Source organism: Massilia sp. Root335 (assembly GCF_001425685.1).
Lineage (GTDB): Bacteria > Pseudomonadota > Gammaproteobacteria > Burkholderiales > Burkholderiaceae_D > Telluria > Telluria luteola.
The window spans coordinates 220-44,189 of the sequence record NZ_LMCY01000022.1 but is presented as its reverse complement, the minus strand read 5'-3'; the positions used below and the strand labels follow the sequence as shown (position 1 = coordinate 44,189).

Sequence of the window (43,970 nt, the reverse complement as noted above, 5' to 3'; positions counted from 1 at the left end):
CCCCCGCCAGCCTTAGAAGGCCATCCGCAGGCCGAGGTTGATGCGGCGGCCGTCGTTTTCCAGCGTGAGGAACTGGCTGTCGTTGTTGGCGTACTCGTGCACCTTGGCGTTCGTCAGGTTGATGGCGTCCAGGTACAGCGACAGTTGCGCGGTCAGGTTGTAGCGCAGGCTCGCATCCGTCTGGCCGTAGGCCGCGCGGTTGCGCGGCAAGGTGCTGCCGCCGCCGCAATCGATCGAGAAGTGATTGCGCCAGTTATAGCTGGCCCGTGCCTGGAACTTGCTGTTTTCGAAGAACAGCGACGCGTTGTACGACTGGCGCGACAGGCCCGGATAGCCGCAGGTCACCGGACCCGAGTCGGTATCGCGGTTCGCTTCCGCATCCACGTAGGTGTAGTTCGCCGTCACGCCGAAGCCCTGCAGCAGCGGGTGGATGTTATCGAACGCAAACTGGCCGGCCAGTTCCGCGCCCTTGATCGTGCCCGTCTGGCCGTTGCGGATGCGGGTGTCGTGCACGATCTCGGTCGGATACTGCGCGACCTTCGTGTCCTCCAGCGTCGTCTCCAGGAAGTCCGACACCTTCTTCATGAACAGGGCGGCGCTGACGTAGTTCGTCTTCGACAGATACCATTCGTACGACACGTCGTAGTTATTCGAACGCATCGGCTTCAGGTAGGGGTTGCCGCCGCCGCTGGTCACATAACCCACGCGACCGCCGTACGAATTGCTGACACCCATCTGGCCCAGCGTCGGACGGGTCAGCGTCTTCGATGCGCCGAAGCGCAGCAGCATGTCGGACGTGAGGTCGAACTTGACGTTGGCGGACGGCAGCCAGGCGTTGTAGCTGCTGCCGACCGAATTCGTCTGCATCGGGCCCCAGTTCTGGATGTACGTCGTGTCGTTCGGGCTCTGAACGGCCGACAGCAGGACGCGGCTGGTGCCCGAGGACTCCGATTTCACGTGCATGTAACGCAGGCCCAGGTCGCCGGACCAGCCGTCGCCTTCCCACTTCGATTCGACGAAGGCGTTCGCCACCTTTTCCTGCACGGCCCACAGCGACGGCTTCGTGTAGTCGATCGCCATCGGGCCGTTCGGATAGATCGACTTGTCGGCGTAATGGGCCGGGTCGTTCGATTGCGGAATCAGGGACGGCTGGTTCAGGTAAGCCATGTAGGCGTACGGGTCGAAGCTCAGGAAGTTCGGCGGCACGCCACCGCCGTCGCCGAACGGATTGCCCAGCGGCGTCACCGTGAACAGCGACGACGGCAGCGACACGTGGTAGCCGGAGAAGGCGTTCCACGAATCGGCGCTCCACGAAATGTGCTCGACCTTGCGCTGCGAGTACGCGCCGCCCATGTCGAGCCCCTTGAACACGCCCATGTCCGGCGTCCAGGACGCGTTCAGGCGACCTTCGTGCAGGTTGTCGTGGTTGGTGTCGATGTTGTTGCCGACGGCGTGGGCGCGCACGGCCGACGGGTCTGCGATGCCATCGCCGAAGGTCACGGTCGGGGTCGAGCCGAACGTCAGCACGTCGCCGTTCTTCGGCACCATGCCGGCCACGATCCACAGGTCGGGATAGCCGATCGCGGTGCGCGACGTCGACAGGTCGGCGTCCAGTTTCCAGTCCGGCGACAGCGTCCACTTCGAATTCACGCCATAGGCCAGCGTGGTCGACAGGCGGTCGCCACCCTTGACGATCATGTCGTTCGAATTGGCGTCGGTCAGGATGCCCGCCGCGGCCAGGCCCGGATTGTTGGCGACGAAGGCCGAACCCGGACGATCGAAACCCGTCACCTGGCCGTTCGCGTCGTATTTCACGTTCAGCTGGGTCGGATTCATCCAGTCGCTGATGGCGATCACGTTGTTGCGCTGGTTCAGGCGCGAATACAGGGCGTCGGCCGTGATCTTCCAGGTGGACGACGGATTGTATTGCACCGTCGTGTTGGCGACGAGGCGCTTGCGGCTCTCGTCTTCGTTCTGGAAGCCGTAGCTTTGCGGCATGAGCAGCTTACGGGTCGTGACGTCCGCTGCCGTCAGCCCCTTGGAATTCAGGTCGCCGTTGATCGTCTTTACGTCCAGCAGGTTCCAGGCGTCGTTGAGGGCTTTATATTGCCGCGATGCGCGGTCCGTGTACGACAGCGAACCGGACACGCCGAAATTCTTCGCCGCGTTCGCGTACGAATACAGGGCGCTGACGTTCGGCGTGTTCTTCTTCGAATTCGAGTCGTACGAATCCGACACGTTGACCACCGTCGACTGGCCGGCCTTTCCGGACAGCGGGCGCGCCGTCTGGATGTCGACGGTCGAACCGATGCCGCCCTCCGGCAGGAAGGCCTGCGACGTCTTGTACACCAGGGCTTTCGAGATCAGGTCGGACGACAGCACGTCGAACGAGAATTCGCGGCCGCCCGTGTCGCTCGTCATGGTGCGGCCGTTGATCAGCACATTATTGAATTCCGGGCCCAGGCCGCGCACCGAGATATAGCGGCCCTCGCCGTTGTTGCGCTGGATCTGCACGCCCGTCACGCGCTGCAGCGACTCGGCGATGTTCGTGTCCGGGAACTTGCCGGCATCCTCGGCCGACACGGCGTCGACGACGCCTTCCTGCAGCCGCTTGGTCATCAGCGACGAGCTGAGTGACGCGCGGATGCCGCTGACCACGACCTGCTGCACCGAGCTGTCCGCGGGCTGCGCCGCCGGCTCGGTCGTGGTCTGCGCGCCGGCGTAGGCGGTCACGCACAGTTCGGCGATCAGCGCCGCCAGTACGGTTTTATAGATTCTGCTGTTGTCCATGTCTGTTATCTCCCTTGCTCCGTTTATATGACTGCTTGGTTTTCGATCGACCCATGCGCCCGATGCGACAGGCGTTAGAGGTAACGTTGTCGCATTACGGCGCAAAAGCGGGGGCTTTACGCCGATGCCGTCCGGCTTACGGACGGGCGGCGCGCATCGGTCTTCGCGGAATTACGTGTCGCCCTTGTATTTGTTTAAGGGGCGCACGAAATAATTGTACGTAGCAGTGCAATCGTTACCACTATTGATTCTTTACCGTCTGGCATGCCATAAACATATAGGACGATGCATATCGCATGCCGTTGCGGGTTCAGTAATTGACGGCGTAGTCTTTCGGGAACGGCCGTCCGGCGAAGGCTTTTTTCTGCGTCCAGTCCTGCAATGGGCTCGTCCAGTACGAATCGTCCGCCGGCAGGCCCAGCGCCAGCAGGCTTTCCGACGCGATGTACATGCTGCCGTTGTTGGAGTAGATGTCGGCCAGTTCCGGATGGTGGCCGACGAAGCCGATGGTCAGGTAGCCGTCCTTCGTGAAATTGGTCGGGTCCGTCCACACGGCTTCGTGCACGGCCTGCAGCGCCGCGCGCACCTGGCCTTCGGGCAGGCTGGCCGGCAGTTGCTTGCGCCAGGCCAGCAGGCCCAGTGGCTGGAACACGGCCGTGCGGTAGGTGAGCGAGCGCCCGATGGGCGGATAGGTGCCGGTGGGCGAGATGAAGCGCTCCAGGTGTTCGGAATAACGCTGCATGCGTTTCACGGCCTGGGCGCGCAGGTCGGCCGGCTTGCCGTTCCAGAACGGCGCATTGTGCCGCTCCAGCACTTCGAGGATCTCGACCAGCATCGGGTACATCACGTACGAGTTGTAGTAGTCGAAGTGGAAGGTCTCGCCGTCCTTGATCCAGCCGTCGCCCACATACCATTCGTTGACCTTGCGGATGGCGACGTTCGTGCGCATCGGATCGGCCTGTTCGCCCACCGACAGCAGGAAGGCCTCGTTCATCGCCGCGAACAGCATCCAGTTGATGTACGGGGGTTCGATGCTGCGCAGGCCCTTGATCTCGGCGACGATGCGCTGCTTCGTCTTCGCGTCGAGCGGTTCCCACAAGGCCTTGGGCGCGCGGATCAGGGCGTTCGTGAAGTAGGACGAGTCGACGAGCGCCTGTCCGCCGGCGTGCCAGCCCAGATAGTCCGGGCTGGCCGGGTCGACGGCGTGCGCATAGCTTTGCAGCGCGAGCTGGCGCAGGCGCGCCCGCAGGCGCCCTTCCGCCGAGGCGTCATCCGGCAGCGCCAGCCACGGCGCGATGCCGGCGATCAGGCGGCCGAAGCATTCCAGGTAGGCCACGTTCGGACTGCGGCCATCCCAGGTGGGGCTCAGTTCGAGCGGGAAGCGTTTTTTCAGTTCGCCGCGCGCCATCGCGGCGAGGACCGGCTCGGCCATTCTTTGCAGCAGGCCGAGCATCCACTCGCGCTCCGCGCCCGGGCGCGCGTGGGCCGCCGGTGTTGCTGCCGCCGTCGCCGCGGCGGCGTCGGCGCCCAGGCCCAGCGCGCCGGCGGCTGCCGCGACGCTGCCCATGAAGTGTCGTCGTTTCATGCGTGTTCCTTATTCTTCATTGTTCGACCACCAGCCCGTCGCCGACATAGGCGCGGAAATGGCGGATGCGTCCCGTGACGCCATCCGGTCCCTGGCGCGGCACGTAGCGCAGGCCGGCCACGTCCATCGAACGACCCAGGTCGATCACGAGGCGGTGCGGGTACGCATCGCCCTTCAACGCCGTGTGCCAGTAGTCGCTGTTCTGCCCATTGATCGCGTTCAGCGCCCCGCCGTCTTCCTTCGTGGCTTCCTCGCTGTCGACCCAGGCGATGGTCCAGTTGGACTGGTCGAGCGTCTTGCCGTCCTTGTCCAGCAGGGCCAGTTCCGCCACGGCGGCATACGGCTTGCCGTCGAACGCGTCGAGCGCCTCCAGGCAGAACTGGCGGCCGGCCTTCGGCGCGGCGAAGCGCACGTTCTGCGTCTGCGAGCCGGGCGCGAATTCGCCGTCGTACACCGGTTTGACGCCGTCCAGGTGCAGGCGCGCGGTGCTCGGCGGACGCGGGAAATCCCGTTCGCGGTGCAGCTGGTCGAGGATCGGCATGGCCAGGCCGGCGATCGTAGGCAGTCCCTGTCCGCGCGGCCCCGTCAGGTCGAGCACGACGACCTCGTTGGGGCCCTTGCGCAGCCACGGTCCCGGCAAATACATCGTCTGCGTGGGGCCGATGCTCCAGAAGCGTCCCAGGCAGCGGCCGTTGACCCAGACGACGCCCTGCCCCCACGCCGACATGTCGAGGAACGTGTCGTCCGTGCGCGCGGTATCGAAGCCGCCGCGGAAGAACGCGGCGCCCTTGCCGCGTCCCTTCTTGAACGCCAGCGGCGGCAGCACGCCGTCCGCGTCGAAGTCGATGGCGCGGATTTCCCAGTTCTCCAGCGGCTGCGCGGCGCCGCCTTTCGGCGTGAACGTCACGGGGCCGTGCAGGCCCTTGCGGTCGTGGATCTCGACGCCGAAGTTCACGCGCGCGATCGTGTAGAGCAGGATCTCGAGCGTGGCCGGCTTGCTGCGCGCCGGGACGTCGACCTTGTAGCGGCGGTAGCGCGTGTCCAGCGTGCCGATCGGCTTGCCGTCCAGGTGGACCCACGCCAGGTCGCGGGCCCTGGCCACTTCGACCACGCCCGCCGGCCCCGCGGGCAACGTGACGCGATACGACACGAGGCCGCGGCTGATGTCGTACTGCTCGATCGGACGCGGCGACACGTCCTTGACGGCGCGGGCCGGCATGGCCGACTTCACGGCCACGGATTCGGCCAGCGCGAACGGAGATATCGTCATCACGGGCATGCGCGGCGGCGGCGCCGGCAGCTTTTCGCCCGGTGCCAGGAACGGCGTGATGGCGGCGCGGTAGGCGTCGAACTTGTCGCCGATCCAGCCCGCTTCGCCGATCGGCGCGTCGTAGTCGTAGCTCGTCGTGTCGGGCCGGAACGGGCGGTCGCAGCCGCCCCACAGGCCGAACGTCGTGCCGCCGTGCGCCATGTACAGGCTGAACGAACCGTTCGCCTTGAGCATGGCCGCGATGTCGGCCGTCGCCCCTTCCACGCCGCCGCGGCGGTGCGGCGCGCCCCAGGTGTCGAACCAGCCGGAATAGTATTCGCCGCACATCCGCGGCCCCTTCTGCACGGCGTCCAGCGCCTTGAAGCCGGCGGCCGGATCGCTGCCGAAGTTCGCCACCGTGAACAGTTCGGGGATGTAGGTGCGCGCGACGGCATTGGTCGGATTGCACTGGAACAGCGGCACGTCGAAGCCGGCGTCGAGCAACGCCTGGCGCAGCACGCGCAGGTAGCCGACGTCGTCGCCGAAGAAGCCGTACTCGTTCTCGACCTGCACCATCAGGATGTTCCCGCCGCGCGTCACCTGCTGCGGCCCGAGCACCCGTCCGACTTCCGCCAGCCAGCGCCGCGCGGGTGCCAGGTAGGCCTCGTCGCGCGTGCGCAGGAAGGCGTCGCCGGGGTGCTTCAGCAGCCACCACGGCAGCCCGCCCATCTCCCACTCGGCGCAGGCGTACGGGCCGGGGCGCAGGATCACCCACAGGCCCTCTTCCTGCGCGAGCCGGCAGAATTCGGCGGCGTCGCGCTGCGCGGCCCAGTCGTAGCGGCCTTCGCGCCACTCGTGGTAATTCCAGAACAGGTAGGCGCACACCGCGTTCAGGCCCATCGCCTTGATGGTCTTGAGGCGGTGCGACCAGTACTCGCGCGGCACCCGGGCGAAGTGCATCTCGCCGCAGCGGATCTGCAGGGGCTTCCCGTCCAGCAGGAAGTCGTGGTCGCCGATCGCGAAGCGGTGCGAGGCCGCGGCGTGGACGGTGGCGGTGAGCGGCAGCAGCGCGCCGCCCAGCGCGGCGGCGCTGCCTTGCAGCAGGCGCCGGCGTTGGAAACTGATGGTCATGTAGTCGTCGTCGAGGTTCGAAAATTACAGCTTGCCGCGGATGCCGATCTTGATCGTGCGGCCGTCGTACTTCGCATAATCCATGCGGCTACGGTGACCGTCGCCGTACTGCCCGGTCGCGTCCTCGAAATAATCGTACGACAGCGTGTTGGACAGGTTCAGCGCATCGATGCGGAGTTCCAGGTTCTCCGACAGTTTATAGCTGATGTTCCCGTCCAGGTAGCCCCGCGCGGCGCGCCAGCGGATCAGGTCATCGCCGTTGTTCTTCGGATTATCCGGGTGCAGCGAGCGGCCCTTGTAATTGTACGAGAGACGCATGGCCAGGGGGCCGCGCTCGTAATAGGTCGTGAAACTGTACGCGTACTTCGGCACCGAGTTGACCGCGATTTCCTTGCCGGCGTTCGTGATCCATTTCTGGCTGTTGAACGGGTCGATGTGCGTATAGCTGCCCAGCGCGCCGAGGCCCTTGAACGGCTCCGGCAGGAAGGTGAAGTCCTGCTGGTACGCGAGCTCGTAGCCTTTCAGCGTCTGCTGGCCCGCGTTGCCGTAGGTGCGCAGGGTCATCGGCAGGTTCGGGTCGACGTGGCCGTTCGCGTCGTGGAAGATCGCGCCCAGCGCCGTGTCGGGCAGGCCCAGTGCGCCGAACGTGGTCTGCGTCGTGCTCGAGACGGTGGCGTCGGTCAGCTCTTTCTTGAAGTACGCGGCCGACAGCAGGCTGCCCGGCTTGAAATACCATTCGAGGCTGGTGTCCAGGTTCTTCGACTGCTGCGGCTTCAGGTTCGGATTACCCGCCGTGGCCGTGTTGTCGAACGGGTTCGGGACGACGGTCTGCGCGGCGATGATCGACAGCGACGCGCGGCTGATCGTCTTGCCGTACGACGCGCGCCAGATCACGTCGTCGGTCAGGTCATAGGCGGCGCTGACGGCCGGCAGCACGTTCGTGTACTTGCCGTGCTCCTCGTTCGGCGCATAGGTGTTGCCTGCGCCCGACTTCTTGTAGTTGTCGATGCCCAGCTTCGTCTGCGCCCAGCGCACGCCGGCGTTGATGCGCAGCTCGCGGGCCAGCACCTCGCCCTTGAAGTCGGACTGCACGAAGCCCGTCGTGACCTTCTCTTCCGCGCCGAAGCTTTGCGCCGGCGTGAACGCGTCGCTGGTGTTGTAGGCCAGCGGATCGTACGTGCCCATGGTGTAGCTGCGGGTGAACGTCCCGAACTGGTGCGGCCAGCCGTCGCCCATGTCCAGGTTCGAGATCGGCAGGTTCGACACCATATTGCTGCGCAAGCCCGCGTCGCCGGCCTGTTTCAGCTTGGCCACCATGGCGGACGTGCCGTTGCGCTTCTCGACGCTTTTCGTCGTGTCGACGTACACGAGGCCGCCCTTGAAGTGGCCCGTCCAGTCGCCCCACAGGTCGTAGTCCTGGTCCAGCACGAGGCGCGCCTGGCGGGCCTTGTCCGTCTCGCGCGTCCAGCCGGTGTTGATGTCGAAGCCCGTGAAGTTGGCGGGGTTCGTGTAGTCGACGGGCGACGACATCGACGGATACACGTGGTCCGGACCGTAATCGATGGTGGTATCGACGCCGAAGATCTGGCCCGACAAGGTGTCCTGGTAGCTCGTCGCGTCGCTGTTGTTGGCCGACAGCTGGCCGGTCAGCACCGTGCCCTTCTTGACTTCCCAGCGGCCGTTCAGCGCGAGGTAGCCGAACTTGGTCTTGTCCTCGCCGTACGTGACGCCGCTGCTGTACGACGTATTGCCGAAGGTGCCCGTCAACAGGTCCGACGCCGGATCGATGTGCACGTCGAGCGGCACGAGGCCGTTGTGGCCGGCCTGGCCGGCCGGCGCGTTGCGGTTCGTCGTCTTGCTGTTGCGGATCAGGAGGCCGTAATACAGCTCGTCGCGGCTGTTCTTCAGCTGCGAGGCCAGCCCGTCCAGGCTGATATTCAGGCCGCCTTCCTTGAACTGCAGCGACGACACGAGGCCGTCGCGCGAGCGCCGGTTCTGCGAGCCGTAGAAGCGGTAGATGCGCGGCAGCAGCGCGTTGTCGACCTGGTCGCGCGTATAGCCCGACAGGTTCGCGCGCGGATCGTCGTAGTCCAGCTGCATGGCGAAGTTGCCCAGCACCGGCGAGGCGCTGCCGCGGCGCGAGCTGTTGTAGCCGCCGGTCGCCTCGAAGCCGGAGCGGTTGTTGACGGCCTTCGAATGCGCGACGCCGGCCAGGAAGCCCCAGTGTCCCCACGTGTTCGAATACAGCGCGAAGCCGGTCGGATCGGCCTTCTCCGACATCGTGTTGTACGCGGCCGAGACGGCGTAGCGCACGTTGCGCTTCGGGTTGTCGAACGGACGCGGCGTCTGCAGGTCGACGACGCCGCCCATGCCGCCTTCGGTCAGCTCGGCCAGCGGGGTCTTGTAGAAGTCGACGCGGCCGAACAGTTCGGATGCGAACACGTCGTAGTTGAAGCCGCGTGCGGCGCTGCCGATGGTGCTGGTCGACGTCGTGTTCACCGGCGCGCCGTTCAGCGTCGTCACCGAGTATTCGGTCGGCAGGCCGCGGATCGAGATGCGCTGGCCTTCCGCCGAGCTTTCGTCGCGGTTCAGGATCACGCCCGGCACGCGCTGCAGCGACTCGGCCACGTTCGCCTCGGGGAACTTGCCGATGTCCTCGGCGACGATGGAATCACGCACGCCGACGGCCTGCTGCTTGAGGTTCAGCGCCTTCTGCAGGCTGGAACGGAAGCCCGTCACGACGACGGTCGTGGTGGCGGGTGCGTCCTGGGCCGGCGGGGCCGGCTCGGTCGTGGGGGCGGCAGGCGGCGTGGTTTCCTGCGCCAGCGCCGGGTTGCCGTAGGCGGCGGCCAGGGCCACCGGCAGCAGCGTGGCGAGCAACTTCTTGTTCATCTTGTCTCCATCCTTGTCTCGTTGTTGGGCCTGTTCGTGCCGGACTGGGGCATTGTCACGGTAGTCTTTACGCCGGCTGATGGTCACGTTACCACAGGCGATTATTAAAGAGCAATAGCGCACTAACGCAGTCAAATTTCTCGTAACCCGTTGTTTTTTCGATGAATTAGTCGAGGTTTCGGCAATTTTTGTGTCGCGAAACGACGACAGGCATACCAAAGAGTCATACCTTTGATGAATTTTGTGATGTACGTTGTCTCATTATTCCGTCAAACTTCGTGTTTTACGGATGCCCCATGCGCAAAGTCAGCAAACTCAGTGAAGTCGCCCGGCTCGCGGGCGTTGCGCCGATCACGGCGTCGCGCGCCATCCGCGGCGAAGGTTATGTCTCGGCCGAGGCGCGCGAACGCATCCTCGCCGCCGCCGCGCAGCTCCAGTACACGCCCGACCCGCTGGCGCGGCGCATGCGCGGCGACCGCGGCCGCCTGATCGGCGTGTTCGTCAACAATTACGGCCCCGTCGTGCTGCACGAGATCATCCGCTTTCTCAGCACGCATGCGCGCGCCCAGGGCTACGACCTGTTGCTGTTCAACGCGGACCGCTTCGACAGCCCGGACCGCATGGCCACCTGCGACCTGCTCGGCAAGCTGTGCGCCGGCCTGCTGCTCGTGATGCCGAGCGCGGACGACCGCTATCTCGACGCCATCGAACGCCAGCAGCTGGCCAGCGTCGTGCTCTGCTTCGACGCGCGCCCGCTCGCCGTGCCGGTCGTGGCGGCGGAAAACCGCCTCGGCGCGCGCACCGCCGTCGACCACCTGCTGGCGCTGGGCCACCGCCGCATCGCCTACATCGCCGGCAATCCCGGCACCGGCCAGAGCGCCGAGCGCGAACGGGGCTACCTCGACGCGCTGGCTGCGGCCGGCATCGCGCCCGACCCCGCGCTCGTCGTCAACGGCGCGTTCGTGCAGCCGGGCGGGTATGCCGCGACCGAGCAGCTGCTCGCACTGCCCGTCCCGCCGAGCGCGATCTTCGCGGCCAACGACGAGATGGCGTTCGGCGCCATCGACGCCGTCAACAGCCGCGGCCTGAGCGTCCCCGGCGACATCTCCGTGATCGGCTACGACGACATCCCGACGTCCAGCTGCGTGTTCCCGAAACTGACGACGATGCATCAGCCGTTCGACGCCATCGCCGCGTACGCGGTGCGCGAGGTCGTCGGCATGATCGCGGGACGGCCGACGGAGCCGGCGCGCATCGCCTTCCCGGCCAAGCTGGTCGTGCGCGGATCGACGGGGCCCGCGCCGCACGCGGACGTCACGCCGACGACGCCGCGCCGACGCGCCCGCGCGCCGCGCGCGACAGCCGCCGGAACATGACCAGGCTGGCCCCGGCCAGCAGCGCCCCGGACAACAGGGTCAGGCCGTAGTCGTGGCCCGTCGAATCCAGCATGGGGCCGAGCAGGAAGCTCAGCGCGATGTTGGACGTCGAGAACAGGAAGCGCTTGGCGCCGTCGAACTGCAGGAAGCGGGCGCGCGGGAACAGCGCCATCGGCAGCGACGCGGCCGCCGTGTAATACGTGCCCGCCACCACGACGTGCAGCACGTAGACGACGGCGAAACTCGGCAGGTCGTGCACGGCCAGGAAACCGCCGCAGGCCACGCACAGGTACAGCCCCATCGTCCACACCGTCACGTTGGCGGCGCTGTAGCGGTCGACCATCCAGCCGATCACGGACGACAGGCCGATCGACAGCGCGTATGACGTCGCCAGCAGCTTGCCCAGCACGGCCTTGTCCATGCCCAGCGAGTCGGCGTACAGCTGCGAGAACGTATTGAAGGGCATGAACGTCAGCTCGGATGCCGTCAGCGCGAGGAACACGAGCAGGAAGTAGCGGTCGGACAGGCATTCGCGCCAATAGGCCCGGCCCATGGCGCGCCACGAGTTCGGACTGCCCGGCGCGCCCGGCCCGTCCACCGCCGGCGGGCCGTACTCGCCCTCCTTCAGGCGCACGCACATCAGCATGCAGGCGGCGCCGAAGAACAGGCCGATGCCCAGGAAGACCTCGCGCAGGTGATGTTCGGTGAGGCGGAACAACCACAGGTTGAACAGGATGCCGGCCACCAGGCTGACGATGCGGAATCCCGCGTAGAAGCGTCCGAGGACGCTGCGCGGCACGATGTCGTTCACGAGGCCCGCATACAGGGCCAGCGTGACGAGCGCGACGCCCTCGAACACGGTCCAGAACACGCAGAACCACGCGAGCACGCAGGCGTCCGCGCCGGGCGACAACACCCCCAGCAAACGGTCGGTGGCGCGGCCGAACGCCGTGCAGTTACCCAGCGCGACGAGGACGAGCGCGGCGACGGGCGTGATCCCGACCAGGAACGGCAGGCGCCGCCCCCAGCGGCTGCGGAAGCGGTCGGAGCGGAAGCCGACGATGGGCACGAGCACGCTGCCGAGCAGCGCCGGCAGCGCCGACACGAGCACGGCGATCATGGTGTCGCTCGCGTGGTGCTGCCGCAGCAGTTCCATCACGCCCGGGATGGCCGAGCGGTCGCGCAAGGCGATGGCGAATTCGCCGAACAACAGCCAGAACAGGACGATGCCGAGGCCCGCCGCGGTATAGCGCAAGGTGCCGACGGCGTAGGCGCTTTTGTCTTCCAACATGGACGCGTTTCCCACTAACAAGAGCTAAAGCATCGCCCCAGCTTAAAGAAACCGCAAGCTTTTTCGTTCCCCAAAAAAAAGACCTGCCATCCCTGGGCAGGCCGAACGCGGGCGCGCGGCCCGCGAAGGAGAGAATCAGCGCGCGAGCTTCGCCATCTCGGACGCGGCCAGCAGGACGGCGCCGACGCCGAAATGCGCGGTCGAATCGCGGTCGACCACCTGGCCGGGAATCGCGCGGTCGCCGATCGGCTGGACGTAACCCACCTTGCCGTCCGGCTGGATCGCGGTGTGCGTCAGGTACTGCCAACCGCGCGCCGCGACCGGCAGGTACGTCGTCCGGTCCAGCAGACCGTTGTTGATACCCCACAGCATGCCGTACGTGAAGAACGCCGTGCCGCTCGTTTCCGGGCCGGGCGCGTGGGCCGGGTCGATCAGGCTGCGCGTCCAGTAGCCGTCCGGGCTCTGGATCGTCGCGAGCGTCTGCGCCATCGCGCGGAAGCGTTCCTCGAACATGGGGCGGTACGGGTCCTCGCGCGGCAGGTCGGCCAGCACCTTGGCCAGCGCCGCGAACACCCAGCCGTCGCCGCGCGCCCAGAAATCCTTCTTGCCGTTGACGCTCTTGTGCTGCGGGTAGACGTAGCGCGCGTCGCGGTAATACAGGTGCGTGTCGGCGTCGTACATCAAGCCGTTCGCGTACTCGAAATAGGCGACCATCTTGTCGAGGTAGCGCCGGTCGCCCGTCAGCTTGTACATCTTCGTCATCACGGGCATGACCATGTACAGGCCGTCCGCCCACCACCAGTAATCGTTGCGGCCGGTGCCGATCTCGTAGCCCATCACCTCGCGCGCGCGCGCGACCCGGCGCGGGTCCTGCGGGCCGAGGCGGTACAGGTCGAGATAGGTCTGGAAGCACACCTGCCAGTCGCCGAACAGCACGTGGTCGTCCGTCTCGCCGTAGGTGAGCTTCCACTCTGCCTTGTCGTCCGACTTCGCGCCCTTCCAGCCGTTGTAGTCGGCCCAGCGCTCGGAGTACTGGCGGTACGCCTCGTTGTGGGTCACTTCATAGGCCGCCATATTCCCCGTGTGGTAGGCGGCCACGTTCCAGAACGCCCATTCGGTCGCCGGCGTCTTGCGCTGCCAGTAGCCGTTCACCTTGTCGATGACCGCGAGCGCCTCCGCCCGCGACGGCAGCGCCGCACGTGTCTCTTGCGCCGGTACGGCCGCATGGTTGCCGCCCATGTCCGCACAGCCGGCCAGCAGGAGCATGCCGCCGGCCAGGACGCCGGCCATCACTCGCTTGTTCAATTTGACTCCTTCAGGTTTCATGTTCGATCGTTACGTCCAGGTCGCCCGCGGCCAGCGGCTGCTGCGCCACCAGGCGGATGCGGTACAGCGTCCCGCCCCATTCGTGTGCCAGGCCCGGGTCGGCCAGCGGCAGCGGCTCGACGTCCGCGCGCAACCGGCGCGGATCGAAGCGCAGCCGCACCGTCCGGCCGCCGGCCACGGGCAGCGCCACCATGCCCGGTGCCGCCGCGTCGGGCCGGCGCGGCGTCATGAAGACGAGCGCCACGGGCGCCGCGCGGGACAGCGCGAACGTCTCGCGCAGGCTCACCGTCTCCGTGTCCCGGCGCAGCGCGACGCGGCGCTCCCAGGTCTCGATGCCGGCCTCGGGACCGTACGCCGTGGCCAGGTCCATCGTCATGCCGGTCTCGTCCCGGCCGTCGTCGACGCGCAGCCGGCCCGCCCGGTCGCGCGCATCCCTGCCCCGCTGCATATGGCCGCCGACGATCGGCAGGTTGTGGAAGCCCGACTGCATGGTCCAGATGGTGTAGCGGTCCTTGCCGAACGTCTTCGCGGTGTACGCTTCCACGCCCGGATCGACGAACACGGGCAGGCCGTCGTGGAACACGATGAAGCTGCCGGAATCGTGGTGGCCGTGGCTGCGCGCATTGGACGCCGCCTGCACGGCGAGAAAGAAGCCCTGCGCCGAGCCGGCCTGCGCCCGGGCCGTCATCAGGCCGAGGGCGGGATACCACGACGCGCGCTGCAGCGCGTCCCTGGCGGCCGTGGCGCGCATCCGCGCGACTTCCAGCACGTCGGCAACGTCGCGCGCGAGGCGCCCCTGATCGGACAGGGCGATGCCATGCCCGGGCGCGCGGAACGCGCCGAACGCGGCCAGCCCGCCGTCGCCGGTCGCCCGGCCGAAGCGGTGCAGCAGCGGCGGCGAATGGTGGACCCTGGCGTGCGCATCGCCGTAATTCACGAACCAGTCGCCCGCCACGTGCACGTCCAGCACGTAATGGCCCATGCGCCGCACGAACGGGTCGGCCGCCAGGCCCGCGCCGGGATTCGCGGCGCCGCCGAGCGCGGAGTCGAGCGCCATCAGGCAGTCCAGGTAGGGGCCGGCGGACATCGCCCAGTAGCCGGGCCCCTCTTCGCAGGCGCCGTCGTCCGAATAATCTTCCAGGAAGCGGTCGAGGCAACCGCAGATCTTGAGCGTGGCCGCGATGCGGCGCTCCGGGTCCGGCTCCAGCAGCAGGTTCGCTTCCAGCCAGCTCGACCCGATCCACGACGTCCAGTTGTTCAGCGGCGCCCGGCGCCCGTCGCTCCCGGCCGTCAGGCCCATCCACTTGAAATCGTCGCGCTGCCAGCCCGGATCGAGGATGCGCCGCTTCACTTCCGCCGCGATCCGCAGCGGCAGCAGCGGCGACAGCTTGCGCAGCTGCGCGCCCACGAGGTAGTGGACGTAGGCCAGCGTCACGCCCGTCTCCGCCGCGAACAGGTCGATCACGGGTTCCTGCGCATCGGGCAGGCCGACGCCGCTTTTCTGCATGCCGCTGTGCGCGGGCAGGCCCCAGAACGTTTCTTCGCATACGTGCCAGACGCCGTCCGCGATCGCGTGCAGATAGCGCCCCTGGCCTTGCACGCACTCCGCCAGCACCAGGCCCGCCAGGCGGCTGCGGCGCTCGAAATAACGTTGTTCGTAGCGGGTGCGGTTGCCGTTTTCGGCGAATTCGAGGAACAGGCTGGCCGGCAGCTGGGGCCACTCGGTGCCCAGCCAGGCATCGGCGCGGGCGACGAGCGCCGCCGTCACGTCGGCCGGCACGCGCGCCCACGCGGCGCGGTCGCCGGCCTGCGGATAGGGATGCCACGCGTCCGCGGGCAGCAGGTGCCGCCTGAGCAGCGCCTCGTCGGCGACGGTGCGCAGGTAGCGCTTGGGCACGCGCGGCCCGAGCGCCGCGGCGCCCTGCACCGCATCCTGTCCCGCCGCCGCGCCCGCGCGCGGACCGGCCAGCAGCGCCAGCGCGCCCAGCCCGCGGGTCAGCGCATCCCTTCGATTCATGTCGTCTCCCGTATGAGGTGAGACAACGTTACCACTCGTCTTGGCAAATGACAATAGATTTTCGATCAAGCCGATGGTCGAAGTGGGGGCGTGCCCGGAGAGAAAGTCAGGCGGCGCGGGATGGTAACGATGCCATGCCGCTGCCGCGGCAGATCGTCAGCCCCCGGGCGCCGGCCCGGTGGAGTCGCGCACGACGAGGCGGGCCGGCAATTCGATGCGGAAGCCGTCGGCCCGCTCGCTGCGCATGGCATTGACCAGCTCCGCCACGGCCCGCACCGCGATCTCGTTCAGGGGTTGGCGCACGGTCGTGAGCTTCGGGTGGACGAAGGCCGCGCGGATCACGTCGTCGAAGCCGACGACGGACAGGTCGTCCGGCACCTTCTTGCCGGCCGTGGAAATCGCATCCAGCGCGCCGAACGCCATCGCGTCGTTGGCGGCGAAGATCGCGGTCGGCGGCTGCGGCAGCGCGAGCAGCGCCTGCGTCTCCACGAAGCCGCTGGCATCGTTGAAATCGCCCTGGCGCAGGTAGGCCGGCTCGATCGCGATGCCGGCCGCGCGCAGCGCATCCTCGTAGCCGCGCTGGCGCTCCTCGCTCTGGCCCGTGAACGAGGTGCCGGCGATGAAGGCGATGCGGCGGTGGCCCAGGCCGAGCAGGTGGTCGACGGCGGCGCGGGCCGCGAGGCGGTTCGAGCCGAGGACGACCGGCAGGTCGATCTGGCGGCCCGCGAAGCTCACCAGCACGCACGGGGCGTGGGCCCGTTCCAGCTTGACCAGCAGGCCGTCGTTCGCATCGGGCAGCAGCAGGAGCAGGCCGTCGCACAACTTGCGCAGCATCTCCGCCGTGCCGGCGCGGCGCGCATCGTCGAAATGGTCGGCGTTGAACACGATGAGGTCGAAGCCGAGCCGGCGCGCCTCGTCGTTGATGGCGCTGAGCAGCTCGTGCATGACGAGCGAGCGGAAGCCGTTGACGAACACGCCGATCAGGCCCGAGTTCCCGCCCCGCATCTTCTGCGCGATCATGTCCGGCGTGTAGTCCAGCTTCGCCGCCGCCGCGAGCACGCGCTCGCGCGTCTCTTTCGCGACCCGCCCGACGCCGCGCAGCGCGCGCGAGGCGGTGATCAGCGACACGCCCGCTGCTTCCGCCACTTCCGTCAACGTACTTGTTTTCTGCATCCCGATTCCGATTCCCCGCCCTGCGGGCGCACGGCTCCAACGTTACCTGATTGATTTCGAACAGGCAAGGCCGGGAATCGGCGCGGCTCAGCGGGCGGCCGCGGCCGGGACCGCGCGGAAGCTGATCGCCATGCGGTTGTACGCGTTCATCAGGCCGATCGCGATGGTGAGGTCGGCCAGTTGCTGCTCGCCGAACACGGCCGCCGCGGCCGCATAGTCGGCGTCCGGCACGCCCGTCTCGGCCACGCGGGTCACGGTCTCGGCCCAGGCCAGCGCCGCGCGCTCGGCGGCGTCGAACAGGGCGCCCGCTTCGCGCCATGCGGGCACCAGCACGAGCTTGTCGACGGTGACGCCTTCCTTCAGCAGGTCGCGCGAATGCATGTCGATGCAGTAGGCGCAGCCGTTGATCTGCGATACCCGCAGGTAGACGAGGTCGACGAGGACCTTGGGCAGGCCGCTGTGCAGAATGTGTCCGTACACGCCACCGAGTGCCTTCATGCCGGCCGGGGTGGCCGCGTTGTAATCCATGCGCTGCGTCATTCCATTCTCCTGTTTGACACTGAACGGCTCATGCCGCAGACGCATCATGCGCCTTCGAGTGGCCAAAAAACAGGGCCAAGTTTAGTGATTTTTAATGTACCATCGACCATGACCTCGCTGCCCATCGGCCTCGACCGCGCCAAGAAAATCCCCCTCGCCACGCAGATCTACGCGGCCATCCGCGCCGCCATCGAATCGGGCCAGATTCCGTTCGATGCGAAGCTGCCGTCGTGGCGCGACCTGGCCGCGCAACTGGGCGTGTCGCGCGGCACCGTGCGCCTGGCGTACGAACGCCTGGTCGACGAGCAACTCGCGGCGAGCTTCGGCGCCGCCGGCACCCGCGTCACCGAGCGCCCGGCCGCCGCGCCCGCGGCCGACCGTGCCCCGTCGGCCCTGCCGATGCCGGACCTGTTCCACGCGTTCGGCGCCGCGCCGCTGGCATTCCAGATGGGCGTGCCCGCCCAGGACGCGTTCCCTTATAAATTGTGGTCGCGCATGCTGACACGCGCGGCCCGGCACGCGGCGGCGGCGCCCGTCGGCTATCCCGATCCGCGCGGCGACCCGGACCTGCGGCGCGAAGTCGCGGCCTACCTGGGCATCGCGCGCGGCATCCGCTGCGGCCCGGAGCAGGTGTTGATCACGTCGGGCTTCGCGGGCGCGCTGGGGCTCGTGCTGCGCGCGCTCGGGCTCCACGGCCGGCGCGCCTGGTTCGAGGACCCGGGCTTTCCGCTGACCCGCACCGCCCTCTCCCTGGGCGGGATGGCGGTGACGCCCGTCCCCGTCGACGCGGAAGGACTGGACGTCGGGGCCGGCGTCCGATTGGCGCCGGACGCGGTGCTGGCCGTCGTGACGCCGGGCCAGCAGGCGCCGCTCGGCACGACGATGACGCTCGCGCGGCGCCGCGCCCTGCTGGTCTGGGCCCGGGCCAACAGCGCGTGGATCGTCGAGGACGACTACCTGAGCGAACTCCAACTGGAAGGACGGGCCGCCCCGGCGCTGGCATCGCTCGACCACGGCGGCCGGGTGCTGCACATCGGCACGTTCAGCAAGACGATCAGCCCGGCGCTGCGCCTGGGCTTCCTCGTCGTGCCGGCCGCACTGGCCCGGCTGTTCGGCGACGTCGCCGCGTGCCTGGCGCCGGCGCCGGCCGCGCCCATCCAGCGCGCCGTCGCCGACTTCCTGCAGGAAGGCCACTACCTGCGCCACCTGCGCCGCATGAAACGCCTGTACGCGGCCCGGCGCGCCGCGCTGCTCCACTGCCTGCGCGCGGAAGCGGGCGGCGCGATCGCGGTGCAGGCGACGGCCGGCATGGCCGTCGTCACGCGGCTGCCCGCCGGCGTGTCCGACGTCGCGGTCGCGGCCCGCGCGCTCCGGGCCGGCATGGCGCCGGTGCCGCTGTCGCCGTGGCACGCCCATGCGCCCGGACCGCAGGGGCTGCTGCTCGGGGTGACGAACGTCGATGAACGCGGTCTCGCGGCGGATTGCCGCCGGCTGGCCGACCTCGTGCGGCAATGTGAGATTGTTGCAATAAAAAAATAATATACCGGCTGGTGTTTTTAACAATTGACAAGTTGTTGTGTCTTCGGAAATACTTTTTGGCATGATAGAACTCAGTGCCATCCGCAAGACCTACCGCCTGGGCGGCAGCGACATCCACGCCCTCGACGGCATCGACCTGCACGTGGCGCAGGGTGAATTCGTCGCGATCATGGGGCCGTCCGGCTCGGGCAAGTCGACGCTGCTCAATGTGCTGGGCGGCCTGGACCGCCCCGACAGCGGCCGCTACCGCCTCGCGCAGGACGAGGTCAGCGCCCTCGACGACGACGCCGCGTCCGCCGTGCGCAACCGCCGCATCGGCTTCGTGTTCCAGTCCTTCCACCTGCTGCCGCGCTTGACCGTGCTGGAAAACGTGCTGCTGCCGCAGCGCTACGCGCGCGTGCCGGATGCGCAGGCGCCGGCCCGCGCGCGGGCCCTGCTCGAACGCATCGGCCTGGGGCAGCGGCTCGACCACCTGCCGGGCCAGTTGTCCGGCGGGCAGCTGCAGCGCGCCGCGATCGCGCGCGCGCTGCTGAACGAGCCCGACCTGCTGCTGGCGGACGAACCGACCGGCAACCTGGATTCGAACAGCGCCGCCGACGTGATGGCCCTGCTGCGCGAACTGCATGCCGGTGGCCAGACGCTGGTGCTCGTCACCCACGATCCGGCCATCGCCGCGAGCGCGCAGCGCACCATCCACCTGCGCGACGGCCGCGTCGCGGGCGGCCAGCCATGACGCGCCGCGGCATCGCCCTGTGGTGCGCGGCCCTGGCGCTGGCGATCGGCACCGCCGTCTCGCATGCCTGGACCGCCGCCAAACCGCCGGCCGCCGCCGCGGCGCCGGGCCTTGCCGCCGCCACCGCGGCGCGCCCCGTGCTGCTGACCGGCGAAGTGGAAGCGGAGGATTCGCAGACCATCTTCGTGCCGCCGTCGAACACGCAGCCCATCGTCCTGCGCAACTTCCTCCCCGAGGGCACGCTGGTGAAAAAAGGCGACGTGGTGCTGCGGACGGAATCGGCCACCGCCGCCAATCTCGACCAGCTCAGGATGGAGCGGGAACGCGCCCGCGCCAAGGCCGACAGCGAGACGGCCACGCTGGAAGTCGCGGCCGTCGAAGCCGACAAGGCGCTGGTCAGCGCCCAGGCCGCGCTGGACAAGGCGAAGGTCGATGCGGCGCTGCCGAAGCGCCAGATCGCGGCGCTCGACTACGACCGCCACCAGGCCGAACTGGACCGCGCCACGCGCGACCTCGCGATCAAGCGCGAAAGCCTCGGGAATGCCCGCGCGGCCGTCGCGCGGCGCCGGGAAGACGGCGCGCTCGAAGTGCGCAAAATGCAGATCAACGAGGCATTCCAGCTCGCCCAGCTCGCCCAGTCCGAAGTGCGGGCCACGCGCGCCGGCATCGTGGTGCACGGCTACAGTCCCTTCCGCGGCGAGCGGTTCGACGAGGGATCGACGGCCTGGCCGGGCAATGCGGCCGGCACGGTGCTGGGCGACGGCCGGATGGTCGTCACGGCCTGGGTGCTGGAAGCGGACCGTCCTTACCTGCGCACCGGCCAGGCCGTCGGCCTGCGCTTCGACGCCCTGCCCGGCGTGGCGCTGGCCGGCACGCTGGCCGCCATCACCAGCGCGCCGGAAGCGCGGCCCCGCTGGGGCCAGGGACGCTACTTCCGCGCCAGGATCGCACTGCCGGACCATCACGGCCTGCCGCTGGCGGCGGGCATGAGCGTGCTCGTCGAGCCGCTGGCGCCGGGGGCCGCGCCGGCGCCCGCGCAGCCGGTCAAGGCTGCCGCCGCCGGACTGACGATCGAAGGCGAGATCGCATCGCGCCGCTCGACGCCGGTGGCGCCGCCCACCATCCCGTTCATCTGGCAGTACAAGCTCGCGTTCCTCGCGCCCGAAGGCACGATGGTGCAGGCCGGGCAGCCCATCGCCGTGTTCGAGGCTGGCGAGGTGACGAACCGGCTGATGGCGCTGCGGGCGGCGCTGCAGGAACGCGAGCGGGCGCTGGACAAGCTGCGGCTGGACCAGGCCGAGGCGGACCGCGCCGGCGCGCTGGCGCAGGCCGAGGCGCAGAGCAATGCCGACAAGGCCGAACGCAAGGCCAGCCAGCCCAAGGATCTGATCCGCCGCGTCGACTACGACAAGCTGGTGATCGAACGTGCCGAAAAGGCCAGGCTGGCGCAGCTGATGCAGACGCAGTTCGAGGCCCAGCGGCGCGCCCGCCAGGCCGAGCGCGCGGGCCTCGCGTCCGACGTGGCGCAGATGCGCGGCCAGATCGCCGACCTGGTCAAGGGCCAGGCGGCGTTGACCGTCGTGGCGCCGCAGCGCGGCATGGTGCTGCACCGGATCGGCATGGACGGCAATAAATTCAGCATCGGCAGCCAGGTCTGGATGGGCCTGTCGGTCGCGACGCTGGCCGATCCGGAGCGGCTGGGTGTCGACGCCAAGGTGCCCGAAGCGCAGGCGGCCGGCGTGCAGGTGGGCCAGGCCGCGCGCGTCACCGTGGGCGGCGCGCGCCAGGCGCTGGCGGCGCGCGTGACCGGCCTCGGACGCGCCTTCCACAGCAAGTCGGCGGCGCAGGCGGCCGTCGTGCGCGACGTCCGGCTCGAATTCGACGCGCCGCCGCAAGACCTCAAACCCGGCGCCGCCGTCCAGGTGGAACTGTTGCCGGACGCCGTACGCCGCGTGGCCGCCGCCGCGCCCCAGCCATGAGAGACCCGATGCCACATCTTCCCAAGAGCGCCGCCGCGCTGGCGGCCGGCCTGGCCCTGGCCGCCCTGGCCGCCCTGCTGTCCGGCTGCGGCGCGTCGTCGACGGCGGCGTCGGGCCCCGCCGAAACCCTCGCCGCGCGGACGTGGAGCGAAACGCTCGACGTCGACGGCGAGATCAAGGCCGCCGCCAACACGCCGCTGGCGGTGCCCGGCAGCGGCTGGACCACGCGCGTGCTGGTGGACATGGTGGCGGACGGCAGCAGCGTCACGAAAGGCCAGGTGGTGGCCCGGTTCGACGCCCCGCAGGCGCGCGCGGAACTGTCGCAGGCCGACGTCGAACTGCTGCGCAAGACGCTGGCCGAGGAAGCCAATCGCCAGAATGCGGCCGTCGAACGGGGCGTCCTCGCCGGCGACCGCGCCAAGGTCGAGGACGACCTCGGCCTCTCCCGGCGCTATGCCGGCGTCGACCTCTCCGTCTTCGCCCGCAACACGATCCTGGATGCGCTGGCCGACGTCGGCTTCCTCACGAAGAAGCGCACCTATCTGGAATGGAAAGGCGGCCAGGCCCAGGCCCGCAGCGCCGCGCAGGACGCCGTGCTGCACTCGCAGCGCGACAGCGTCGTGCAGAACGCCGAACAGCAGCGCAAGAGCCTGGAATCGCTGGAACTCGTGGCGCCGCACGACGGCGTGTTCCTGCTGGCCGCACGCTGGGACGGCGCCAAGCCGCAGGTCGGCGCCAGCCAGATGGCGGGCGAGCCGTTCGGCGCCCTGCCCGACCTCGACCAGCTCGTGGCCCACTTCAGCGTGGCCGAGGGCCAGGCCTACGGTCTCAAGCCCGGCCTGCCCGTGCGGGTGCGCCTGGCCGGCACCGGCACCGAACTCGATCTGACGGTGACGCGGGTCGGCAGCAGCGCCAGCACGATCTCGCCCGAGTCGCCCGTCAAGTACAGCGATTTCGACGCCGCCATCGGCACCGACCAGGCGCGCAAGCTCGGCCTGAAACCGGGCCAGGCGCTGCACGGCACGGTGCGCCTGGTGGCGAAGGCGGCGGCACTGACGGTGCCGAACATCGCACTGGTGCAGGACGGCGGCGCCTATGCCGTGTACACGATCGACGCCGGCCGGCCGGTGAAGCACGCCGTCGAACTGGGCCTGCGCGGCCCGGTGCGCAGCGAAATCAGGAGCGGCCTCGCGCCCGGCGCGCGCGTCGTGCTGCTGCCTCCGAAGGACAAGACCACATGAATCGCGCACTGATACTGGAAGCCGTCGCCGAACTGCGGCGGCGCAAACTGCGCACCGGCCTCACGCTGCTGGGCATGATCTTCGGCGTGGGCGCCATCGTCGCCATGCTGGCCGTGGGCGAAGGCAGCAGGCGCGAGGCGCTGCGGCTCGTGGCCGAACTGGGACTGAACAACGTGCTGGTCGAGAGCAAGGGCATCGACGCCGAGCACTTGAAGGACGTCCGTACCCGGTCGCTCGGACTGTCGGCCGCGGACGGGGTGGCGGCACTGTCCGTCGTGCCGGGCGCCCGCTCGGTGGCGCTGAAAAAGGAAATCAAGGTCGACCAGCTGATCGTCGGCGCCCGGGTCGTGAGCGGACAGGCCTTTGCCGTGTCGCCGGGCTACGCCGAACACGGCGGCCTGCAGCTGGCGGCGGGACGCTGGCTCACCCCGGCCGACGGCGCCACGCTGGCGCCCGTGTGCGTGCTGGGCGCGCGCCTCGCGCACACGCTGTTCGGCGCCGCGCCGGCCATCGGCCAGCGGGTCAAGGTCAACCACGTGTGGCTGCAGGTGGTGGGCGTGCTGGCCGACCGCACGCCCGGCAAATCCGAATTCGAAGGCGTCAAGCTGGGGCTGGACGACGAACGCCTGTTCGTGCCCTGGCAAACGGGGCGCGCCCGGTTCAGTTTCCGCCGCATCGACGACGAGGTGGACGGCCTCAGCGTCCGCCTGGACGGCAAGGCGGCGCCGGACGACGCGGCGCGCGTGCTGCAGGCGCTGATCACCCAGCGCCACGGCGGCGTCGACGACACGAACCTCATCGTGCCGCTGGGCCTGTACCGCCAGAACCAGCAGACGCAGCGCATCTTCACCATCGTCATGAGTTCGATCGCGGCCGTGTCGCTGCTGGTGGGCGGCATCGGCATCATGAACATCATGCTGGCCAACGTGCTGGAACGGCGCCGGGAAGTCGGCCTGAAACGGGCGCTGGGCGCGCGCCGCCGCGACGTGGTGGAGCAGTTCCTCGCCGAAGCGCTGGTGATCGCCGTCAGCGGCGCGGCGCTGGGCCTGGTGCTGGGCGCCGTGGCGGCCTACAGCATCGCGGCGCTGGCCGGGTGGTCCGTCGCGTGGTCGCCCGTGAGCCTGCTGCTGGCCGTGCTGGCGTGCGTGGCGGTGGGGCTCGGGTTCGGCGTGTATCCGGCGCGCCAGGCGGCGGCGCTGGACCCGATCGCGGCACTGCGCAGCGACGGCTGACCACGGGGCGCCGGCCAGGGCGTCCGGCTCGGCTGTCTTGCCGGGCTGTCCAGTGTCTCCTCATGCATGTGAACCGAATCCGGTTCTAGAGGTCATATGCATCATCGAGCCAACTCATGAGGAATGACGATGCGCGGCCTGCCCTTCGACGACGTATTCGCCGCATTGTCGGCGTTGCCCCTGTCGGCCTCCGACGTTACCCGGCTGCGCGAGTGGATCGCGAGCCGCACGCATTCGGCGGAATGTATCGCCTTGATCGAACAGGCCGCCAGAGGCCGGCCCTGTCCGCATTGCGGTTGCGCCCGCGTACACCGCTGCGGCCAGGCAAGCGGCCTGCAGCGTTTTCGTTGCGCCGCCTGCGGGCGCACCTATAACGCGCTGACCGGCACGCCGCTCGCGCGCCTGCGCAAAAAGGAGTGCTGGCTGCCATTCCTGCAATCCGTCCTCGAATCGCGGACGGTGCGCGATGCCGCCCGCGTGACCGGCGTGCACCGGACGACCAGCTTCAGATGGCGCCACCGGTTCGTGCCCGGCGCGATGCGCGACGGTCCGGCGATGTTGGCGGCCATCGTCGAGCCGGACGAGCCGGCTGCGCTCGTCGACCCGAACGACGCGACGACAGCCGCGAAAAAGCCGGCCGCTTCGATCTGATCCATCAGTCCATGTGAAACACCGGCTCCATCATCGCCCAGTGCTCGCCTTCGGCCCGGCTCGCGAGCGGCACCTGGCAGGGGCCGCAGAACGTCCACCAGCGCTGCGTCTCCGGATCGGCCGCGATGCGCCCCATGTCGGCATTGAAGTCCGCGCCGTGGTATTCCCAATACCCGAACAGCACGTTCTCCGGCTCGCGCAGGAAGATCGTGTAGTTGCGCACGTTCGCCTCGCTCAGCCGCGCCAGCACCTGCGGCCAGACCGCGGCGTGCAGCGCCTTGTATTCCGCGATCTTTTCCGGCGCGATGCCGATCATCATTCCCATTCTCTGCATATCACTCCTCCTCAATCGATACGGTAAAAACGCCGGGCGTTCAGCCCGAACACGGATTGCCGGTCCGGCTCGTCCAGGCTGTCCAGCAGCGCGGCGCAGGCGGCGATCCAGCCCGCGTAATCGGCCGCCAGGTTCAGCACGGGCCAGTCGCTGCCCCAGATCAGTCGCTGCGGGCCGAAGCTCGCGAGCAGATGCGCCACGTACGGCCGCAGGCGGTCGACGTCCCAGCCGGGCCCCGCCTCCGTGACGAGCCCGGACAGCTTGCAGCACACGTGCGGCATGGCGGCCAGGCGCGCGATGTCGGCGTGCCAGGGCGCCATCACTCCATGTTCGATCAGCGGCTTGGCGCCGTGGTCGATCACGATCGGCAAATCGGGATGGCGTTCGGCGAACGTGCGCAAGGCGGGCAGGTGGCGCGGCAGGACCAGGGCGTCGAAGCTGAGGCGATGGCGCAGCATGGCCGCCACGGCCGGCGCCAGCGCCGCGTCGGCGATCCAGTCGTCGTCGTCCAGGTCCTGCAGCATGGGCCGCAAGCCCTTGAGCATCGGATCGGCCGCGAGCGCGTCGATCCGCGCCGCCGCGTCGGGCGCCTTCATGTCGACCCAGCCGACCACGCCGCCGATGAACGGATGGCGCCGCGCCAGGTCGAGCATGAAGCGCGTGTCGTCCTCGTTGGGCATGGATTGCACGAGGACCGTCCGCGCGACGCCGTGCCGGTCGAGCAGGTGCGCCAGGTCGCCCGGCAGGAAGTCGCGGTAGATGGCGGACAGCGCGGGCGGCGGCCACGCGCCGTTGCGGTCGGCCAGCCGCCAGAAGTGTTGATGGGCGTCGACGAGCATCAGATGCCCTCCCGCGCCGGCCCGTGCGTCAGCCCGGGTGCGCCTTCATTTCGCGGACGCGGATCGCCTGCAGCAGGGTGCTGCGCGCCGAATTCAGGTGGATGCGCATCGCCTCGCGCGCGGCCATGACGTCGCGCCGCGCCAGCGCCCGCAGGATGTCCAGGTGTTCGTGCACGGCATACTCGTTGCGCACCATTTCCTGCGACTTGTCCCATTGATAGTGGTAGTGGAACACCAGCGACACGAGGTCGAAGAAGCCCTGCGCGAAGCGATTGTCCAACTGCCCCATCAGGAAGGCGTGGAAGTCGCGGTCGAGCGCCGGGAAGTCCTTGTGATGCGTGGGCATGACGGAACCCAGCTGCTCGTGCCGCGCGATCAGCTGCCCCAGCTCGCGGAACGCCGGGTCGTCCGGCGGCAGCGCGATGAAGCGGTCGATGGCGGCGAACTCGAACATCTGGCGCACGTCGGCCAGCTCCATGGCGAACGAGCGGTCGAACGCGCACAGGCGCCAGCCGCCGCGCGGCTTCTTCTCGATCAGGCCCGAATGGGAAAAGCCGATCAGGAATTCGCGCACGCTGATCGTGCTCGTACCGGCCGCGCGCGCCAGTTCCGTTTCCGAGAACTCCGCCCCGGGCGGCAGGTCGCTGCGATAGATCCGCTCCATCAGCACGTCGCGGATGCGGTCGGCGCCCGTCCGCAGTTCGTCCAGGTCGAAGTAATCCGTGCGCTGCGGCTTGCGCAGCAGGCGGCGTTCCTTCAGGTCGCTGATCAGGCCGCACTCGCGGAAATGCGCCAGCGCGCTGCGGATCGCCGTGCGGCTGCCCTCGCCCAGTTCGGCCATGTGCTGCTCGGTCGGCAGCGCGTCGCCGACCGCCACGTGGTCGGCAATATACTGCAGCAGCAGGTTCGCACTGCGCTTGAAGATGGTGGGAGGTCGGGCCATGAAGTCCGGAATCCAGTCCATATGGACAATCCGTCATTCTACCGGATCTGCGCGTCATTGCGGGAGGCGGCGTCATTCACACCTCGACGATGGCCTTGATCACGCCGCTGGCCGGATCCATCCACCGCGGCAGCGCGTCGATGAATTCGTCCAGCGTGGCGCGGTGGGTGTTCATCGCCCGCGTCGGCACGAGGCCCGCCTTCATCGCCGCGAGCACGGCGCGGAAGTCGTCCACGGTCGCGTTGCGGCTGCCGAGCAGCGTCGTTTCGCGCTTGTGGAACTCCGGGTCGGCGAACGAGAGCCGTTCCGGCACGATCGATACGAGGACATACGTGCCGCCGTGGGCGACGAAGTCCAGGCCCCGCTCCATCGCCTTGATGTTGCCGGTGGCGTCGAACACGGCGTCGAAGAAGTCGCCGCCGGTGATGGCGGCAAGCTGCTCGCGGTCGCCCTCGCCCGCCGTCACGGCATGCGCGACGTGCAGTACGTCCTTGCAGAAGCCGAGGCGGTCGGCGCGCGCGTCGAGCACCGTGACCTCGGCGCCCGCGAGGGCGGAGAACAGCGCGACCGCCACGCCGATCGGTCCCGCACCGACCACCAGCACGCGCTGCCCGGCCGCCACGGCGCCGCGGCGCACCGCGTGCATGCCGATGGCGAGGAATTCCAGCATGGCGGCATCGTCCAGCGAGATGCCTTCCGTCTTGAGGACGAAAGCGGCGGGCACCGCGAGGTATTCGGCCATGCCGCCGTCGCGGTGCACGCCGAGTACCTGGATCCGCGTGCAGCAATTCGTCTTGCCCTTGCGGCACGCGACGCAATCGCCGCACGACAGGTAGGGCATCACGAACACGCCGTCGCCAGGCAGGAGGCCGGAGCCGGCGGGCGCCGTCACCACTTCGCCGGACAATTCATGGCCCATCACGCGCGGGTATGCCAGATACGGCTGGGTGCCGCGGAAGATGTGCATGTCCGTCCCGCACACGCCGATGCGCCGCACGCGCAGCAGCACCTCGCCGGCAGCGGCCGTCGGGACGGGCCCGAGCCGCAGGCGCAGTTCGCCGGGCCCCTCGCACACGATGCTTTTCATCTGGTTCATCGTTTCGCCTTTTTCTATGTATTCTATAAATTTAAGACAATCATGGGCGCAATGCGACGCCGCCGCATGCCCCCCGGAACCGCTCAGGCCAGGCAGGACGCGTCGATATCGCGCACGGATTGCACGCCGGTGAGCACCATGCTGGTCCGGATGTCCTTTTCCAGGATGGCGAGCAGGTTGCGCACGCCGGCCGCGCCGCTCGTCGCGAGCGCGTACACGAAGGCGCGCCCGATCAGGACACCGTCGGCGCCCAGCGCCAGCAGGCGCACGACGTCGAGGCCGGTGCGCACGCCGGAGTCGGCGAAGATGGTCAGGTCGCCCTTGACCGCCTGCGCGATGGCCGGCAGGGCCTTCGCGGTGGACAGCGCGCCGTCCAGCTGGCGGCCGCCGTGGTTGGACACGATGATGCCGTCCGCGCCGAACGATTTCGCATCGCGCGCATCGTCGGCGTCGAGGATGCCCTTGATGACCATCGGCCCCTGCCACTCGTCGCGGATCCACTGCAGGTCGCTCCAGCTGATGCCCGGATCGAAGTTGGCGGCCAGCCAGCCGATGTAGTCCGCGAGCCCGGTCGGATTGCCGCGGTAGGTCGAGATGTTGCCCAGGTCGTGGGGCTTGCCGAGCAGGCCGACGTCCAGCGCCCAGCGCGGATGCGCCATCGCCTGCAGCACGCGCCGCAGCGGGCCGTGGCGGCCGCTCATGCCGGCGTGGGCGTCGCGGTAGCGCGCGCCGGGCACCGGCATGTCGACGGTGAACACCAGCGTGTTGATGCTCAGCTCGCGCGCGCGGCGCAGGTAGTCGCGCATGAAGCCGCGGTCCTTGAGGACGTACAGCTGGCACCAGATCGGTTGCGCCGACTGCGTCGCCACTTCCTGCAGCGGGCACACGGACACGGTCGACTGGATGAACGGGATATGGCGTTCCGCCGCCACGCGGGCCGCCTGCACTTCGCCGCGGCGCGCATACATGCCGGCGAGGCCGATCGGCGCCAGCGCCAGCGGCAGGTCGTGCTTCACGCCGAACCACTCGGTCGACAGGTCCAGCGTTTCCGATCCCTTGAGCACGCGCTGGCGCAGGGCGACGCGCTGCAGGTCGTCGACGTTCGCGCGCAGCGTCGTCTCGGTGCCCGAGCCGCCGTCGAGATAATGGAACAGGAACGGCGGCAGCTTGCGGCGCGCGGCTTCGCGGTAGTCGGTGGCGGAAGAAATGATCATCGTGCGGGGCTCAAGAGTTCAGGGTGATGAAGCCGCCGTCGATCGGATAGTCGGTGCCGGTGATGAAGGCCGCTTCGTCGCTGCACAAGTATAACGCCAGCGCGGCCACCTCCGCCGGTTTGGCCATGCGGCCGATGGGCTGGGTCTTCGACAGCTGTTCGAACATCTCCGCTTCGCGTCCCGGGTAAGTCCGCGCCAGGAAGCCGTCCACGAACGGCGTATGCACCCGGCCCGGCGAGATGGAATTGCAGCGTATCCCGTCCTGCAGGTAGTCCTTGGCGACGGACAGCGTCATCGCCATCACGGCGCCCTTGCCCGTGGAGTACGCAAAGCGCTCCTTGATGCCCACCCAGGCCGCGACGGACGCCATGTTGACGATGACGCCGCCGCCGTTCGCGCGCAACTGCGGGATCGCGGCGTGCAGGCAGTTGTAGACGCCCTTCACGTTGACGTTCATGACGCGGTCGAAATCCTCTTCGCTCGTATTGTCCGCCTTGCCGATGTGGGCGATCCCGGCATTGTTGACGAGGATGTCGATCGGGCCGATGGCCGCCATCAGCGCCTCCACGTCGGCCTGGCGCGCCACGTCGCAGGCGTGCGAGGTGACGCGGCCGGCCTCCTCGCGGATCTCGCGCACGACCTGCAGGCAGGCGGCGTCGCTCAGGTCGACCACGTGCACATGCGCGCCCTGCCGGGCAAACAACTGGGCGATCGCTTTGCCGATGCCGCTGCCGCCGCCCGTGATCACGGCCGTCTTGTCGTTCAGTCTAAACACGTTTCGTAACTCCTATTGAAGATGGCGCCGCCGCGTGGGCGTCACGGCTGTCCTGCACCAGCGCGGCGCGCGCGAACCAGGCGATGACGACGAAGCACAGCAGCGGCACAGCGTAGCCGAACTGCACGTTGTGCGTCACGTCGCTGACGAAGCCGAACACCAGCGGCAGCAAGGCGCCGCCGACGATCGACATGATGATCAGGCCACTCCCCATGTCGGCATGGTGGCCGGCGCCGTTCAGGCCCAGCGAGAAAATGGTGGGGAACATGATCGACATGAAGAAGGCGATGCCGATCACGGCCGCGATGCTGGCCAGGCCGTGCGCCAGCATCGCCACCGCCGCCAGGACGGTGCAGGCCAGTGCATACCGCCACAGCAGCCGCGCCGGCGCCACGACGCGCATCAGGGCCGTGCCGACGAAGCGCCCGACCATGAACGCCATGCCGCAGCCCCACCCGAGGTAATCGGCCGCGGTGACGGGCGACACGCCCGCCGAGCGCGTGGCGTACAGGATGAAGAAGCTGAACACGCAGACCTGCGCGCCCACGTAGAAGAATTGCGCGATGGCGCCGCGGCGGATGGACGGCACCCGCAGCGCCGCGCCGACCGAACTCTTGGCCGGCGCATTGCCCGACCTGCCGCCGATCTCCGGCAGCTTGAGGAAGTAGAACACGACGGCGAGCACGAGGATGACGAGCCCCAGCACCATGTACGGCCCCTTCACGCTGGCCGCTTCCGCCGCCAGCGCGGCCTGGCGCGCCGCCTCGGGCATCGCGGCCAGTTGCTGGTCGTTCGCCCCATGCACGAGGATCAGGCGCGCACCGATGATCGGCGCCAGCGTGGCCGCCAGCCCGTTGAACGACTGGGCCAGGTTGATGCGCTGGGCCGCCCGTTCCGGCTTGCCCAGCAGGGTCACGTACGGATTGGCCGCCGTCTCCAGTATCGTCAGGCCGCACGCGATGGTGAACAGCGCGGCCAGGAACACCACGTACTGCTGCGTGTTCGCGGCCGGGATGAACATCAGCGAGCCGGTGGCGAACAGCAGCAGGCCGCAGATGATGGCGGCCTTGTAGCCGGCGCGCCGGATCAGCAGCCCGGCCGGCAGCGCCATCACGAAGTACGCGATGAACACGGCCGAATCCACGAGGGCGGACTGCAGCACCGACAGGCTGAACGAACGCCGCAGGTGCGGGATCAGGATCGGGTCGAGATTATGGACGAACCCCCACATGAAAAACAATGTGGTGATCATCACGAGGGAAAACCGGTACTGCCGCGTCGAGGGGTCCGTCATGTCTGCTAAGTCTCCGTTCCGGTGCCTGGCCTGTATTTCGCGCCAACCATCCACATACGTCACACGTGGGCACGGCGTGCCCACCCTACCGGTCAGCCGTCGATCAGCGCCTCGTTCCAGGCGTGGACGGTCTGCTCCTGCTCGCCCAGTCCGGCGATGCCGAGCCGCATGCGGTCGCCCGGCACCAGGTAGACGGGATCCGGTTTCTGGCCCAGCCCGACGCCCGGCGGCGTGCCCGTGCTGATGACGTCACCCGGCTGCAAGGTCATGAAACGGCTGATGTAGCTGACCAGGTGCGCGACCGTGAACACCATCGTACGCGTGTTGCCCGTCTGGTAGCGCTTGCCGTTCACTTCCAGCCACATGTCCAGGTTCTGCGGATCCGGCACTTCGTCGGCCGTCACGAGCCACGGGCCGACGGGGCCGAACGTGTCGCAGCCCTTGCCCTTGTCCCACTGGCCGCCCCGTTCCAGCTGGTACTCGCGCTCGGACAGGTCGTTCACGACGCAGTAGCCGGCCACGTAGTCGAGCGCATCGGCTTCGTCGACGTAGCGGGCGCGCTTGCCGATGACGACGCCGAGTTCCACTTCCCAGTCGCTCTTGACGGAGCCGCGCGGCAGGACCACCGGGTCGTTGCAGCCGATGATCGAGCTGGTGGCCTTCGTGAACAGCACCGGCTCGGCCGGCACGGCCATGCCCGATTCGGCCGCGTGGTCCGAATAGTTCAGGCCCACGCAAATCAGCTTGCCGATGTCGGCCACGATGGGCGCGTAGCGCACCGGCTGGGCGACTGCCGGCAGGCGGCTCGGGTCGACGTCGGACAGGCGGGCCAGCAGGCCGCCGGCCAGTTGGGCCGAGGTCAGGTCGGGCACCACGCCGGACAGGTCGCGGATCACGCCGCCGGCGTCCAGCAGACCGGGTTTCTCGGCGCCCTTGGGGCCGAATCGAAGCAATTTCATGTCATTCCTTTGGTACGGGTTGCATTAAATGGTTATGCCGCCGGGACGGGCGCGTTCGGGTCCAGCACGCCGGCCTGCCTGAGCGCTGCCCACAGCGATGCCGGCAGCGGCTGGTCGAACCAGTGCGCGTTCTGGCGCAGCTGGGCGATGTTCTGGGCGCCGGGGATGCACGACACCACGGCCGGATGGGCCATCGGGAACTGCAGCGCGGCCGCCTGCAGCGGCACGTCGAACTCGCGGCACACGGCGGCGATGGTCCGCACCCGCTCGACGACGGCGGCCGGGGCGTCCTCGTAATTGAATTTGTTCGTGCCCGCCAGGATGCCGGAGTTGAACGGCCCGCCGATCACGACGGCCGTCCCCGCGCGTGCGCAGCGGTCCATCAGCGGCGCCAGCGACGCCTGCTCCAGGAGCGTGTAGCGCCCGGCCAGCAGCACGCAGTCGAGTGTGCACACGTCCAGCGCATCGGCCACCACTTCCCACTCGTTGACGCCGAGGCCGAACGCCTTGATCGCGCCCTCGGCGCGCAACTGCTCCAGCGCGCGGAAACCGCCGCCCTCGGTCAGCTGTTTCCAGTAATGCGCATGGCGTTCGCCGTGGGTGACGCGGCCGATGTCGTGCACGTACAGGATGTCGACGCGGTCCAGTCCCAGGCGCTGCAGGCTGTCCTCGTGCGAGCGCAGGATGCCGTCGTGCGTGTAGTCGTAATGCGGCCGGAACGGCAGCGGCGCGGCCCAGCCGCATTCGCCCGGCCGCACGTTCGCATCGGGCCACATCAGGCGCCCCACCTTCGTGCTGATCACGCAGGCGTCGCGCGGGCGGGCGCGCAGCGCCGCGCCGAGCCGGCGCTCGGACAGCGTGAAGCCGTAGTACGGCGCCGTATCGAAATAGCGGATGCCCAGGTCCCAGGCGGCATCGACGAGCGCCAGCGCGTCGGCTTCCGCCATCGGCTCGTACAGGCCGCCCAGCTGCGCGCAGCCGAGGCCCAGCGGCGTGAACGGCAGGCCTTTCGCGTGCCTGGCGTCCGTGTCGTTGATCTCCATCTCAGGCGACCTTCAACGGCAGGCAGCCCGGCCCGATCGGCTCGAACTGTTTATAGGTGAGGATGAATTCCTGGTGGCCCAGGTCTTCCGACTTCGTGCACGCCCCGTTCGCGACGCCGGCGACCAGCGCGACGATCTCCGTGCCGACCTCCTCGATGCTGGCGTGCCCTGTCAGGATGCGGCCGGCGTTGACGTCCATGTCTTCTTCCAGGCGCTCGTACGTCGCCGGGTTGGCGCACACCTTGATGACGGGCGAAATGGCCGACCCGACCACCGAACCGCGCCCCGTCGTGAACAGGGTGACGTGCGCGCCGCACGCGATCAGCTCCACGATCTCGGCGTTGTCCGAGATGTTCGGGAAGCCGAAGCGCGGCTCGCCGTCCGGCACCACGTCGAGCAGGTACAGGCCGCCGCCCGGCGGCAGGTCGCCGGGCTTCAGGATGCCGCTGATCGGCGACGCGCCGCTCTTGGCGTAGGCGCCCAGGGATTTCTCTTCCAGCGTCGTCAGGCCGCCGTCCGCATTGCCGGGCGCGAAGCTGCCGTGGCCCATGATCGTGTAGTAGCGCGACGCCTTCTCGACCGTGCGCACGATCTCGTCGCCCAGCTCGGGCGTGACGGCGCGGCGCTTCATGTGGAATTCGCAGCCGACCAGCTCACCCGTTTCCTCGAAGATGCAGGCGCTGCCCGCCGCGATCAGCTGGTCGAACGCCGCGCCCACGGCCGGATTGGCCGTGATGCCGCTGGTGCTGTCCGAGCCGCCGCAGATCGTGGCCACGACCAGTTCGTCCAGCCGCATCGGCACGCGCTCCTGGCGCGCGAGGTCCTCGACGGCCCACTGCACCCATTCCACGCCGCTCTTCACGCCGGAGCGCGTGCCGCCCACGTCCTGGATCGTGACCGTGTGCACGGGCCGCCCGCTGTCGACGACGGCCTGGGCCACGCCGCCCTTGTCGAAGCTTTCGCAGCCGAGCGACACCAGCAGCGCCGCGCCCACGTTCGGGTGCGTCAGCACGCGGCGCATGATCGCGTCCGCGTATTCGTTCGGATAGCAGCCGGGGAAGCCGATCAGGTGCACCGGCTGGCCGGGAAACGCGTTCACGATCAGCCGCGCGACGTGGTGCGCGCATTCGACCAGGTAGGCGACGACGACGACGTTGCGGATGCCCTTGCGCCCATCCGCGCGCGGATAGCCCGTCAGGGTGATGCCTGGAATATCGATGGTGCTCATGGTGCCTTGTGTCCGATGAAGTGGTGCCCGTCCTGGTCGAGCGTGTACGTCGGGATGTAGTCGCTTTCCAGGTTGTGCGTGTGGATGTGCGCGCCGATCGCGATGGGTACCGTGGCGGTGCCGATGATGGCGCCGTAGCGCAGCACCTTGTCGCCGGGCGCGAGGTCGCGGCGCGCGAGCTTGTGGCCGAGGCGGACGTCGCCGGGCAGGACCACGGCGCGGTCGTCGATGACGACCGTGGCGCCGGCCTTGAGGTCGACGCGGGCGATGAGGCAGTTGTCCTCGCGAGACATGAGCAGCAGGCTGCCGGCCTGCGCTGGGGTGGTGCTGGACATGACGATCCTTTACTGCTGACTGTAGTAATACGCCAATTGTATTCTATAAATTGAAAACATACGATAGTTTGCTGCGCTGCGCTGCAACATAAAGAGGCGACAACAATATTGCCATCACGCAATATAAGGTAAGATCGGACAATGTAACGCCATATTTATCTCCATGTCATGAATCCGAAGTTGACCCTACGCCTTTCCGGGCTTGCCCTTACCTGTCTGGTCATGCAGGCGTCTGCCCAGCAATTATCACTGAAGCAATTTGGCCAGGGTGAAGGACTGGGCAATCTGGCCGTCACGGCGCTGGCGCAGGATGGCGCGGGTTATCTCTGGGTCGGCACGGAAAACGGTCTGTTCCGTTTCAATGGCGCGGATTTCCGCCGCTACGGCGCGCCGGACGGCCTCGCGGATACCGATGTGACCGCGCTGTTCGCCGGCCGCGCCGCGGGAACCTGGGTCGGCACGTACGAGAATTTCTACCGCCTCGACGGCGGGCGGCTGTCCGTCGTCCTGTACCAGGGCAAGCCGATCGCGGTCTGGCCGGGACAGGTCGGCGCCGAGGGACCGGACAAGGACGTCCTGCTCGTCACGGAGGGTCGCCTGCTGGCGATCGCGCGGCACGGCGGCGACACCAGCGTCCGCAATTACTTCACCCCCGCGCAGATACGGGCCCAGCCGGAACTGGCAAAAATCGCCAGCATCCACGTCGATGCGGACGGCAGCCTGCGGATGGGATGCATGCAATCCTTGTGCACCGTCAGTCATGGCCGTGTCGTCGTCGACGGGCGCGACGCCGGCCTGCCCGCGGATAAATGGACCAGCATCGCGCGCGACGCCGCCGGCACGCTGTGGATCCGCAGCGCGACACGCGTCTTCGCACTGCCGGCAGGCGCCGGCCGCTTCGAGGAGCGCACACCGGACGAGATACGCAAGCATTCCCTGCGCACCGAACTGCAGGTGGACGCGGATGGCAAGGTGATGACCAATGCCGACTCGGGCCTGGTGCGCTGGCATGAGGGCGGATGGGAATCCTTCGGCAACGACCAGGATCTGCATGCCGGCGGGGGCGTCACGGCCATCCTGCAGGACCACGAGCACGGCATCTGGCTGGGCACCCTGGGACGAGGCCTGGTGCATTGGCTCGGCTATGGCAATCTGGAGAACTGGACCGCGTCCCAGGGATTGCCGGACGACGTCGTCATCTCCGTGCAGCGGGACCGCCACGGCACCCTGCACGTTGGCACGCGCTCGGGCCATGCCTCGCAAGCCCCGGGCGAGCGCCGGTTCACGGCCGACGCCGGGCCGGCGGCCTTTGCCGGACACCAGTGGGTAGCCATGGACATCGACACGCAGGACCGGTTATGGGCCGGCACGTATTCCGGCCTGCTGCTGCGCCGCGACCGCGCCGCGCGAACGACGTTGATCGCGCATCAGCCGCTGATCAGCCACGTGCTGGCGGACCGTGGACGGATCTGGATGGCGACCGCGAACGGCCTGCGCGTGCTGCCCGACACCGCGCCGGCCGGCGCGCAACCGCAAGCGGCGCCCATTCCCGCCGTGGCCGGCCGTCACCCGCAAAATCCGGTGACCTTCGGCTGCGCGGACCGGCACGGCGACCTGTGGTTCGCGAGCGTGGCCGACATCCTGCATTTCAACGGCCATGAGTGGGAGGTCTTGCCGTTTGGCGCAGCGTTGCATGGCCGTGACATCGTGGCATTCGCTTGCACGCGCGACGGTACGCTGTTGGCGAGCACGTACGAAGGCTTGTGGCAGCTTCATCCCCGCGGCGTCCCGCGCGCCACGCGTATCGATGCGCCGGTGTTGCGCGATCGCGCCATCCATTCGTTGGCCGAAGACAGCCGCGGCTGGATCTGGGTGGGACTGGACGTGGGCTTCGCGGTATGGAACCGCAACCGCTGGCGCCTGCTGAACCAGACGCACGGCCTGGCATGGAACGATTCGAACGGCTACACATCATACGAAGACCGTGACGGCTCGATGTGGCTCATCACCAGCAACGGCCTGTCGCACGTCCTGCATCCCGAACGCCTGTTCGATGCCGCCGCACGCAAGCCGGTGATCGAAGCGGCGATCCGCGGCGGCCGCCCCCTGGCGGCAGGCGCCGCGGCATTGCCGTGGACGGCGGACCAGCTTGTATTCCACCTCGCCAACCTGCAATACGAGGACCGCCAGGGATTCCATTATCGATTCCGCATGCTCGGCGTCGACGATCAGTGGAATGAAACGGTGCAGCCGGAAGTGCGTTATGCGGCCCTGCCGGGCGGCGATTACCGCTTCCAGCTCGTTGCCGTCGACAATGAAACCGGGGAGCAGTCGGCACCGGCCGAACTGGCCTTCTCGATTACCCCGCCCTGGTGGCGCAGCGGCCTTTTCTACGGACTGTGCGTCGTCGCCACGCTGGGTGCGTTTTATGGTTTCCATCGCGTCCGCCTGCGCGCGCTGACGCGGCGCGAAACCAGGCTGGCGGCGCTGGTGCAGGAAAGAACGCACGAGCTGGAACTGTCGCGCGAGGAGATGCGCATACGCGCCTTGAAGGACGGGCTGACCGGCTGCTGGAACCGCAGCGCGACGATGGAAATCGTCGAGCGCGAGATCGAGAAATGCCTGCGCTCGGGCGAGAGTTTCGCGCTGGTGCTGCTGGATCTGGATTACTTCAAACGGGTCAACGACACGCATGGACACCTGGCGGGCGACGCGGTGCTGGTGGAAACGGCGCGCCGCCTGAAGTCGGCCGTGCGGCCTTACGACGCGGTCGGGCGCTACGGCGGCGAAGAATTCATCATCGTATTGCCCGGCTTGACGCTGCCGGCCGATTCGGGCCGGATCGATGCGTTGCGCGGGATCGTGCGCGCCGAACCGGTCGATATCGGCACGGGGAAGACACTGGCCGTCACCGCGAGCTTCGGCGTCGTCGGCTTTACGCCCGGGACCCGCCGCGATCCGCTCGAACTGGTCGACCGCGCCGACCAGGCTCTGTACCGGTCGAAGAATGAAGGCCGTGACCGTATCAGCTATGCGGACTAGGGATGGCGTCGCCGGCTGTCATTCCACGGCAGCCTGCGCAATGGCGACGAACGCGTCCACCAGCGGACCGCCGCCGTCGGCATGCCGCGCGAGCAGCATCGACGTCGTGGCCGCGGCGTCGACCAGCGGCCGGTAGACGACGCCGTCCATGTGGATCCCCTCGAAGGAACTGGGCAGGACGGAAATGCCGCAGCCGGCGGCGACGAGGCCGATGATCGTCGACGGCTCGCCCGCCTCCATCGCGATGGTCGGCGAGAAGCCGGCGGCGCGGCACATGTCGAGGATCTGGTGATAGATGCCGGTGCCGGCTTCCTTGGGAAACACGACGAACGCCTGGTCCGCCAGGTCTTTCACGGTGATCGATTTTTTCCGCGCGAGCGGCCCGTCCGCCGGCAGCACGAGGCGCAGCGGATCGCGGCGCAGCATCGTCACCGCCACCGTGGACGGCAAGGGCATGGAGGCCGGCCGCACGAAGCCCACGTCCAGCTCGCGCGCCTCGATCCTTGCCAGCTGCGGCAGCGTCGCCATCTCCTGGAACGTCAGCAGCACGCCGGGATACTGCTGGCGGTAGCGCCGCACGACCTTGGCGAACAGCGGCGTGAACGGGGTGGAGAAGGTGAACCCGACGCGCAACTCGCCCGCCTCGCCCAGGTGGGCACGGCGCGCTGTTTCCTTGGCCTGTTCGGACAACGCCAGCATGCGCCGCGCGTCCACGAGGAACAGGCGCCCCGCTTCCGTCAGCAGGACACGCCGCTTGTTGCGTTCGAACAGCCGGGCGCCGATCTCGTGTTCGAGCGCCTGGATCTGCTGGCTCAGCGGCGGCTGGCCGATGTGCAGCCGCTCGGCGGCGCGCGTAAAACTCAGTTCTTCCGCCACGGCCACGAAGTAACGCAGGTGCCTGAGTTCCATGTTATCTGTTTAAACGATAAGTAACGCCACAAATATATATTGGACAGTCAGTTTCGGCAATCCTAGGATGGGACATCGCATCCTGCTCCGTACCGCCATGTCCCGTCCCGTCCCCGCTTACCGCCGTACGAACCGCGCGCTGTTCTTCGGCGGCTTTTCCTGCTTCGCGCTGCTGTACTGCGTGCAGCCGCTGATGCCGCTGCTGGCGCAGGAGTTCGCGCTGACGCCGGCGCAGAGCAGCCTGTCGCTGTCGCTGGCGACGGCCGCGCTGGCCGTGTCCCTGCTGTTTTCATCCGTCCTGTCCGACCGCCTCGGGCGCAAGAACATGATGGTCGTCGCCCTGGTCGTGTCCGCGATCATGACGGTGGTGGCGGCCTTCGCGCGCGACTACGCCCAGCTGCTGGCGGCGCGCACGCTGCTGGGCTTCGCGCTGGGCGGCATGCCCGCCGTCGCGATGGCGTATCTCAGCGAGGAAATCGAGCCGGCGTCGCTCGGCGTGTCGATGGGGTTGTACATCAGCGGCAATGCGTTCGGCGGCATGGTCGGGCGGATGCTGGCGGCGATCCTGTCCGACTTCCTGTCCTGGCGCGTGGCCCTCGCCGTGATGGGCGTCGCGGGCCTGCTGGCGGCGTGGGAATTCTGGCGCAGCCTGCCCGAATCGCGCAACTTCCGGCCGTCGTCGGGCGGACTGGCGGCGACGCTCTCCGGCCTGCGCCGCCACTTCGGCGACGCCGGCCTGCCCTGGCTGTTCGCGCTGTCGTTCCTGCTGATGGGCTGCTTCGTGAGCGCCTACAATTTCATCGGCTTTCGCCTGCTGGGCGCGCCGTTCGGACTGCGCCAGAGCGTCGTCGGCGGCATCTCCCTGCTCTACCTGCTCGGCATCTTCAGCTCGGTCTGGGCCGGCCGCCGCGCCGACCGGCTGGGCCGCCGCCACGTCCTGTGGACCGTCATGGGGACGATGCTGGCGGGCCTGCTGCTGACCCTGGCCCACAATCTCGCCGTCATCGTGGCCGGCATGGCCGTGTTCACGTTCGGTTTCTTCGCGTCGCACTCGATCGCCAGCAGCTGGGTGGGCCGGCGCGCCCGCACGCAGCAGGCGCTGGCGTCGGCGCTGTATTTATCGTTCTACTACCTGGGCTCCAGTCTCGTGGGCTGGCTGTGCGGCGTGTTGTGGGAACACGGCGGCTGGGGCGGCGTCGTGGCGCTGCTGGGCGTGCTGCTCGGCGCCGCGCTGATGATCGCGCTGCGCTTGCGCGGGCTGGAGCCGGTGGGGCCGGCGCTGGCGCCGGCGCCGGCTTGAGCACGGCAGTCACGGGCAGGTAAAAATCGGCATGCCGTGCTCGCCGCTCCTGTAACCGACGAGCATTTCGCCGAGCATGTCGCCGGCCGCGTAGGCGTGGGTCAATAATCCGCTGCCCTTCTCGGTGCTGAACGCATACAAGCTGCGCGCATGGCACGCGTTGAACACCGGAACCTCCCAGACTTCGATATGACGGTCCGGACCGCCTCCGGGCGGCGCCGAATCGACGGCCGACGCGATGCCCCATGCGTTCAATCCAAGCGGATCGGCACCGTCGTTCATGGCTTCATGCTTCCCCAACGGATACGAGCAATCGTTCGGACAGGTGGCGACCATCAGCTGCGTTCCCGTGGCCTCGACGTGCAACTTTCCGTCCGCATCGTGCTTGCCGTCGGCGTTCGGGATGCAACCGTACTGCCCCGGCTTGGGGTTGCCGAAATACTTGCTCCCCGTACCTTTTTTGAAGACGAGCAGCAACATGTATTGATGGGTGATCTTGCTGTCGGAGGTCGGTTTCACGACGGGACCCTTCAAGCCCTTGCTGCAATCGGCCGACAAACCCTCGTCGATGATAGGCTGGGCGACAGCGGGGGTGGTGTGGGCGATGGAAAGCGCGGCGGTGCACGCCAGTGCGAACGTGCAGAACCGGTGTACGAAGCGGTGCAACATGGTGATCTCCCGACGAAGGTTGTGTAACGAAAAAAGTGAATGTATTGAAACATTGTTAAGTTAAGGTGACAATAGGCCCAATGCATTAGCCATCCGGCCAATGCTCCCAGGAGACATTGACGATGGGCCGCCCACCTGCCTGCATGCCGCGCCGCGCATTCCTCGCCAGCCTGGTGCTGGGGGCGCTGCCGTTGCCGGCGCGCGCCGGGACACCGGTCGACATCGCCTGCCTGTCCTCGCCGCCGCCGGACGCCGCGCTGCTGCCGGCGTTGCGCGCCGCGCTCGTCCGCATCGATCCGGCTCTGACGGCCAACGCCCGCTTCACCGAAGACTTCGCCTCGTTCGACCCCGCGCGGCTCCGCCAGCTGGCGCGCAACCTCGACCGGCGCCGGCCCGACCTGATCGTCTGCTTCGATTTCGATGCCGCCAGCGCTGTCGTCGCCGCGCGGACGGCGGTGGCGGTCCCGGTCGTGTTCCGGGCCCACGACGATCCGCTGGCGCGCGGCCTCATCGCCAGCTACGCCCGTCCGGGCCGCAACGTCACAGGCGTCACGACCTATCGCTGCCTCGACGACAAGCTCGTGGAACTCATGGCCGACTCCTTGCCGGCGGCGCGCAGGATGGGATTCCTGCACGACGGCAGCGCGCCGGATGGCGGCTGCAACGCGCGCGCGCACCGCTACGCGCGCCAGCGCGGCATCACACTGATCGACTACGACGTGGCCGACGCCGCCCGGTTGCGGGCGGTACTGGCCGGACTGGAAAAAGCCCGCGTGGACGCACTCATCGTGGGGGCCTCGGCGGCGACGTGGCGGACGCGCAAGGAGATCGTCGCCCGCATGGACGCGCTGGCGCTCCCTGCCATCTACGAGGGCAAGGTGTTCGTCGACGACGGCGGCCTGATGCAATTCAGCGCCCTGCCCGACGATGCCTTCGAACGCATGGCCCGCGCGGTCGCGTATGTGGCGCGGCACGGCGCTGCCGGCGATTTTCATCTACAGCGTCAAAGGCGTCGGCGGCAACAGCTACCAGATCTACCAGGCTACCCAGCAATAATCGCGCGGTCATCTGCCGGCGGGACGATCTCGTCCGATCGTCCCGCACGGTGCCCGTATCCAGCGCGGGCGCCGCGGCGGCACCGACCTGACCAGATTGCCCGCGCCGGTCGCGCACCCAGGCGGCCCGCCCGGCGATCCCGATCCGGGTGCCGTCTACACGGCATGACCTCCGATACGGTCAGCGCCGCAGTTCCGACATGATCTTCTCGGCCAGGAAGTCGCACGGCGGCCGCTTCGATTTGGTGCTGCGCGCGAGGATGACTTCGAGCGGGTCGATTTCCGGCAGCCCCTGCGCCTGGCCGAGCAGGGTGAGGTGGGCGGGCACCGCGCAGCGCGCGAGGGGCGCCACCGCCAGCCCCGCTTCGACCATGCTGAGGAGCCCCATCAGGCTCGGGCTCTCGTACGACGTCCGATACGGAATCTTCGCCCGTTCGAGGCTGCGGATCGCGTTCTCGCGCGCGACGCTGCCGGGCAAGAACACGGCGATCGGCAGCGGGCGTTCGCTCCAGATGGCGCGGGCGCCGGGCGGCGCGGCCCATACCATCGGCTCGAAGCGGATGAATTCTCCCGCCAGGCCCTTCACGCGCGTCGCGCACACCAGGTCGACCGACCCGTCCTTGACCATCGGCGCGAGCGCCACGCTCGGCAATCCCACCACCTGGATCTGCACCTTCGGATAGGTGGCGGAAAACTTCTTGAGAATCGACGGCAGCAGCGACGACGCGTAATCGTCCGGCACACCGATGACGACGCGCCCCGTGATGTCCGGCCGCACCACGGCGGCCCACGCTTCGTCGCGCAGCGCGAGCATGCGCCGGGCGTACGTCAGCAGGACCTCGCCGTCCTGCGTCGGCGTGACGCTGCGGGGCCCGCGCACGAACAGCGGCTTGCCGAGCGCCGTCTCCAGCGTCTTGATCTGCATGCTCACCGCCGATTGCGAGCGGTGCACCACTTCGGCCGCGCGGCTGATGGTGCCGGTATCGGCCACGGCCACGATCATGGCCAGGACGTCGAGATCGAGTGTTTTCATTGGTATCAGAAAATCTGATTGATTCGATCAATATTATGCGATTTTCTTGGGATTGGGTGTGGTGCATAGTAGCGGAAAGGAGCCCAATCATGAACGCACGAACCGATCAACAAGCCCTCGCCACGCCGGAAACATACTTTGCCACCCTGCCCTCGGGTGTGCGCATGCCGTACGTGGCGCGCGGCTCCGGCGCACCGCTGCTGTTCGTCCACGGCTCGCTGTGCGACTACCGCTACTGGAACGGCCAGGCCGACGTGCTGTCGCAACGCTTCCTGTGCGTGTCCGTCAGCCTCAGTCATTACTGGCCGGCCGACGACACCGCGATAACGGGCACGTTCAGCTGGAGCACGCACGTCGCGGAGCTCGCCGAATTCATCACCGCGATGGATATCGGCCCGGTGCACCTCGTGGGCCACTCGCGCGGCGGCTGCGTCGCCTTCCACCTGGCGCGCGAATACCCGTACCTCGTGAAATCGCTGACGCTCGCCGATCCGGGCGGCCCGCTGCACATCGACGGCATGCCGGAAGCGCCGACGGCACCGGCGACCGATGCGCTGCGCGCGCAGGCGGCGGAATTGATCGGGCACGGCGACGTCGAGGCCGGCCTGGAGTTGTTCGTCGACTCGGTCAGCATGCCGGGCATCTGGCTCAAGAGCCCCGCCCCGTTCCGCACGATGGCGATCGACAACGCGGCCACGCTGGCGAAGCAGTTCCGCGACCCGCTGCCGGCCTACACGCAGGCCGCGGCGGAAAGCATCAAGTGCAGGACGTTGCTGATCGCCGGGGCGAAGAGTCCGCGCGTGTATCGCCAGAACGTGGAGACGCTTGCGGAGTGGATGGCGGATGCCGAGGCGCGCACCATGACGGGCGCCTCGCACGGGATGAACGTGACGCACGCGGCGGAATTCAACCGGTTGGTCGAAGCGTTCGTCAGCGGCGTTTGATACCGCCGGGTGGGCATGGGGTGCCCACCCGGACGTTTGCGGTCCGCCGGCGTCACGCGTGGGCTCGGGGAGCCCACCCTACGTTTGGTACGCATGCATCACCAAACGCATGCATCGCCGTTTCGTTTGGTGGGCGGCCTCCGCCCACCAAACGCATGCATCACCGATTCGTAGGGTGGGCACACCGTGCCCACGCGGACGTCATGCATGGAG

Annotated in this window: 34 protein-coding genes; 11 read left to right on the top strand and 23 right to left on the bottom strand. The window is 68.3% G+C overall.

What is annotated here, in order from left to right; all coding sequences use genetic code 11:
• Window positions 1–12 precede the first annotated feature (12 nt).
• The 4 genes from ASC93_RS13765 to ASC93_RS13750 form a co-directional block, all read right to left on the bottom strand.
• The gene (locus ASC93_RS13765; protein ID WP_056442763.1) at window positions 13–2,790 is read right to left on the bottom strand and encodes a TonB-dependent receptor; all 2,778 of its coding nucleotides are present in this window, start codon (window positions 2,788–2,790) and stop codon (window positions 13–15) included.
• A gap of 310 nt (window positions 2,791–3,100) precedes the next feature.
• Complete coding sequence (locus tag ASC93_RS13760) at window positions 3,101–4,375, bottom strand: DUF2264 domain-containing protein (RefSeq protein ID WP_056442760.1); 1,275 nt, start codon at window positions 4,373–4,375, stop codon at window positions 3,101–3,103.
• Between the two features lie 16 nt (window positions 4,376–4,391).
• Window positions 4,392–6,755, bottom strand: coding sequence for a beta-galactosidase (locus ASC93_RS13755; protein ID WP_056442752.1), 2,364 nt, complete (start codon window positions 6,753–6,755; stop codon window positions 4,392–4,394).
• Window positions 6,756–6,779: 24 nt separating this feature from the next.
• Window positions 6,780–9,647 (bottom strand): TonB-dependent receptor, encoded by a 2,868-nt coding sequence (locus tag ASC93_RS13750; protein WP_056442749.1) that lies wholly within the window; start codon window positions 9,645–9,647, stop codon window positions 6,780–6,782.
• A gap of 296 nt (window positions 9,648–9,943) precedes the next feature.
• On the opposite strand from ASC93_RS13750, the gene ASC93_RS13745 reads away from it, so the two are divergent.
• Window positions 9,944–11,023, top strand: a complete 1,080-nt coding sequence (locus tag ASC93_RS13745; protein ID WP_056442746.1) for a LacI family DNA-binding transcriptional regulator — start codon at window positions 9,944–9,946, stop codon at window positions 11,021–11,023.
• Here the strand turns inward: ASC93_RS13745 and ASC93_RS13740 are convergent.
• From ASC93_RS13740 to ASC93_RS13720, 5 genes are all read right to left on the bottom strand, one after another.
• Window positions 10,962–12,314 (bottom strand): MFS transporter, encoded by a 1,353-nt coding sequence (locus ASC93_RS13740; RefSeq protein WP_056442743.1) that lies wholly within the window; start codon window positions 12,312–12,314, stop codon window positions 10,962–10,964. The genes ASC93_RS13745 and ASC93_RS13740 overlap by 62 nt on opposite strands.
• Before the next feature lie 135 nt (window positions 12,315–12,449).
• Window positions 12,450–13,619 (bottom strand): glycoside hydrolase family 88 protein, encoded by a 1,170-nt coding sequence (locus ASC93_RS13735; protein ID WP_229412719.1) that lies wholly within the window; start codon window positions 13,617–13,619, stop codon window positions 12,450–12,452.
• 10 nt (window positions 13,620–13,629) lie between these two features.
• On the bottom strand, window positions 13,630–15,657 hold the full coding sequence (locus tag ASC93_RS13730; RefSeq protein ID WP_056442736.1) for a heparinase II/III family protein: 2,028 nt from the start codon (window positions 15,655–15,657) through the stop codon (window positions 13,630–13,632).
• Between the two features lie 156 nt (window positions 15,658–15,813).
• The gene (locus tag ASC93_RS13725) at window positions 15,814–16,830 is read right to left on the bottom strand and encodes a LacI family DNA-binding transcriptional regulator (RefSeq protein ID WP_082548028.1); all 1,017 of its coding nucleotides are present in this window, start codon (window positions 16,828–16,830) and stop codon (window positions 15,814–15,816) included.
• An 87-nt stretch (window positions 16,831–16,917) separates the two neighbouring features.
• Complete coding sequence (locus ASC93_RS13720; protein WP_056442733.1) at window positions 16,918–17,370, bottom strand: carboxymuconolactone decarboxylase family protein; 453 nt, start codon at window positions 17,368–17,370, stop codon at window positions 16,918–16,920.
• A 108-nt stretch (window positions 17,371–17,478) separates the two neighbouring features.
• Here ASC93_RS13720 and ASC93_RS13715 point away from each other — a divergent pair, with 108 nt between their 5' ends.
• From ASC93_RS13715 to ASC93_RS13690, 6 genes are all read left to right on the top strand, one after another.
• Entirely contained in the window at window positions 17,479–18,909 is a 1,431-nt protein-coding gene (locus ASC93_RS13715) for a PLP-dependent aminotransferase family protein (protein WP_056442730.1), read from the top strand.
• A 61-nt stretch (window positions 18,910–18,970) separates the two neighbouring features.
• A complete protein-coding gene (locus ASC93_RS13710; protein ID WP_056442728.1) occupies window positions 18,971–19,642 on the top strand; it encodes an ABC transporter ATP-binding protein in 672 nt (223 codons plus the stop codon).
• A complete protein-coding gene (locus tag ASC93_RS13705) occupies window positions 19,639–21,621 on the top strand; it encodes an HlyD family secretion protein (protein WP_056442724.1) in 1,983 nt (660 codons plus the stop codon). The genes ASC93_RS13710 and ASC93_RS13705 overlap by 4 nt, the downstream gene beginning before the upstream one ends.
• An 8-nt stretch (window positions 21,622–21,629) precedes the next feature.
• Complete coding sequence (locus ASC93_RS13700; RefSeq protein ID WP_056442721.1) at window positions 21,630–22,862, top strand: efflux RND transporter periplasmic adaptor subunit; 1,233 nt, start codon at window positions 21,630–21,632, stop codon at window positions 22,860–22,862.
• On the top strand, window positions 22,859–24,094 hold the full coding sequence (locus tag ASC93_RS13695; protein ID WP_056442718.1) for an ABC transporter permease: 1,236 nt from the start codon (window positions 22,859–22,861) through the stop codon (window positions 24,092–24,094). Before ASC93_RS13700 ends, ASC93_RS13695 begins: the two co-directional genes overlap by 4 nt.
• A 129-nt stretch (window positions 24,095–24,223) precedes the next feature.
• Window positions 24,224–24,745 (top strand): hypothetical protein, encoded by a 522-nt coding sequence (locus ASC93_RS13690; protein WP_157201911.1) that lies wholly within the window; start codon window positions 24,224–24,226, stop codon window positions 24,743–24,745.
• A gap of 4 nt (window positions 24,746–24,749) precedes the next feature.
• Here ASC93_RS13690 and ASC93_RS13685 read toward each other — a convergent pair whose 3' ends face one another.
• From ASC93_RS13685 to ASC93_RS13635, 11 genes are all read right to left on the bottom strand, one after another.
• Complete coding sequence (locus ASC93_RS13685; protein WP_056442712.1) at window positions 24,750–25,079, bottom strand: L-rhamnose mutarotase; 330 nt, start codon at window positions 25,077–25,079, stop codon at window positions 24,750–24,752.
• A gap of 11 nt (window positions 25,080–25,090) precedes the next feature.
• Window positions 25,091–25,918, bottom strand: a complete 828-nt coding sequence (locus tag ASC93_RS13680) for an amidohydrolase (protein ID WP_056442710.1) — start codon at window positions 25,916–25,918, stop codon at window positions 25,091–25,093.
• Between the two features lie 28 nt (window positions 25,919–25,946).
• A complete protein-coding gene (locus ASC93_RS13675; RefSeq protein WP_056442917.1) occupies window positions 25,947–26,861 on the bottom strand; it encodes a GntR family transcriptional regulator in 915 nt (304 codons plus the stop codon).
• A gap of 76 nt (window positions 26,862–26,937) precedes the next feature.
• Window positions 26,938–27,948, bottom strand: a complete 1,011-nt coding sequence (locus ASC93_RS13670) for a zinc-binding alcohol dehydrogenase family protein (RefSeq protein ID WP_056442914.1) — start codon at window positions 27,946–27,948, stop codon at window positions 26,938–26,940.
• A gap of 92 nt (window positions 27,949–28,040) precedes the next feature.
• Window positions 28,041–29,171: an FMN-dependent L-lactate dehydrogenase LldD gene (lldD, locus tag ASC93_RS13665; protein ID WP_056442706.1), complete on the bottom strand. Its 1,131-nt coding sequence runs from the start codon at window positions 29,169–29,171 to the stop codon at window positions 28,041–28,043.
• Between the two features lie 10 nt (window positions 29,172–29,181).
• Window positions 29,182–29,946, bottom strand: a complete 765-nt coding sequence (locus ASC93_RS13660) for an SDR family NAD(P)-dependent oxidoreductase (RefSeq protein ID WP_056442703.1) — start codon at window positions 29,944–29,946, stop codon at window positions 29,182–29,184.
• A complete protein-coding gene (gene fucP / locus ASC93_RS13655) occupies window positions 29,939–31,240 on the bottom strand; it encodes an L-fucose:H+ symporter permease (RefSeq protein ID WP_056442700.1) in 1,302 nt (433 codons plus the stop codon). Before fucP ends, ASC93_RS13660 begins: the two co-directional genes overlap by 8 nt.
• Window positions 31,241–31,332: 92 nt before the next feature.
• A complete protein-coding gene (locus tag ASC93_RS13650) occupies window positions 31,333–32,199 on the bottom strand; it encodes a fumarylacetoacetate hydrolase family protein (RefSeq protein ID WP_056442697.1) in 867 nt (288 codons plus the stop codon).
• Window positions 32,200–32,231: 32 nt separating this feature from the next.
• Window positions 32,232–33,242: an aldo/keto reductase gene (locus ASC93_RS13645; protein WP_056442694.1), complete on the bottom strand. Its 1,011-nt coding sequence runs from the start codon at window positions 33,240–33,242 to the stop codon at window positions 32,232–32,234.
• A gap of 1 nt (window position 33,243) precedes the next feature.
• Window positions 33,244–34,470, bottom strand: coding sequence for a UxaA family hydrolase (locus ASC93_RS13640; RefSeq protein ID WP_056442691.1), 1,227 nt, complete (start codon window positions 34,468–34,470; stop codon window positions 33,244–33,246).
• Entirely contained in the window at window positions 34,467–34,805 is a 339-nt protein-coding gene (locus tag ASC93_RS13635; protein ID WP_056442688.1) for a UxaA family hydrolase, read from the bottom strand. Before ASC93_RS13635 ends, ASC93_RS13640 begins: the two co-directional genes overlap by 4 nt.
• A 222-nt stretch (window positions 34,806–35,027) precedes the next feature.
• Here ASC93_RS13635 and ASC93_RS13630 point away from each other — a divergent pair, with 222 nt between their 5' ends.
• Window positions 35,028–37,847 (top strand): ligand-binding sensor domain-containing diguanylate cyclase, encoded by a 2,820-nt coding sequence (locus tag ASC93_RS13630; protein WP_056442684.1) that lies wholly within the window; start codon window positions 35,028–35,030, stop codon window positions 37,845–37,847.
• Between the two features lie 18 nt (window positions 37,848–37,865).
• Here the strand turns inward: ASC93_RS13630 and ASC93_RS13625 are convergent, their stop codons facing one another.
• Entirely contained in the window at window positions 37,866–38,756 is an 891-nt protein-coding gene (locus ASC93_RS13625; protein WP_056442681.1) for a LysR substrate-binding domain-containing protein, read from the bottom strand.
• A 97-nt stretch (window positions 38,757–38,853) separates the two neighbouring features.
• On the opposite strand from ASC93_RS13625, the gene ASC93_RS13620 reads away from it, so the two are divergent.
• Window positions 38,854–40,056 (top strand): MFS transporter, encoded by a 1,203-nt coding sequence (locus ASC93_RS13620; RefSeq protein WP_229412718.1) that lies wholly within the window; start codon window positions 38,854–38,856, stop codon window positions 40,054–40,056.
• A gap of 9 nt (window positions 40,057–40,065) precedes the next feature.
• Here ASC93_RS13620 and ASC93_RS13615 read toward each other — a convergent pair whose 3' ends face one another.
• The gene (locus tag ASC93_RS13615) at window positions 40,066–40,725 is read right to left on the bottom strand and encodes a hypothetical protein (protein ID WP_157201910.1); all 660 of its coding nucleotides are present in this window, start codon (window positions 40,723–40,725) and stop codon (window positions 40,066–40,068) included.
• Window positions 40,726–40,847: 122 nt separating this feature from the next.
• Here ASC93_RS13615 and ASC93_RS13610 point away from each other — a divergent pair, with 122 nt between their 5' ends.
• Window positions 40,848–41,984, top strand: coding sequence for an ABC transporter substrate binding protein (locus ASC93_RS13610; protein WP_082548026.1), 1,137 nt, complete (start codon window positions 40,848–40,850; stop codon window positions 41,982–41,984).
• Here ASC93_RS13610 and ASC93_RS13605 read toward each other — a convergent pair.
• Window positions 41,962–42,813 (bottom strand): LysR substrate-binding domain-containing protein, encoded by an 852-nt coding sequence (locus ASC93_RS13605; protein WP_200958326.1) that lies wholly within the window; start codon window positions 42,811–42,813, stop codon window positions 41,962–41,964. The genes ASC93_RS13610 and ASC93_RS13605 overlap by 23 nt on opposite strands.
• An 89-nt stretch (window positions 42,814–42,902) precedes the next feature.
• Here ASC93_RS13605 and ASC93_RS13600 point away from each other — a divergent pair, with 89 nt between their 5' ends.
• Window positions 42,903–43,757: an alpha/beta fold hydrolase gene (locus tag ASC93_RS13600; protein WP_056442668.1), complete on the top strand. Its 855-nt coding sequence runs from the start codon at window positions 42,903–42,905 to the stop codon at window positions 43,755–43,757.
• Window positions 43,758–43,970: the final 213 nt, after the last annotated feature.

Bases quoted from the DNA above. Each gene is read 5' to 3' on its own strand.
- ASC93_RS13765 (WP_056442763.1), bottom strand. From the start codon at position 2,790: ATGGACAACAGCAGAATCTATAAAACCGTACTGGCGGCGCTGATCGCC.
- ASC93_RS13760 (WP_056442760.1), bottom strand. From the start codon at position 4,375: ATGAAACGACGACACTTCATGGGCAGCGTCGCGGCAGCCGCCGGCGCG.
- ASC93_RS13755 (WP_056442752.1), bottom strand. From the start codon at position 6,755: ATGACCATCAGTTTCCAACGCCGGCGCCTGCTGCAAGGCAGCGCCGCC.
- ASC93_RS13750 (WP_056442749.1), bottom strand. From the start codon at position 9,647: ATGAACAAGAAGTTGCTCGCCACGCTGCTGCCGGTGGCCCTGGCCGCC.
- ASC93_RS13745 (WP_056442746.1), top strand. From the start codon at position 9,944: ATGCGCAAAGTCAGCAAACTCAGTGAAGTCGCCCGGCTCGCGGGCGTT.
- ASC93_RS13740 (WP_056442743.1), bottom strand. From the start codon at position 12,314: ATGTTGGAAGACAAAAGCGCCTACGCCGTCGGCACCTTGCGCTATACC.
- ASC93_RS13730 (WP_056442736.1), bottom strand. From the start codon at position 15,657: ATGAATCGAAGGGATGCGCTGACCCGCGGGCTGGGCGCGCTGGCGCTG.
- ASC93_RS13725 (WP_082548028.1), bottom strand. From the start codon at position 16,830: ATGCAGAAAACAAGTACGTTGACGGAAGTGGCGGAAGCAGCGGGCGTG.
- ASC93_RS13720 (WP_056442733.1), bottom strand. From the start codon at position 17,370: ATGACGCAGCGCATGGATTACAACGCGGCCACCCCGGCCGGCATGAAG.
- ASC93_RS13715 (WP_056442730.1), top strand. From the start codon at position 17,479: ATGACCTCGCTGCCCATCGGCCTCGACCGCGCCAAGAAAATCCCCCTC.
- ASC93_RS13710 (WP_056442728.1), top strand. From the start codon at position 18,971: ATGATAGAACTCAGTGCCATCCGCAAGACCTACCGCCTGGGCGGCAGC.
- ASC93_RS13705 (WP_056442724.1), top strand. From the start codon at position 19,639: ATGACGCGCCGCGGCATCGCCCTGTGGTGCGCGGCCCTGGCGCTGGCG.
- ASC93_RS13700 (WP_056442721.1), top strand. From the start codon at position 21,630: ATGCCACATCTTCCCAAGAGCGCCGCCGCGCTGGCGGCCGGCCTGGCC.
- ASC93_RS13695 (WP_056442718.1), top strand. From the start codon at position 22,859: ATGAATCGCGCACTGATACTGGAAGCCGTCGCCGAACTGCGGCGGCGC.
- ASC93_RS13690 (WP_157201911.1), top strand. From the start codon at position 24,224: ATGCGCGGCCTGCCCTTCGACGACGTATTCGCCGCATTGTCGGCGTTG.
- ASC93_RS13685 (WP_056442712.1), bottom strand. From the start codon at position 25,079: ATGCAGAGAATGGGAATGATGATCGGCATCGCGCCGGAAAAGATCGCG.
- ASC93_RS13680 (WP_056442710.1), bottom strand. From the start codon at position 25,918: ATGCTCGTCGACGCCCATCAACACTTCTGGCGGCTGGCCGACCGCAAC.
- ASC93_RS13675 (WP_056442917.1), bottom strand. From the start codon at position 26,861: ATGGCCCGACCTCCCACCATCTTCAAGCGCAGTGCGAACCTGCTGCTG.
- ASC93_RS13670 (WP_056442914.1), bottom strand. From the start codon at position 27,948: ATGAAAAGCATCGTGTGCGAGGGGCCCGGCGAACTGCGCCTGCGGCTC.
- lldD (WP_056442706.1), bottom strand. From the start codon at position 29,171: ATGATCATTTCTTCCGCCACCGACTACCGCGAAGCCGCGCGCCGCAAG.
- fucP (WP_056442700.1), bottom strand. From the start codon at position 31,240: ATGACGGACCCCTCGACGCGGCAGTACCGGTTTTCCCTCGTGATGATC.
- ASC93_RS13650 (WP_056442697.1), bottom strand. From the start codon at position 32,199: ATGAAATTGCTTCGATTCGGCCCCAAGGGCGCCGAGAAACCCGGTCTG.
- ASC93_RS13645 (WP_056442694.1), bottom strand. From the start codon at position 33,242: ATGGAGATCAACGACACGGACGCCAGGCACGCGAAAGGCCTGCCGTTC.
- ASC93_RS13640 (WP_056442691.1), bottom strand. From the start codon at position 34,470: ATGAGCACCATCGATATTCCAGGCATCACCCTGACGGGCTATCCGCGC.
- ASC93_RS13635 (WP_056442688.1), bottom strand. From the start codon at position 34,805: ATGTCCAGCACCACCCCAGCGCAGGCCGGCAGCCTGCTGCTCATGTCT.
- ASC93_RS13630 (WP_056442684.1), top strand. From the start codon at position 35,028: ATGCAGGCGTCTGCCCAGCAATTATCACTGAAGCAATTTGGCCAGGGT.
- ASC93_RS13625 (WP_056442681.1), bottom strand. From the start codon at position 38,756: ATGGAACTCAGGCACCTGCGTTACTTCGTGGCCGTGGCGGAAGAACTG.
- ASC93_RS13620 (WP_229412718.1), top strand. From the start codon at position 38,854: ATGTCCCGTCCCGTCCCCGCTTACCGCCGTACGAACCGCGCGCTGTTC.
- ASC93_RS13615 (WP_157201910.1), bottom strand. From the start codon at position 40,725: ATGTTGCACCGCTTCGTACACCGGTTCTGCACGTTCGCACTGGCGTGC.
- ASC93_RS13610 (WP_082548026.1), top strand. From the start codon at position 40,848: ATGGGCCGCCCACCTGCCTGCATGCCGCGCCGCGCATTCCTCGCCAGC.
- ASC93_RS13605 (WP_200958326.1), bottom strand. From the start codon at position 42,813: ATGAAAACACTCGATCTCGACGTCCTGGCCATGATCGTGGCCGTGGCC.
- ASC93_RS13600 (WP_056442668.1), top strand. From the start codon at position 42,903: ATGAACGCACGAACCGATCAACAAGCCCTCGCCACGCCGGAAACATAC.